This window comes from Streptomyces sp. NPDC058145 (assembly GCF_042884245.1).
Lineage (GTDB): Bacteria > Actinomycetota > Actinomycetes > Streptomycetales > Streptomycetaceae > Streptomyces.
Window position 1 is genome coordinate 55137 of the sequence record NZ_JBHVUH010000020.1, and the last position, 41328, is coordinate 96464.

Here is a 41328-nt window from a genome sequence, read left to right on the forward strand (position 1 = left end):
CAGTGGTACCGAGCCACCCATGGCGTTCTGGATCTGGAGCCCTACATAGACCTGGACATGATTGGTGAGTACGGGATCTCGCCGTACTGGGTGGACCCTTCCGTGGGCAAGGGACAGGAGATCATGCGCAGGATGATCGAGACCATCGGCCTCGACACGGTGCGGGTCCAGGCTGGCGTTCCTGGTAGCACCGTTCCGTGGGAGCGGGTCGAAGCCTGGCGTCTGCACGCGCAGCGCGACTGACCCCTGAGCAAGGGCCGCCGACCGCGTGATACGGGTACGGCGCCAAGCTCCGGGCACCAGCCTGTAACTGGGTAGGGAACAAGAGCATGTATGAGTAACGGCCCGAGCGCGGGTGGGGGGAATTCAGAAAGCCTCATCATCCACCGCTGTCATGCCGGCCGCAGGTTGTGGCCTGCGGCCCCCGCGCGGCTACCGCTGGGCCTCGGTGTGGTCACGCGGCGACCTCCAGCAGGGCGTAGGCGACGGCCGCCAGGCCCTCCCCGATCGCGTCGGTCTGCTCCTCGCCCTGACGGTGGGCCGCCCGGTCCGCGTTGCGCTCCGCCTGACCTTCGTAGGTGCTCATATACGCCACGGTGTGAACTCCCTGTCACGACCAGCAGCAGATGAGGCCTGCATCGGCTACTTGAAAGCTTCTGGCCTGCGGCATTTCGACTAGAGCCGGACTGCTCTCTGGAACGTCTGACCTGCTGCTTCTTTGATTTGAGGTCCACTGTGCTGGTACGCCGCAACTTAGTCCGGACGCACATCAACTGCTCTCGGACGCGGTATGAAGCAGCGGCCGGGGAGGGTTTTCGGGGCCTCTGCTATGCGGGTGGGCGGGCGGGGAGTCTGTGCCCTGCCCGGCGACTGGTAGGTGTGAGGGCTTTCGGATCGTCCCTGTTTGCGGCGATGATCTGCTGAGCACGCTGGCCGTAAGTGCGGCGGCCCGACGCCTGGGAGATCGTTTCGGTGCCTGACCTGCCTGCCCCGAGTTCAACGGGTGTCCGTATTGCTGGTGACCGCTACCAGTGGCTGGCTGCGTGGCAGGGGTGTGTTGCCGCGGTGCGGGATGCGGCGCTGCATGCGTCCAACCCGGTGGTGGCGGTCGGCGTCGAGGTCGACGACGCGGGGAACTTGGACGACGTCGTCTTGTACCGGCAGGTGCCGCCGCACACCTACATGCAGGTCAAGTACGCCGCAGATAGCTCCACTCCGGTCAGCGAGGATTACCTGCTCAAGCTCAGCGATCGTGGGGGCCCGTCGATCCTGCGGAAGATGGCGCAGGCCTGGCAGCAGCTTACCGAGGACGGCACTCCGGTGGATCTTGCGTTGCTGAGCAACCGGTCCCCGGACTCCGAAGACCCGCTGATCTCACTGCGGGACTCCCGCACCCAGCTTCTGCTTCCGAAGGCGGCTCAGCAGGGCCCGGGGTCGAGGAAGGGGCAGGCCCGCAGGCGTTGGGCCGACGGTGCCGGGCTGAGCGAGGAGAGGCTGCTGGACCTGCTGAAGGTGCTGCGCTTCGACCTGGCACGGGACGTGATGCACCTGCATGAGCACTTGCAGATGCTGATGTTCGCTGCAGGACTTCGGTTCAGCGAGGAGGCCATGCACTCCGGTGCGGACTGGGTGGCCCGTCAGGTCGCCGATGGACAGCGCCGGTTGTCCCTGGCGGACATCAGGGAGGCGATCCGGGTTCTGCGCCTGGAAGCTGGCTCGTCACGTCCGGTGCTGTCCATCGCCACCTTGAAGCCGGATCCCATGGCGGAGGATGCCGACTACGCCCTGGACTGGGTGGACCGCTTCGAGGGGGCCTCACCCTATGTGAAGCGGCGTCCGCTGGCCCCGGCCACCTGGGCGCAGTTGCAGGCGGACATCGAGGCCGCGCCGTATCGGATGCCGCCGGGCACCACCACGGTTGCTGTCACCGGCAGCCTGCGTCTGGCACCCGCGTTCGTGGTCGGTGCCGCCTTTCGCATGGTGGCCGGCTCCGACCTTGCTGTCGCTCAGCGTGAGCAGCTGTGGTCATCCGCTGCAGAGTACGAGACCCCGCTGACGCCGGCCGTCGATGAGCACGCCCTGGGCCTTGGACCGGATCTCGCCGTGGCTGTCGCGGTCGCCACCGACCCGACGCAGGACGTGCTGGACTTCCTGCGTGAGCAGCAGGTGCCCGTCTCCCGGCTGCTGGTCCTGCGGCCGCCCGGTGGGGCGAAGGACAACTCCATCCCGGACGCGGCCGCGGCCAGCGCGTTGGCGGTCGGTATCCGGGACCTGCTGCGCCGTGCCTGCCGCGCACATCGCGCGATCCACCTCTTTCAGGCCGGCCCCATGGGCCTGGCCCTGCTGCTGGGCAACCGGTGGAACCGGCTGCGCCCCACCACCGTGTACGAGGACGTCAACGCCCAGCAGGTGTACGAGAAGGCCTTCGTCATCGACGCATGAGGGCCCGGCAAGCCCCTACGGTCCCGCCGCCGGAGGCGTCGTCGTGCCGCGCGCCAGGTGCAGGTCGTGGTGCACCAGGGTGAGGCGGTCGCGGGCCGTCAGCCAGCCCAGCGCGACGGCGACGGGCAGCGGGCCGTGGAAGAACAGCAGCCCCTCCACCGCAGTGGTGTCGCCCAGACGCTGCGCCCATTCCTGTCGGGCTGTTTGCCAGCACTCCCAGACGTAGGTGGTCACCGCAGCGTAGAGGGCGGAATCGTCCGGAAGGTAGGCGTTGCCGGTGTCGATGACGAGGTAGGCGCCACAAGGACCGTTCGCATGGTCCGGGCCCTGGAGCGGGAGCTGGTAGCCGGTGTGGTGCTCTGGCCCGTAGGCGACCTGGCCGGTCGCCGCGACGTGACGGGCGTCGTCGACCATGGAGCCGGCCGACGCCAGACGTACGATCAGCGCGATCCGGTGACGCTGCTGTCCGGCTGCGGCGGGGATTTCCACCAGATGCGGTCGCCTGGGTGCGGGAGCAGCCAGGCGCGAACTCAGATGTCCGCGCTGGTCGGAGTTGAGCGCGGTACGCAGCGAACTGCCCAGGTGGACTCCGAGAAGGACCGAGCGCTCGGTCTGCTGCGACAGATGCATGATCGCCAGCGACAGCTGGGCATCATCGGCCAGGCGCCGACCCAGAAGGAAGCCGTCCTGTAGGTGAGCAAGTACGTACAGCGCGACCTCGGGCTCTGCCCGGCCGGCCGCGTGCAACTCTTCAATCTGTGCATCGATGAGCCTGGCCACGAAGTCGGCGACATCCGAACGGCCTTGCCCGGAGTGCTCGCCGGGCCACAGGACCGCGCGATCGATTACCAGCGTCGCGCTGTGCGCGGCGCGGGAAGCGTTCTTCAGCGCCGCCACCCGCGAGACCTGCGTGCGGTCCACCGGGTACAGGCTGACCACCACGCCGAGTCCACGGGGGCGCTGCAGCACCCACCCCGCCAGCACCAGGACGAGAGCGCCGACGAAGACCGCGACGAATACCCACTGCCGCTTGGTCCACTGTTCCAGGATGCTCGGTACGACACCGAGTGCGATGGCCGTGGAGGCCGCCATCAGGACGGTGCCGCCGCCTTCCCGGGAGAGCAGCAGCCGCCTCAGCTGCCCATGCCACCTCACACGTACCCCCAGCCTCCGGTCGAAATCCCGTGTGCCCGCCGGAAGATGTGCGGAGTGCGTCTTTCCCGGACGTCCACATCATTTTCCCCCGCCGTCGGCCCTGGCCCGCATGGGCCCTGGACCCGGGCCTGACTGGGTCTCAAAGTGCGACAGTGGTCTGAAGAGCGACTCTCACCTGCACAAACCACACGGCCTGGTGCGCATGAAGGTCGCCGTAAATGATCATCTGGTCCTGGTGCGGGAGGGTTTGTCAGTGGTAGGTCGTACTGTGGTCAACGAGCAGCCGTAGATGTTTGCCCGCGGCCGCCGAACTCCCACCCGGGAGCCGGAGGCTGCGGCGCGCAGTCGGGCTGGACGACGCGCCCGAGGAGGCACAACGCATGCGGACTGGCGAGATGTTCGACGCGTCCCCAAGGGCCCTCAACGAGGTTGCGCGTCTCCTTCCCCAGGCCGGCCTGGCCCGGTCAGCGGTGCGAGCCGGGCTCAGCGCTGCCCAATGCAGTCACACCTAGGATCGGAGGGCCCGATGGCTCACCTCAAGCAGCAGTTCAAGGATGCGCTGAGCTCCATCGAGCCCCGCGACGACAAGACCAACGCACCAGAGGCTCACCGCCTCGTCCGCGATGCCCTCGAGGCCGACTCGAAGCTCGCCGAATACGGTGTCAGCCCCGTGCTGATCGGCTCCTACAAGCGCAACGTGTCCATCCGCAGGATCAAGGACGTTGACGTGTTCGTGCGCCTTGACGATGTCCCGGGGAACGTCACCTCGACGGACATCCTCGACAGGTTCTTCAAGGTCCTGCATGCGGAGTTCGGCACCGACTCCGACGGCCACCGGCGTACCAAGCGTCAGGACCGGAGTCTGCAGGTCTCCTTCCCGGAGTACGACCTCTATGTCGATGCCGTGCCCGCCCGTCCGTACGGTGACGGGACCTGGGAGATCCCGCAGAAGGGCGATGCGAACAAGTGGGTGCGCACCAACCCCGACGGACTGACCTCCCTGTCCAGCGCCATGAATGCGGACCACGACGACTACTACGTACCGACCGTCAAACTGCTCCGCCAGACCCGTCGTGCTCTGCTCGGCAAGAAGAAGCCCGGCGGATTCTTCATCGAGATGGCCGCCTACCAGGCGTTCGACTCCGGCGCCGTCTCGGGGAACGATCATGCGGAGTACTACGTCTCCGCGCTCCGGCAGGTCAGCACGATCATCAATGACTTCGTGGACCACGGCATCGCGGTGAAAGATCCCACGCTGCCCGGAGAAACCATCCGCATCCGCGCGACCGACGAAGAACTGGACGCCGCACGTACACGGTTCGCCGACGCCGCAGCGTCGGCGGAAGCTGCGCTCGGCCAGGAGGACGAAGGCAAGGCCGCGCTTGCATTCCGGAAGCTGCTGGGAAAGAACGGCGACGGAGACACGGTGTTCCCGATGCCGCCCGGCTTCAACGAGGACGGCAGCAAGCGCGCGTCCGCGATCTCGGCCGGCGCCCGCGTCGTGCCCGCCGGCAAGCGGACCTTTGGGTGAGTTCCGAAAGTCTCGACGAATATGTCGCCTACTCACGGCAGCACTTCGAGGAAGGCCTCATCCGCGCCGGGTTCCGCGAGGTCGAAGCGGGATGGCAGGGACCGGTCCAGCACGCGGCGGGCACGACCCGTGTGGTGATCGTCTTGCCGCCCCGCTTTCCGTTCCGTCCACCGCGGGTTGCGCCGGTCGATCACGACGCCGTCCCCTGGTCCTGGCACCGCGAGCTGGACGGCACCCTGTGCCTGGTCGCCGACGACGATCACGACGGGCTGTGGTGGACGGACGCACCCGCGTTCCTCGAACACGTCACGGCGTGGTTCGAGCACGCGGACAACGGCTGGACGGACGATCGCCCCGACCTGGATCTCGACCGGTACTTCCAGCCGTCCGCGGACCGGCGCCTCTACCTCTACGACGACCTCGGCCAGTACCTCAACCGCTCTGTCCGCTTCAGCCCGTCCAGGAACGGCACCATGCGGATCAGGCACGGCACCCGTCCCAGGAAAGCCCTCAAGCACAGCAAGGACCGTTTCGGATACGTCGCCGATCTCGGCGACGTCGACGTACCGCCGCGGACGTGGGCAGACATCTCCGCCCGGATCGACTCAAGCGCGGACTTGGACCGCAGAATCCGGCAGCGCTCGGTCGCGGTTGTCGTGCTGGTCTACCGGCGCGGCACCCACAAGGGTGCGATCGTGCTGGACGTAGCGCCCACGAAGGACGGCAGTACTGCTGTCACACGTCTACGCTCGGGCGCAGACACCGAGGCGGCCAGGTCGGCTCGCGCAGGACTCCTCGCTCCCGAACTGCGTGGATGCACAGTCGCGATTGTCGGCGTCGGTGCCTTGGGCTCGTTCATCGCCGACATGCTGGTGCGCTCCGGGGTCCGTCACCTCACTCTTGTCGACGGCGATGTCGTCACACCGGGAAATCTTGTCCGCCACCTTGTGGGACCCGACGCGGTCGGACTGCCGAAAGTCCACGCGGTCAAGCAGCACCTCGTCAGATATGACGAGACGCTGGCCAGCGGAATCGACGTCATCGACTGCGCACTTACGTCGGGCGACGATGCCGTCGACCATCTGGGGAAGCACGACCTCGTCGTGAACGCCACCGCCGACTTCGCCACCACCGCGCTCCTCCACGTCAGCGCCCAGTCATTGGGAACACGAGTCCTCTCAGCGGCACTTCAAAACGACGGCAGGACTTACCGCATCGACGTGCTGCCACCGCTCGACGACACGGCCACGCTGCCACCTTCGACGACCAACGCAGACAGCAAGGCACCGCAACTGTTCGAAGCAGGCTGCGGAAGTCCGATATCCCCGACACCGCCCCACGCGGTGATCGAGGCAGCGGCGGCAACCGCCCGCCACGCCATAGGCCTCCTCGTCGATCGCCCCCTCCATCCCGCAGGGGAAATACGGCATCTCCAGTCCCCATCGGAAATGAGCCTTCAATGACCCGGCCGGCCACACGGATCGAGCTGTGCCGCGAGGCATACGAGGCCATCACGTCCGCGACCGCAGAGCATCTGCCCGTGGAAACGGGCGGCCTCCTTCTCGGCTACTGGGAAGACGCCAACGTCCTTGTCACCCACGCCCTGGTTGTCGACGGAGAGGGAGCGTCCACCCACAGATACGTGCGCGACGACGTCAGGGCAAACGCTCTCCTCGCAGCGTTTCTGAGCAAGCGAGCGGATGACGATCCAACCGGCTACGTCGGCGAATGGCACAGCCATCCCGCTCCGTCCGGACCGAGCCAGACAGACGTTGCTGCCATGCATGCGATCGCCCGGACAAACGACGGCCCGATCGCACTCCTCGTTCACGCCCCCGGCAGGACGGATCCATTCTTCGGACTGCTCGCCCGACGCCAACGCGCCGGACGCGTCACAACCAAGAAGGCAACAGTCCTTCCGCCACCATCGAGATTCGAGGTGCCGGGGCCACTATCCGACGGAGCGCCAGACGGCTGACGCCGGCCCAGGCTGCCGTCTAGCACCGACAAGGCCGACGAGAGCCTGCCCGGCGTCGTGCCGCGTACGTCGTGCACGCTCGGCCAGCACGGTCTGCAGCAGGTACCCGACGTGCTCCGCACGCTGTTTCTCCTGCGGTCGTGCGCTCCGCAGGGTCTGCTGGCGCGGCACGCCAGTCGCGAGGTGTCAGTCGTCGTCGGGGTCGTTGCGGCCGGCGAACAGGAGGTGCGCTGTGACGGCGGCCCGCTCCACCGCGTGGCGGTGGGTGATGCGGCTGGTCATGCGGCTCTTGCAGTCGATCAGAAACACCTGACGGTCCTTGGCGGCCACCAGATCGGGTGTCCAGCGCAGCGAACTCTCGGTGCCCCGCAGGGCGACTCGCACCGCCTCGGTCAGCACACCCTGGCCCCAGGGGCTGACGTTCCATCCGCGCAGGGCGAGATCTTCGGCGACGCGCCTTTCGTGTGCGTCGCCCACGGCCTTCCTCTGCTGAAAGCTCGGCATACCGGCAAGTGTTGCTCTCCTCCTCGAGCCCGAAACAACCCGGTGCCCCGTCTCGGACACTCCTGGCCAGGGGGGGGTGGCGGTCGTTGTCGTTCATTGGCGTTCATGGGTGTCCGCCGGTGTCTCCCTGCGTCTCATGGCGTCTCACTCTGCCTCGAAACAACATGACCGGATCTGACTCCTGCGGCCGTGGACCGGGAGGTGCGGCCCACCTGCCGTACGTCTCTTCGTCCCGCCGTGGCGGGACCGGACGATGGCGGGACGCGGCTCGGCCGTGCCGCCTTCCGCACTGTTTCGGAAGGGACGGGAAGGCTGCCAGGTGCTCACCTTCCTGGTGTGGCGCTGTTCGGTGCGCCGCGTTCGGGGAGGAGACGCCAGGTGATCTCGTCGTGCTCCCTGAGGTGCTGCCAGGCGTCAAAGAGACGGCAGCGGACCAGTTGGTCAAGGAGATCCTCCACCTGCTGCGGGGACTGACCGCCCAGCCGGGCAAGCACGTCGAGTTCCGCACTGCCGAAGCTGTCAGACGTGTGAGCTGCCAGGATCAGAGCGGTGAGCTGCACCGCGGGAGACATCCCGCGCGGCGCGACCAGCGGAACAGGGTGCAGGGCCCAGTGCGCCGCGCGGGCGCCGCGACCGGATGTCTGGGTCTGCATGTCCGCATCGAGCAGACGCGCTTCCACGTGGGGACGCCGCGGGACGGAACAGCGCAGCCACCCGACATGTTCCAGTTCGCTCCACAGTTCCGCACGGCCGTGCAGCCGCATGCTGCGCAGAAGACCGCTGGGGAGCCGGACGCGGCCTCGGCCGTCGGCGCGCAGGGCGCACTGCAGGGCCAGCAGCCGGGCGGCGGAGGAGGAGAAGCGGGGCAGCGCCACCCCGAGGTAGGTGAGCATTTCCCGGACACGCTGCCGCTCGCCCGGTCCGTGCGGGGGACGAGTGCGTCGGGCTGCCGCACCGGCCGGCCGCGGGCGTGTGGAGGCGAGCAGGGTGTCGGGTACGACGGCGGTGTTGGTGGTGGCGGCCGCGCAGGCGGCGCATGCGTCCGCCAGCCGCCACACGCGGCCGCTGCGGTCGCAGGTCAGCGCCAGGAGCACGGGGCCGGCGCAGCCGCGGTGGCGCGGGTGCCAGGAGCAGTTCCGGGCCCGGCACTGACAGGTCCGCAAATGCCCGGGCAGCACGTCGCGTCGGGCGTGACGGGCCAGGTGCGTCAGGGCGACGGAACGGGCTGAGGCGGCCTGCAGCCGGTAGCCGTGCAGCGTGCATTGCGGGCAGCTCAGCAGCGGCCCGCCCGGCTGCGGGTGCAGCTGAACCGTCCAGATGCGCTGCACCGTCTCGTGCGTGGAGAGCCTCATCGGGCTCGCTGTCCTCCGATCTGCGGGCCGTCGAACGGGTGCGTCACAGACGCCGGAGGCCGGGAGCTGAGCGCTCCGCAGCGCCGATCCCCGCACCGCCGATGTCACCCCTTCCCTAGCAAATAGTGCAGAGGTCTGCACTGACAGGGCAGGGTTCTGCACCGTCGGATGGTGGGGTGACGATCTTGCCGCCCGACCCCGACCTCGCCGCGCTGCGGGTGACGCTCGCGCGCCTGAGGGTCGAGCGCAACTGGACCTTCGACGAACTCGCCCGCCGCAGCGGTCTGGCCCGGCGCACCCTCATCGACCTGGAACACGGCCGCACCACCGGCAGCGTCACCACCTGGCACGCCCTCGCCCACGCCCTCGGCGTCCCCATCGACGAACTCCTCGGCTCCCTCTGCGCAGACCACACCCCACCCGGCACGCCGCAACCGTGAACCGCCCGTCAGGCCCCTCCGTCGCCCCGGTGCGACATCACCTGAACAGGCGACCCGTCCTCGATCGCAGGTTCGCTCACTCGTGCGGACGTTCCCCGGGATTGCGCCATCCGCAGGACACCGTGAGCAGCTGTCCCGGCGCAGCGGCGCGCCGCCTGGCACCTTCACCGCCATGTGCCCCAATTCCACCTCCACCGCATGCCGCTGGGACGGCAGCCCCCGCGACACCCGACCCCGACGCCCGCTGCGCGTGGCCGCCACCAGCCCCAGCCGCCTGCTGCGCACCGGCCAGAGCAGCCGCTGCCGCGCATGCGGCAACTCCATCGACTTCTACCAGCGCGCAGACCAGCGCCCCATCGCCCTGCACCCCGCCGAACTGGCCGCTGCCCTCGTCCCCGTTTCCTGCCGCTGGCACCTGAGCTGCGGCATCGCCCACCCGCACGGTGACGGCAGCGCCTGGTGCCGCATCCCGCACGCCGTGCTCTGCCCGGCCCGCGTCCCGACGCTCCGCCTGACCTCCCACGTCGAGGAGATGCGCCGCCAACTCGGCGTCCGATCCCGCCGCCTGATCGACTCAGGGGTTTTCGCCCCGGCCGCGCCGCCCCCGCCCGAGCCGGACGCCAGCAGCGCCCGGCCTGCCCGTCCCGTCGTACAGCTGCTGCTGGGCCGCTATCTCGCCGACCGGCCGATCGAGGACATTCGGTGTGTGGCCCAGACCCGGCACCGCCGCCGCTGTCCGCTGCCCGTACTGGCTCCCGGCACCCCCAAAGGGATCTGGAAGCTCCTGCCCGCCGGCCCCCAGCGCGGCCAACTCACCCTGCCCACCGGACCGATGGCCGTCTACGACCTCAGCCGCCTGCCGTACGGCGAGCAGCTGCGCTGGCGCACCCAGCACTGCCCCGCCCATGCCGCAGCGCCGAACGCCGCCGACCTCGCCCTGGCCGGATGGCAGGTCTTCGACCCCCTCCTGCACGCAGCCCACATCCGCACCCGCATCCCGCACGCCCCCGGCGACCAGGCGTGACGATGGCGCACCACGCCCTGGAAATCACTTTGACCCGGCCCCTCACCACGGCCGAACTCCAACACGCCGACCGCACGATGCGGCTCGCCCTCGACCGCGACGCCACCCGGCTCATGACCGTCGTACGCGCCAAGACCCCTCGAAAGGCCATCACCCGACTGCGCCGCCAGATCGGCACACGGCTGCCCGTCGACGTCATCACCACGCACTACCCCGACCGAAGCGGCAAGATCCTCCTCAACGTGGCCTTCGCGTCCGCCGCACACACCGCCCTCAGGGCAGCGGCCGACCGAGCAGCACAAACACCCCAGTGCTTCCTGGAGCTGGCCGTTCACCAGGACCTTGCCCAGCACGCCGCCGCCGAGGCAGACCGCCTCGAACGAGCCCTGCAGCACCTGCTTGCCCACACCACCCCAGCCCATCTCATCGCGGCCGTCGGGCGCTGCCTGACCCGCACCTCCGGAGCCGCGCCGTGCTGAACCCGACCGACGAACAGGCCGCCGCGGCTGACGCCTTCCATGCCGGCGAACACCTGTCCCTGCAAGCCGGCGCGGGCACCGGCAAGACCACCACCCTGACCCAGCTCGCCCACGCCACCCAGCGCCGCGGCCGCTACCTCGCCTACAACCGGGCCATCGCCCAGGACGCCACCAGGCGCTTCCCCAAAAGCGTCCTGTGCAAGACCGCCCACGCCCTGGCCTACGCCGCCGTCGGCCACCGCTACACCAGCCGCCTGGGCGCCCCCCCGCCGCCCCGCCTGGCAGACCGGCCAAGCCCTCGGCATCACCAAAGCCATCCGTGTCGGCGACCGCGACCTGTCCCAGAAGACCCTCTCCTATGTCACCCTGCGCACCGTGGCCCGCTTCTGCCACACGGCCGACGCGACGATCACCCGCCACCACGTCCCTCAGCTGCGCGGCCTGGAAGAGCCCAGCCTGCACGCGCAACTCGCCGCCCACGTCGTCCCGTTCGCCCGCAAGGCGTGGCTGGACCTGCAGCACCCCGACGAGGGCGCCGTCCGCTTCGACCACGACCACTACCTCAAGATCTGGGCCCTCACTCAGCCGAAGATCGACGCCGACTTCCTGCTCCTGGACGAGGCCCAGGACACCAACCCCGTCGTCGAGAAGATCTTCCTCGCCCAACGCGACCACGCCCAGCTGGTCATGGTCGGCGACTCCGCCCAGGCCATCTACCACTGGCGCGGCGCCAAAGACGTCATGGCCGGCTTCGACGGCACCCAGCTCGCCCTGTCCCGGTCCTTCCGCTTCGGCCCCCGCCTCGCTGAGGAAGCCAACCGCTGGCTGCACCTGGCCGACGCCCCCATCCGTCTCACCGGCGCCGACGCCGTGCCCACCGAACTCGGCCCCGTCACCCGGCCCGACGCGGTCCTGTGCCGTACCAACGTCGGCGCCATGGCCCAGGTCATGGAGCTGCTGTCCGACGGACACCGGGTCGCGCTGGCCGGGGGAGGAGACAGCCTGCGCGCTCTGGCCCTGGCAGCCCGCGACCTCAAAGAAGGACGCCGCACCACCCACCCCGAACTGGTGCTGTTCACCACCTGGGGCGATCTGCAGGACTACGCCGCCTGCGACCCCGCCGGCCGCGATCTGCAACCCCTGGTCGACCTGGTCGACACCCACGGCGCGGACGCCATCCTGGCCGCCGTGGCGCATCTCGCGCCCGAAGACCAGGCCGAGGTAACCGTCTCCACCGCGCACAAGGCCAAAGGCCGGGAATGGGCACAGGTGAAGATCGCCGACGACTTCACCCCACCCTCCGACGGGCCGCCGGACGGTACGGGGCAGGGAACCGTCCGCCGGATCGACGACAAGGAGGCCTGCTTGGCCTACGTAGCCGTCACCCGTACCCGGCGCCGCCTCGACATCGGCGGCCTGTCCTGGATCAACGAGCATCCGGAAGGAGCATCGGCCGGTCCTCAGCCACCGCGGTGATGCCCAGGGCGGTTCCGGGCGTTCGGAGCCTCCGCGTGGAAGATGCACGGGGAGCAGCGGCACGGAATCGCAAGGGACGGGCGGCTGCCTCTGTCGGTGACGGCGCATGCGAGAAGCCTTCAATGGCAGCCCGCTGTCCACAGGAGGCCCCCGGCAGGCTTCTTGAGCTATGGACATCAGCTCGCCGGGCATCGCCCGGCACAACAAGAAGACGCCGCGCTGCGAACGCCACGACGCCCTCCTCCAGCCAGAGGAGCGCACCGAGTTCGCGGCCCTGTTCCCGGCCGGCCACCAGGCGCAGATGGCGTTCCTCCTGGCCCGCTACGCCGGCAACGCCTCCCTGGTCGCCGAGCTCTTGGGCACTGGAGTGCGTACGGTGCGCCGCCACTGCCGTGGGTGGCCGCCACCGCCCGGGCTCCGGCTGCGCCGGGCCCTGCGCCGCCGTGTCGTGGACCTCGTGTGCCCCCGGTGCCTGTCCGATCGTGCGGTGGAAGACGCGCGCCAGGCGGACCGGGAAGCCCGGCGCGCGACCCGACGGATTCCGCGTGATCGGGGCGGCCTGGATCGCTGACACCCGCGTGCCCGAGAACCTTCAGCTCCTTCAGAACGCTGAAAGCTTTCCTGCATCATTGATGGTTAAAAGCTTACTTAAATGCGAAAGTTGCATGGAATCAGGTAAGATGGTGGCATGGGATTGCGCTTGGAGGAGTCGCTGCGACTGACGGTGGCCGCATTGATGCAGGTAACGGGTGAATCGCAGCGGTCGGTCGCGGGGGTGCTGGGACTGACGCAGACACAGGTGTCACGCCGTCAGTCGGGCGCCATCTCCTGGAGTCTGCGCGACGTCGACGTCCTGGCCGAGCACTACGGCATCGGCGCGCTGGACCTCCTGGCGGGTCCGACCAGAGCATGCGAGGCGCTGCCCGCCGACCGGCGCCGTACCGTGCGGACCGAAGCAAGGGGGACGGGCCGGTGAGCGACTTCGACGCGATCGACTCGCTGCTCGACGCCGTCGGCCCCCAGGCCGAACTCCCGCCCTGCCACGTGCGCCGCGAGCTGCGAGAGCGGGCTCGGCTGTCCAAGGCACAGGTGGCACGCGCGCTCGGCGTGAGCCCCTCAACCCTCAGCGGATGGGAAAGCGGCCGGGACCCGGCCGGCGAGATCCGCACCAAATACGCCTACCTGCTGGACGGACTGAACGCCAAGCTCGCCACCGGGTCCGAGATCGAGGCGGCGCCGGCTGCGGAGCAGCCCGTCACGTCAGGCACGGCCGCGACCGTCACCCCCCTGCCTTCGCCCGACCTCGGCCAGGACGAGGACGGGGACGACGTGGAGCTGCTCGTCGCCCCCGAGCCCTGTGTGCTGTGCGGCCGTCCGGCCGGACAACGCGTGGCGGGGTTCGCTCAGCACCTGACCCCGGCCGACTGCCGGCCCACCACCGGAGCCTCAGCTGCCCCGCCAGCCGGACAGCCCACCGCGCAAACCCCGAAAGCGCCGCCGCGCACGGCACGTCCGGCGCGTGCGACGGCGCGTTCCAAGGGCCCGGCCCGCCACGCGTTCCAGGAGCCGTCCGGCCCGGTCGACCTGATCCGCGAGGCCGTGCAGGGCGCGCTTGCCGAGCACCGGGGCGACGTCGACGCAGCCACGGCGGCGCTGGTGAAGCGGGCGATCCCGGACGCGATGCGACTGCTGGACGAGACCCGTAAGGGCGCCCGCTACGACGTGATCGCGCACCCCTGGATCCCCGACATCCTCAAGAAGCAGACCGCGCGCGGCGCGGACCAGATCTGGGAAGCCCGCCCCAAGTGGACCCGTCACGAACTCCCGCCCGGCCGGCATCAGGTGACCGCGCTCGACATCAACGGCGCCTACCTCTCCGCCCTCAAGACGCACCTACCCCTGGGCCAGCTCGAGCACTCAACCGGCCTCGCCCACGACCGCCGCCGCTCCGGAGTCCACCTGATCACCCCGCCCGAGTGGGAGCACGAGGCGGTGCTGCCTAACCCGATCGGCCAGCGGGACGAGCCCGGCCCGCTGTGGGTCACCGAGCCGACGCTCCGCCTCCTGCTGCGCCTGTCCGGCCCCAAGCACCAGCTGTGCGAGCCTCCTCAGATCCACGAGTCGTACACCTCCGGGGCCACGGAGAACCTGCTGGAGAAGTTCCGCATCGCCCTGAAGGACGCCCGCGACACGGCGATCGAGCAGGGCGACACGGTGACGCTGGAGTACGTGAAGGCGATGTACTCGAAGTTCGTCTCCACGATGGGGGAGTCGAACTACAACCGGGAGCTCTACCGGCCGGACTGGATGCACCTCATCCGCAGCCAGGCCTTCGCCAATCTGTGGCTCAAGGCGCTCAAGGCCCATGACGAGGGCCTGGCCGTCGTCCGGGCGATGGGCACCGACGAACTCCACGTCATCGGTGACTGGCGCCGTGTCTTCGCCGAAGGCCGAGCTGTTACCGAGGTCAAGGTCAAGGACACGTACACCGCCGGAACCGACGCCGCTGAGCACGCAGGCGAGGGGGAGTAGTGCCGCAGAAGAACATCGACTTCGGACGGTTCGGCGCCCGGGGCATCAAGGGCAGCGACGCCGTCGCTCGCAAGCTCGACGAACTCGCGGGCGGCATCGCCACTCCCGTGACCGCCAAGCGCGGCTGGATGGCGCGCCTGCACTACCTGACGAAGTCGACCCAGACCCTGAAGGCCGCGCAGGACGCCGGACTCACCGTGACCCACCGGACGCTGAAGGCCTGGCTGGAGGGCAAACGCCGCCCCTCCAAGGCCAACCTGGAACGCATCGACCAGGTGTACCGGGCGGTGCGCCGTCACAACGTCGCCCGCCATCTCCTCAGGCGCCTCAATCGCGACGGACGCGGTACGCGAGTGGAGATCCACCCGCTCAACCAGTCCCAGGTGCCGCAGCCGCTGCAGCGGGTGGTGGAGTACCGGACGATGAACGTGCGCCGCTGGGACCGCATCGTCGGCTCCTGGGCGGCCGGCGACTACCAGGGCCTCGACGCCGCGTGGCAGGACACGATCGTCGACCTCGGCTCGCAGTGGGGCCAGTACGAGTACGTCACCAACGTCGGCTTCGCCGCATAGAGCCCCTGCTGTAGGTTCGGCCGCTTCGTTAGCAGGAGGTCCTGCTGAGACTGCGGATTCCGCGTCGTGTTAGCAATGTGTCGATCGGCTGATCTTTAGCAATCGCGTGGCCCGCGGGGAAGCATCGTCGGAGTGGGGCCCGGTCCGGCTGGGGCTGTTCAGTCGGCAGTCTCGATCCGCTCCGGGGCGATGCCCAGGATGAGCTTCTCCAGCGCGTCCTGGGCATCGCCGAACGTAGCCAGCCAGGTCTCGACCAGGTAGATCTCGCTGTTCTCGTCGATGCCGAGGAAGAATCTGCCCTCATCGAGTTCACCGAGGGGGAAGATGTCGCGCCCGATGGTGTGACTCCAGTCGGCGAAGCGGTCTTCCTCGCCGATCAGTTTGTCCGGGTCGAAGTTGAAGGGGGTCTTGGCGCAGGTGATCCCGGGGCCGCTGATCTGGACGTCCAGGCCACCGAACTCCGCCAAGAAGGCTTCAGCGGCATCGTGCATGCGGACCAGGCCGGTCTTCTCGAGCGTCTTGCGCCAGTGGTCCGTCGAGACGTGCCGTCCCGGCCGCCAGCCTGCTGAGCGCAATGTCTCCTCGATCACGCCAGTTTCCCGTAGATACGTCGCCGCCGCATCGACCCATGCCTTGTCCACCGGCACGTCTTCTGGCCAGCCGGGCCGCCAGTCCGCCTGCCAGTGGGCGAAGTCGTCACGCAGGAACTGCGGGTCAACTGGCTTGAGTCGCACTTGCTGTCGCTGATCGGCCCACCAGACCTCGAATTCGGCCTCGGTTCCTTGGTCTGGCCAGCGTTCCGCGACCGCCGGCAGAAGCAGAACATCGACGAACCCTCCGACCGGAAGACCGATGTCGACGAATATCCCGGTCGCGCCCGGCCTCGGAACTGCCGTCACCGTCCCTCGGAACCGTTGTCCGAACCGCAGGCCGCGACGGATTCGAATCCACTCTTCAGCGCTGACCACCCGGACATCCTGGCATCCCGCTCTCCGAAGCACCGCAGGTGCTGCTAACGCGCCCCGGAAGGTTGCTAGCCGACTGCTAGAGATCGACCGGCACTGCTAACGCAGACCCGGAACCTACACCTGCGCCGAAAAGTGGTCTTCGGCGCCTGCTGTGATGGCGTACGGTGGGGGATACCGACGCGGGGTGGAGCAGCTCGGTAGCTCGCTGGGCTCATAACCCAGAGGTCGCAGGTTCAAATCCTGTCCCCGCTACTGCCGAAGAAGCCCGGATCTACACGATCCGGGCTATTTCGCGTTCCCTGGACGATCCTCACCGCGCCATCTGTTTTCTCCCGCCTGGCGCCGCCGCTGTGTCGGCACAGGTCACCATGGATACGCGGGCGTGTCGGGGCCGTGACATCCCCTCAGCGGCCGCTCAGCCCTGCACACAGTGAAGAAGGTGGTGGGGTGTGGTCGGCGTGGCTGCTTCGGGGACCGGGGGTGGCAGGTGCGCGGACTGAGCGTCGGCGCGACCTCCGCGCCGTCCGCAACTCGATGGGCTGCACGAGAGGCCCGGCACTGATTGTCGTACAGTTCGGACCTCTGCGAACGAGGCTGGTAGGCGATCCGCTCCGGTCGCCGCCAGGCGAGCTGGTCGGCCTCCTTGGCCGTGCCCGGCCGACTGCCGTCCGGCAGACGGACTACAAGTCCACTGGAAAGTAGTCGCCTTTGTGGAGATTGCAGATCCAGTGGGCGAGCTGGACGTTGAGCAGCGTGTGCTCGCCCCCTGCGGTGAGCGGGATGCGGTGATCGAGGGTTGCGCACCACATGTCGGGCCAGGCCCGTTCACGCTCGACGGCCGTCTTGCATATCTGGCAGACCCAGCCGTCGCGTTCGTACACCGCGAGAGGATCCAGACGCTCGACGGTGGCTTCCAGGCCCAGCTCGCGCATCCGGGCGGCGTAGCTGCCGGCCGCACGCGACACGCGCTGCAGGCGCTCGGACCGGGCTGCGTAGGCGGGTGTCCACAGCCGAGGCACGGACTCCTTGCCGCATACGAAGGCTGTCCAGGTGTACTCCTGGTCCATCTCGTCCACATCACGGATGATTTCCGTGTACCACCGCCACGTCCCGCCCTCTGCCTCGAAGGGCCCGAAGGTGTCATCCAGTGGCTTCAGGCCCAGGAAGGCTCCCAGGATCAAAGACGTCGGAGTCCACGTATGGTCAGTCAGGTAGTAGAACGCCGCGCCGGTCTGCGTGTGGACGGACAGCGCCACCTGCTCCAGCTGCCAGCTGCCGCCGCTGTGCGGCTTCACCTGCCAGGGGATGGCGTCATCCGGCAGGTCGACGGCCCGGTGGACGGCGGTCATGGAACCATGCCGTTCCACCACGTCGCCCGGCTTGGGTGAGTAACCCTGGATCTCATAGGGAAAGAGCGAGCCGGCCGGCAGGGTACGGAACGCCCTCGCAGACCGGGCACCTTGAGGATCGGGCGAGAACACGGGCGGCCGGGTGATCTCCCCACGCTCGATGCGACGGTTGAAGCGCCGATTGAGTGTCAGATTGCAGCGGGGCGAGCACACGTGCCGGTCGCGGTGCCTTCCAGTGCGCCCTGGAAGGCACCGGCTCCCCGCAGACTCGACACGGTTCTCCGCCCTTCGCCCGCTGACCGGTTTTGAGCTGCTCATCGCGCCAATCCCAGTAGGCTTCGTCGTTCCCCACCCGGCCCCCTCTTCCCTGGCCACAATAAGTCACGCTCGTCCAACAGCCGTACGGCAGCGCATCTGCCGGTTCCCCCGTGAGATGACCACCGAGTGGCCGGTGCCCGACCGACCTGTACGCACAAGTGATCGTTCGACCGCGCGAGCCTCACTTCGGGAAGACGCTAACTGACGCAAAACGGGGAGCTGTTGCTTTGCGTCCCTCTAAGATGACTGCCTGCGATGAGTGCTCAGGTGCCTCATCCGCACGCGTAACGCCCGCACGCCACACCCCTGCCCCTCGCCCGGCGGAGCGGGGAGATACGGAGCAGCTCGACCGTGCACCTCATCCGCTTCTCCGCGTGCGGGTTCCGCTCGCTGACCCATGTGCAGGACATCCCGGTCAGCAGCCCGACGATCCTGGCCGGCCGCAACGACGGCGGCAAGAGCGCGGTCCTGGCCGCGCTGGCCTTCCTGCTGGGCGAGCACCGTCTGACGGACGAGGACCGCACCTACCAGCAGGACGAGGGCGTCAAGGGACAGCGCTGCGCGGAGACATGGGTGGAGGGCGTCTTCCGCCTGGACGCCGCCGAGCAGGCCGCAAGCGCCCCCTTACCGGCCGAGCTGCGCATCCGGCGCCGGTCACGGGCCGGCGAGGCGGCGTGCTGGGAGTTCTTCGGATCGCAGCCCGCCGACAGCCGTCTGCAGGGCCTGGGTCGGCTGATGAAGAAGGATTTGACCGAACTGGTCGCCGAGTTCGGCCTCGTCCCGTCGGGCACACTGAAGGAAGACCTGCTGGCCGCGCTCACCACGCACGCCACGACCGTCCCGCAGACCGACCAGTGGCAGCCGCTGCCGAAAGACCTCGAGGGACGTCTGCCGCGGCTGCTGGCGTTCGGCGGCAAGGACGAGAGCCCGGACGACGCGGTGCGCACCGCTTTGAGCAGCTGCTACGAGACCCATCTGGAGGACGAGACCCTCCAAGGACAGGTCCGTGAGATCGAGAAGGAGATCACGCAGCGGCTGGAGAAGGAAGCGGATTCTCTGTGCCGGCACATCCGCCAGCACTGCCGTGAGTTCGTCGGCGTGGAGGTCAAGCCCGAGGTCTCCTTCAAGGGCGGCTTCAAAAGAGCGCCGCTGGAGGTCTCCAAGGCCGACGGCGAGCCCGTGGATCTGACCCGCTCGGGCCAGGGCAGCACCCGGCGCATCGCCCTCGCTGTGTGGGAGTGGACCAGCAGCCTCCTCGAAAGCAGTGAACTCGCCGCGACGGGGGAGCAGGACGAGCCGCAGCCCACCCAGACCATCGTCGTCTACGACGAGCCCGACACCCACCTCGACTACCGCCACCAGCGCACCGTCATGGACATCATCCGCAAACAGTGCGCCCTGCCCCACGTCAGCGTCATCGTCGCCACCCACTCCATGAACCTCATCGACGGCGTCGACATCGCCGACGTCGTCCACCTCAAGCTCAGCGACAGCGGCCGCACCCTCGTCGAGCGCCTCGACGACGACACCCACGACGGCATCGACTTCCACCTCGGACAGATCGCCGCCGCGGTGGGACTGCGCAACTCCGTCCTGCTGCACGAACGCTGCTTCCTGGCAGTCGAGGGCCCCACCGAGCAGCAGTGCGTGCCCCTGCTCTTCCGCCTCTCGCAGGGCCTGCCCCTGCAGGCGGCCGGCATCGCCCTGTGGGCCTGCGACAACAACGAAGGAGCACTCCACCTCGCGGGCTACCTCGTCAAGCACCACCGCACCGTCATGCTGATGGTCGACGCCGACAGCCGCACAAATAAGCACTTCAAGCCCGAGAAACTCGTCAGAGCCGGCCTCGACCTCACCAAGCAGGTCTCCTACGTCGGCGAGGGCGAGGGCTACAACGAGTTGGAGGAGCTCTTCAGCGACCTTCAGTGGGCGGCCGCCGCCAACGCCCACTGGCCCCGCCCCGAGGGCCGGCCCTGGAGCGCCGACGACTTCACGGAGCACCGGGGCGGCAAGTTCAGCGAGCGCATCCTCTACATGATCAAACAGCAGGCCGCAGAGAGCAGCCCCAACGGCAAGGCCGACATGCTCTACGCACTGGTGTCCATGCTCACCACCCCTGAAGAGGTCCCCCAGCAGCTACGGGACATCTTCACCGAGGTGCAGGCCCTCGCCTGCTGATCTGCTGCTGCGTTCGCCGCTGCAGCATGCGCTCCTTGCGCTGCTCAGTGGTCGGCGCCGTCCAGGCGTGCCATCCGGCCTCCGCCGTCCATTGCCGCGCGTGCGCGCGGGCTTCGATTCCGCACCACTGGCAGCCCCCGGGCGCCACAGTGTGCTCGGTCCTGGCAGAACGCGATAACGACATCACATCCTCCTTCCCCCACTGCTTATCTTGCCTCCTGCCACTGACAATCACCCTGCGAGCCGCGTCCGGCTCCGCCACCCGGCGGCGCAGGCGAAGAAACCTTTCCCTCGCGTGTCCCCAAGCCTCTGAAACAAGACCGTTTATCGGGAAAACCGCCCGTAGCTCCCACCACCCTGGTTACGGTCTGTGCCCATGAGGTTTCTGCACACCTCGGACTGGCATCTCGGCTGCCGGTTCCACGGGGAAGATCTGATCGACCGCCAGCGCAAGGTCCTGGACCACATCTGCGCCACCGCCCGCACCCACAAGGTGGACGCCCTGCTCATCGCGGGCGACATCTACGACCGCGCCATCCCGAGCCTGGACGCGGTACGCCTGTTCGACCGGGCCCTGCACCAGCTCGCCGACCTCGGCATCCCCACCATCATGATCAGCGGGAACCACGATTCCGCCCACCGCCTCGGCACCGGCTCCGGCCTGTACGCCAAAGCCGGCGTCCACCTGCGCACCAACCCCGCCGACGCCGCCCGCCCCGTCCTCCTCGACGACGAGCACGGCCCCGTCGCCGTCTACGGAGTGCCCTACCTCGAGCCCGCCCTGGTACGCACCGAGCTGGACGCCGAGACCGCCTCCCACCAGGCCGTTCTCACCTCCGCACTGGACCGCATCCGCGCCGACCTCGCCACCCGCCCGGGCACCCGCTCCGTCGTCCTCGCCCACGCCTTCATCACCGGCGCCACCACCAGCAGCAGCGAACGCGACATCAGCGTCGGCGGCATCGCCCACGCCGGAGCCGACCTCTTCGACGGCATCGACTACACCGCCCTGGGACACCTCCACCGCCCGCAGAGCGTCAACGCCCGCATCCACTACAGCGGCTCCCCGCTGGCCTACTCCTTCTCCGAGACCAACCACACCAAATCCCTCACCCTGGCCGACCTGCCGGCCGACGGCGTCCCCACGATCACCCGCCACGACATCCCGGCCGATCTCCACCTGCCGCTGGCCCGGCTGACCGGCCGCATCGAAGACCTGCTGACCGACCCCGCACACGAACATCTCAGCGAAGCCTGGCTGCAGGCCACCCTCACCGACACCGCCCTGCCGTACGAGGCGATGGCACGCCTCAAACAGCGCTTCCGCCACACGCTGGACATGCGGCACCTGCCCACCGGCATCCCGGCACAGGCCACTGACACCCCCACCTACCGCGAACGGCTACGTGGCCGAGGCGACCTCGACATCACCCACGACTTCATCACCGCCGTGCGCGGCACCCCACCCACCACGGCAGAGGCAGGCCTCCTCCAAGAAGCCGTCGACGACATGCGCGTGCGCGCCCAGGAGAAGGAAACCGTCTGACATGCGTCTGCACTCCCTGCGCCTGCAGGCCTTCGGCCCCTTCGCCCGTCGGCACACCGTCGACTTCGACGCCCTGTCCGCCGACGGCCTGTTCCTCCTGCACGGCGACACTGGCGCCGGCAAGAGCACCTTGTTCGCCGCCATCTGCTTCGCCCTCTACGGCCTGCCGCCTCACGAACGCAACATGCGCCTGCGCAGCGACCACGCTCCCGCGGACCTGCTGACCGAAGTGACCCTGGAAGTAACCCTGGCCGGCAAGCGCCTTCAGATCCGCAGGATCCCCGCCCAGAAGCGACCCCACCTGCGCAACAGCGCAGAACTCGTCGACCAGAAGGCCGAAACCCACCTCCACCAGTGGGTCCTCGACGAACACGGACACGGCCAGTGGGAAGGCATCATCAAGTCCCACAAGGAAGCCGGAGAAGAGATCAAGTCCCTCCTGCGCCTGACCCGGCAGCAGTTCTGCCAGGTCGTCCTGCTCCCGCAGAACGAGTTCACCAAGTTCCTGCGCGCCGACGCATCCGAACGCCGCATCCTGCTCGGCACCCTCTTCGGCACCCGCCGCTTCGGCATCATCGAAGAATTCCTCGCCACCCGCAAAACCCTCACCGCCAAGACGCGCGACGAGGCCCGCGCCGACGTCCTGCGTCTGGCCGAACGCATCCAGCAGGCGGCCGGCGACGAACTCGAACCTGCCCAGGACGCCCCCAGGGCCGACGACCCCGCCACCCTCACCGCACCCGCCCGCGCCTGGGCCAGCGCCCTGCACGACCGGGCCCTCACCCTCCAGGACGCCGCAGCCACCGCCACCGAGACCGCCGGGCAGCAGCTGGCGCAAGCCCGCCTGGCAGAACAGGCCGTACGCGACCTCCACCGTCTCCAGCAGGCCCACCACACCACCGCACACGACCTCGAACTGCTCCACGAGCAGGCCGCCCACCACGACGACCTCGCCGACCGCCGCGAGCGCGCCGTGAAAGCCCAACAACTGCAATCCGTCCTGGAGACCGCACACACCGCCGACCTCGAGCACACCCGTGCCCTGGACGACGACAGCCGCGCCCGCGCCCTCCTGCCGCCCGAACACGCATCCCTCGACACCGGCGGCCTCACCCACGCCGCGCAGCAGCTGCACGCCGCCACCGGCGCCGTCGAGGCACTCCTGCCCGACGAGGCCACCCTCCAACGCCACACGGCAGAACTAACCGCACTCGACCGCGAGCGCCAGCAGCTCACCGAAACCCTCACCGACGCCCAGGAATGGCTCAACGCCCTCCCGCAACGCCGCGCCGACCTTGCCGCACGCTTGGAAGCCGCCCGCAGCGCGCAGGAGACCAGCCGCGAACTCACCCCCACCCTCAACCTCGTCGAGAAGCAGCTGGAAGCCGCCAGGCGCCGTGACGCACTTGACCAGCAGGTCAGCGGCGCCCGTACAACCCTCAGCCGGGCCGAGAGGGACTCCGTGCAAGCCGCGCAAACGTACGTCGACATCCGGCGCCGGCGCACGGACGGCATCGTCGCCGAACTCGCCAGCCGGCTCGTGGACGGCGAAGACTGCCCCGTATGCGGTTCCCCCACCCATCCCGCACCCGCCACCGCCCAGCCAGGCCAGCCCACCGCCGCCGACGAACAGGCCGCCGAAGCCGCCCACACCCGAGCCCAGCAGACCGAGAACGAGGCCAAAGAAGCCCTGGCCCAGCTGAACGAACAGGCCGCCACCGCACGCGGTGAAGCCGGCGGCAACACCCCTCTCACCGACCTCACCGCCCACCGCGCCGACCTCGCACAACGCCTCGCCGACGCCCTCTCTCAGGCGGCCGACGCCGGACCGGCCGGCGAACAACTCGCCCTTCTGGAAAAAGAACAGGCCGACACCGAGCACACCCGCAACACCGCAACCGCACGCCTGGGCGCCGCCGACGCCAGCTACGACAGCCTGCACACCCAGCGCGAAGAGCTCACCCACCGCCTCGCGACCGCCCTCAACGGACACGCCACACTCGCCGACCGCATCACTTACCTCACTCAGAACGCCGGCCGGCTCGAGGCCGCCGCCGCGTGCGCTGTCGCCGTGGCAACAACCGCTGCAGAACGCGACAACGCCACCGCTCTCGCAGAGCAGGCAGCGCTCGCGGCAGGCTTCGCCTCCCCGGCCGACGCCTTCGCCGCCCGCCTGCCCGACGACGAACTCACCGCGATCGACAGCCAGATCACCCAGTGGCGTGAACAGTGCCTCGTCCTGACCGCCCGGCTCGCCGAACCCGAACTGCAGGCAGCCCTCGCCCAGCCGCCGGCCGACCTCGAGCACGCCGTCACCGAGCTGAACACCGCCACCACGACCCACTCCCGCACGGCAGCCCTCGCCACCCAGGCCGCCGACCGCGCAACCGCTCTGGCCACCCTCACCGCGCAGCTGGAAACCCAGATCCAGCGACTCGAACCCCTCGAGGACGCCTACCGCACCGTCGATCACCTCCACGGCCTCATCAGCGGCGGCTCAACCAGCAACCAGCTCCGCATGCAACTGGAGTCCTACGTACTGGCAGCCCGTCTCGAAGACGTCGTCGACGCCGCCAACACCCGCCTGTCACGCATGTCCCATCACCGCTTCACCCTCGTCCACTCCGACGACAGAGCCGCCCGAGGCGCCAAATCAGGCCTGGACCTCAAGGTTCTCGACGCCTGGAGCGGACGCAAACGCCACACCGACACCCTCTCCGGCGGCGAATCCTTCTACGTCTCCCTGGCCCTCGCCCTGGGCCTGGCCGACATCGTCACCGCCGAAGCCGGCGGCCAGGCACTGGACACCCTCTTCATCGACGAAGGCTTCGGCACCCTCGACGAAGACACCCTCCACCAGGTCCTCGACGTCCTGGACTCCCTGCGCGCCCACGACCGCACTGTCGGACTCATCAGCCACGTTCCTGAACTGCGCCGCCGCATCACCCAGCGCCTGCACATCTCCAAGCACATCGACGGCTCCACCCTCACACACCTGACCGAATCCGCCGAATGACCGCACGACAGGACGCCAGACTCTCCACGGCCCTTCCCCGACCAGAGCACAGCCCCCCCCAGGCCACGGGCCCCTGCCGATCTTCACCCCGCCATCGACCCCAGCCGTGACCACAAGCTGTGGAGGCTGCCCTCGGACCCCTCGGCCCCAGCCGAGAAGGCAGCCTCCAAGCGGATCCCGGCGCCGAGAGTCGCACTTCCCTCGAGTACCCGACTCGCGCCTCCCAGGCGCAGCACATCGAACACGAACCGCTTCCTGCCATTTCTGCATGTGATCGAAGCGACGGAAACAGAGCGCTGGGCGGCATGAGCACCTGCATCCGGCCACCTAAGCCGTACCAACACGCGTCAGCCCGGCCGCATGACAGGGGTTTTTGCAGGCCCGAGGACTGCTGCCCCCCACATTCGAACACCGCCGGACGCATACCCGCCTCACGGCGCGTTTTCGAGGCAGCGCCATGGCCTGCACTGATCAAACCGGCGGATTTGTCAGTGCCCACTGCTACACCAATTCCCATAGATCAGACCGCAGTTGACGGCCTGGCACTACGGAGGAGGAAGCAGTGGCGAAGCCGCCCGAGGGCTACCACAGGGTGCGAAGTCATTACCGGCGCAACCCCGGCCCCAGCGCAAAGAAGCTGAGCGGCTGGTCGATCGCAGGGCTGATTGCGGTGGTGTGGCTATGGAGCCAGCTCATCGGCTTCGGAGAGGCATCCCCGACAACGCCGCAAACCCCTACACCATCAGTGTCAGCAAGCGTGGGCCGCTGATGTCCCGCCACTCGCCCCGGCTGCGCCCACCCCGAGGTGGCAGGGAACAGGCCGCCGCCGCAGCCGTCGCCTGCGCCGCACTCTGGCTGCTGGCCAAGATCGCCACAGCCACGTGGCAGGCAGCCGTCCGCATCTGGCCATGGCTCGCCCTCCTCGCGGTTCTCGCCCTCGGCTACGCAGCCTGGCGGTTCATCCGTGAAGTACGGGCCCAGAAGGTGCGGGCCGAGACCCTGGCCCGGCTCCGGATCACGCTCGCACAACTCGACGCCATGGACGACCGGTCCTTCGAGTTCGCACTGCGTGACCTGCTCCTCCGCGACGGCTGGAACGCACGGCAGGTCGGCCGACAAGGAGACCAGGCCGCGGACGTCATCGGCGAAGACCGCCAACGCGGCAGGATCGTCCTGCAAGCCAAGCACACCACCGTCGCAGGCAAGGTCGGCTCATCAGTGATGTATCAGGTCAAAGGCACCGCAGGCCCCGTCCACGGGGCCGATACCGCAGTCGTCGTCACCAATGGCTCCTTCACCCGGGACGCCAAAACATGGGGCGAACGCCACCAGGTGCACTGGGTCGACCGCGACCGCCTGCGCCGGTGGGCCGAACACGGTACACCCCTGCAAGACCTTCTGCGCCTGCCCACGGCACGCAAGACAGCCTTCCGCCGGGCTGCCTGAAAAACCAAGCGGAGAAGGCCCGGCCCCGAGTAATCGCCCACTATCCGCAACCGACAACACCGATCACGGGGCGTGCACGGCTCTCAGCGCGCCCCCGCCAGAGCAGAGACACTGCGCCGCACCCCTGCTGTACGCGAGAATGAAGCGAGCCAGCCCCTCACGTATACCGAGGAATCGCGCGATGACCGCCAGCCCCACCGCCACAGAACACACCGGGCGTCTGGTCCTGCGCACGGACCAGCAGGAGGGCCTCGCCAGCACGGTCCGCCACCTGCGCCGCCCGCGCACCCGCGGGCACGCCGTCTCGGCCTGCGGCACCGGCAAGACCCTCTTCGCACTGCGCGTAGCCGAGGAACTCGGCGTGCGGCACCTGGCGGTGGCAGTGCCCAGCCTGGACCTGGTCGCACAGTGGGCGGCGGCCGCCCGCGCGGACGGCCGCCGCGAGCCGATGATCACCGTCTCCTCGCTGCGCGCCGCCTCCCACCCGCTCCTCGCCGAGGCCGAGGTCGACTCGGCCAACGTGGGGGAGTACCTGGCCTACTGGCTCGCCCGCCACCCCAAAGCGACGGTCTTCTTCACCTACGACTCACTGTCCAAGATCGAAGAGGCCCAGCACTCCGCGATCTTCCCCGCCCCCCTCTTCGGCCTGCTGGTCGTAGACGAAGCCCACGCCACGGCCGGCACCTGGGAGAAGAACTGGACCGCGCTCCACGACAACGAGCGCATCCCTGCCGAGCGCCGCCTCTACCTCACCGCCACCCCCTATGTGTGGGAAGCCCCCCGCCTGGCCGAGCCGCCCACCACCAGAGCGCAACCCAAACGCACCACCGCCACCGCACCGGCCTGGGACGACCCATCCCTACTGGCCACCATGGACCAACCGAAGATCTTCGGCCCCCGCTTGCACACCTACTCCCACGCCGACGCCATCGACGACGGCGTCCTGGCCGACTACCAACTCGTCGTCCCCACAGTCACCGACACCGAACTGCGCACCGCGCTCACCGATCCGCAAGCCGGGCCCACCGCGCGCCGTACCACAGCCCTGCACCTGGCCATCCTCAAAGCCATGCGCGAGCAGGACCTGCGGCACGTGTTCGTCTACTTCCAGCAGATCGCCGACGCCGCCGACTTCGCCCGCCAGTTCGCCCACACCCTGCGCACCCTCCCCGACGAACTGCGCCCCGACTGGGCGGGCGAGACCGTCGTGCAGTCCATCGACGGCACCCACAGCCCCCACCGGCGCGCCGACATCATCGCCCGCTTCACCGACGCCGAGCGGGGCGTACTGGCCAACGCCAAGATCCTCGGCGAAGGCGTCGACCTGCCCGCCGTCGACGGCGTCGTCTTCGCCGACCGCACCGCGAGCGTGCGCCGCATCGTCCAAGCCCTCGGCCGCGCCCTGCGCAAACCCCCCACCCTCAAGACGAAGACGGCCAGCCTCGTCATCCCCGCCTACATCCCGCCCGGCACCGACCCCACCGACCTCCTCGGCACCCCCTACGAAGCCCTCTGGCTGGTCACCGCCGCCCTGCGCCACCACGACCAGACCATCGCCGCCCGCGCCCCACGGGCCAAGAACCAGCACCCCGCCCGCGACTCCCACACCTACATCACCCGCCGCTTCCGCTTCGACCACACCCTCGACCCCACCGCGATCGCCCGCGCCTTGGACCTGCTGGTTTGGCCCTCCAGCGGCGCCGTCCTGTCCGCCCCGCGCCGCGCGGGTCTTGCCGCCGCCGTCCGCTACCGGGCCGAGCACGGCCATCTGCGGGTGCCGGCCGACTACGAGGACGCCTACGGTTACCGGCTGGGCTCCTTCATCACCGGCCAGCGCACCGCCTGCCGCGCGGGCGCCCTCGATGCGGCGTGGATCGCCGAGCTGGAGGCGCTCGGCATGGTCTGGGACGAGCACGAGGCCCTCTGGCAGGGTCACATGGCCACCGTCGAGGCCTTCTACGCCGAGCACGGCCACCTCGCCGTCCCCGCCCACCAGGCCGGCGGCCAGTTTCTCGCCGACCAGCGCACCGCCGCCCGCAACGGCCGTCTCGCCCCCGCCCGCGACGCCGAACTCACCGCCCTTGACCCGGACTGGAGGCTCCCGCACGGCCCCGACTGGCACCGCAAGTACCACGTCATCCGCCGCCACATTGAAGCTGGCACCCACCCCGCCACCCTGACCCGCGACACGGTCATCGGAACGGTGAAGGCCGGCAGCTGGCTGCACCGCCAATTCACCACCTGGACCCAACTCGCCCCCGGGCAGCGCGACCTACTCACCCGGATCGGCCTCACCCCCGACCAGGCTCCCCCCAGCACCGGCGCCCCGAGGCGGCGCACCTTCGCCCAGACCGCGCGGATCCTCGGCCTGTTCGTCGAGCGCTGGGGACGCACCCCCGGCGCCCGCGAGTGGATGGAGGTCGACGGTGAACGCGTCATGATCGGCCCCTGGCTCGCCAAGGCCCGCACCAGGCTGAACGCCGGGCAACTCCCGCCCGGCCAGACGCAGATGCTGACCGCGACCCTCGCCGAGTACGGCATCGAGGCAATCTCCGCTCCTGGCACCACCGAGCCCGAGAACGGGTGAGGACCGGCCGCCGAGCGTAACTCGGTCGCCAGTCCTCGTACTTCGTGCTGCCCCGCGTGATCGGCTGGGGAGCGGTGTCATGGCATGGGTCTTGTTGCAGAGCGTGGCGGAAACCAAGGGAACGCTGCGCAGGCGGGGTCCATGACGGGCGTTCTGGCCGTCTATCAGCGGTCGATGTCGTCGAAAAGACTGCGCTGTTCTGGAATCGGTTGGGTGCTCTGCGGGGTCTCCCGTCGGTAGGGGGCGGGGCCGGGAGCCCCGCCGCGGGGGGCTTCGTCCGGCTCCTCGCGGACCTGTTGGTAGATGTCGCGCGCGCGGTCGAACTCACCGGCTGTGCGATTGTCTAGTCGTCGCTCAAAGGCTTGGCTGTACCAGAACAGTGCGTCATCGACGGGGTCGTTGTCTGTATCGCCATTGAACTCGTAGGCCCAGTCGTCTACCCGCCGTTCTAGGCAGGGAACGAGTTCACGGCGCACGTGATCGAACAGGCTCTCGCGTTCTTCATCGGTGAGGAGGACGTGCCAAGCCTCCTTCTGCCATTCGTTGTCTTCGATCCACGAGGCGTCCGGCGCCGTGACGGCCAGGTCCGTCATATGGGAGATCGCCTCCTGCCGGACGTCTTCGGGGAGCAGGCCGGCGCGGTGGAGGCGGGCCAGTACCCGTGGGCGGAGATCGTCTTTGGCCGGTGCCTCGAAGTCCAGGAGCACCGTGTGTAGTTCCGGATCTTCTACGAGGTAGGCACGTAGGAAGCCGTTGCTACTGTCCCGCGACAAGTAGGACAGGATGCTTTGCTCACGCTCGTACTCATCCCGAAACACCATGTGAGGGTCGCGGCGAAGTCGGAGTAGCGGGGAGATCCGCTGGGCCGTCGCCTGGTACAGAGGTGACGGAATGCGCAGGAGAGTGCCCTGACGTTGGTCGCTACCGTCGGGCAGACAGTCCGTGCGCGAGAGCAGGGCCTGGTCGGTCATGCCGGTGAGGACGATGGGAAGCAAGTGACTCTGGGTGGTCAGCCAGGCAGCGAAGCCCTCCCAGAGAGTGGGGTGGTGGAATGACCAATACGCCTGCCCGTCAGAGGCGGTCGCCTCGGTGAGGAAGGTACCGGTGAGCGTGGCCATGGCCCGGCTGGTGGCACCGGGTGAGGCACCAGCCCGTTCGATGATGTCGCGCTGGACCGGATCAAGGGCGAGCGGGCTGGAGAGCCCCTTGTCCTGGGCTGTGGCGTACACGAGGGCGAGAGCTGCGTGGGCGTCCACGTCCAGCTGGTCATAGATATCGATCAGGAGCTGCCGCGGCTGGGCCATGAAGGACGTCATGCTCTCGCGGGTCTGGGACAGCCCGGTGGTGAAGGCCTGGAGTCCAAGACGGCGTGCTGCTTCGGGACGGAATGGCTCGGCGTCGGCTGCGGCCTCGAGGTGCGGCTTCATCTGGCTGAGCACGTTTGCCGGCTGATCGCCCGCAGCGAGATGGTTGTAGAGGATCTGCTGCCGCTCCGAGCGGGCGAGGTCGGCGACGTCGACGGTGACCTGCTGCTCGTGCAGCAGGGGGTAGGCATACGGCTTCAGCAGGGGCCGGGCCTCGTTGTAGATGTAGTTGCGGGAGGTCAGCACGACCCGGGCCCCGTTCTTCACGGCGCTCATCACGTGCGGCAGGTCCCGCGCCCAGGCGTGGGTGAGGATCTCCTCATGACGGACCGCGCCGAAGGCGTCATCGAGCCAGAAGAGCTGATCCTTCTCGTGCGGGTTCCAGCGCTGCACCAGCTCGTCGGAGGTCCGCGGCTTGCTGGCCACGCAGCCCCAGTTGTCGGCGGCACTGATCGCGAGCATCAGGGCGATGACGGACTTGCCCACGGCCGGGTCGCCGAGCAGCAGCACGAAGCCGTGATCGCGCAGGGCGCTGGCGGCCTTGCGGTAGGCGCTGGTGACGACGAACGTGGAAACCTGCTCCGGCGCAGACCTCATCAGCACTGAGGCCTGGGCGTAGGCGCGTTCGTCGAGGATCTGCGACAGATCACCGAGCCCGTAGACACGAGGGACGAACATCCGCAGCCCTCGATGCGAGGCGATCATGTCGCTCAGCCACTGCCCATCCAGGACCAGGGGATGCGCCACCCCGCAGGCACGCAGTCGCCGCCGGATCTCCTCCTCGGACTGGCCGCTGACCCGAGCGTTCGTCAGCAGCACATATGTCGCGCACACCCCGCGCTCGACCAAGGCACGGACCTTGGTGAACTCGTCCTCGAGTTCCGACGGGGCGAGTGTGGCATCCGCCTTCTTGGTGTGCTTGCACTGCAACACAAAGGGGCCCGGCACCACATCTCGCACGCCTCCCAGCTCGTCCGACGGTTGCCAGGTGCCGTAGAAGGCGCCGTCCCTGCCCCCGTCGTTGGAGTCCGCGAACGCCTGCACCGACTGCCCCCACACCTCCCGCAGCACAGCCGCGCACAAGTCCTGAAAGGCACGCCAGCCCAGGGTGTGCAGGGCGAAACGAGGCGACCCGGGGGCGACGGTGTCGCTCATGCTCGTCACTCGCCGTCCCTGTAGCCCTCGTCGGATGCGTCGTCGGCGAGCGCGGTGTACGCCTCCCACATCTGCTCGTCGTCGTAGTCCGGTTCGACCAGGTCCGGAGTCAGGGTGTTGCTGTCAGGATCCAGCTCCTCGGACTGGGCCATCACCTCGACCAGGAACTTCTGTGCAGCCTTCATGAGGCCGGGATCCTGCGTCCACAGCCCGAACTCCAGGCTGCGGCGAGAGCTTTCGGTGCCATTGGCGCTCCCCAGCCACAACCGGCTGGGCCTGAACCCGATGACGTCGGCTACCGTGCCCGATCCGTCCTCGTCGTGCCACCAGAGCTCACCCAGCAGCAACATCTTGGTGTGCAGGATCGGAACAAGACGATCTCCGGCCTTGCGGTAGCCGAGGCTGCGCAGCGCGGACAGCTGGATGTCCGGTGACGCTGAGCCGGGACCCACTACCGGTGCCACGCCGTCCTCATGCAGGCACAATCCCTCCAGAGGAGGCAGCGCCCGAGCAGGAAAGCCGGCCGAGTCCTTCACCGCATCGGCAACCCTGCGCAGCTTCTCCAGGGAACGCGGGCCCCGTGGCTGCTTGCTGACCACCACGCATGCGGACGGGAACTCGGCAATCCGGCGCAGCAGTTCAGCCTCGTCCACCCACAAGAACGCCCCGAGCATCCCGGGCCCCAGGCTGCGTGATCGCCGCTTCCGCTCCAACTCGTGCCGGAACGTGTCGATCCCATCGACGAGACCAGCGAGCACGTTCGTCCCGAACCGGGCGGACCCACCTTCCGCTGCGACCGCCTGCACGTTGAACTGGTGAGAGAACGACACACTCATACAACCCCTCCCGTTGCACGAGCATTATGGCGCGCTTCCCGCCCCCCCCGTCGAGGCTCCTGATCAGGTAGGAACATGCCGCCGTCGCACCAAATTCCTGGCAGTGGCGACGCGACTCCCGGCGGCCCTTGCCCGACCGGCCCGGGCCCGCATACGGACAAATGGCCAACCTCCCGTGCGGGCTGAAGCCGGTTCTGCGGGCAACCAGGCGAGGGCCGATCTTCAGCCGGGCGCGGCGCAACGCGCAGCCCTGCCAAGCAGCGCCGAGACGGGCCGCCGTCCAGCGAGAGCCACGCCTCTTCCTCGCGGTGAGTGCCCGCAGGTCGGGCCGCTCGGGGCACGACCACCACGGGTGGCACCGAGCACGCGCGGGCCCCGTAGCGGTCATCTGGCGGCGGCGTCGTCGGCCTCCCAGTCGATGGTGCGCCGGTACTCGGGATGGTTTTTATCCATCTGGATGGCGGCGTGGATGGGCAGCGGGTGGCGGGTGCGGTGTTCCCACGCCAGGGCGTGGTTGCACAGCCGCGCGGTGGTCAGGGCGTAGGGGAGGGCTTTCGCGTTGTCGGGGCGGTGGATGACGGCGATCTCGGTGGCGGTGAGGTTGAACCAGGTCTCGGCCTGCTGTTCCTTGTCATCGCACGCCCAGCGCCCCTGCGTGCGGCCTGACTTGGCCGAGGGGGTCTTGCCGTCCATCTGGTGGGGGCGGCGGCTCATGAGGAATGTGGTGGCGGTCCCGTCGAGTTGGAACAGCGCGTTGCTGGTCTTGTCGCCGTCGCTGACGTTGCCGTCCCCGCCGATCTCGTGGAAGAGCGCGGGCAGCGGGATGCTCGGGTCGGCGCTGGAGGTGGTGCGGATGACCGCTTGCGGCCGGTGCTCGGGTGCGAGGGTGGCGCCGGGCAGTGCCGGCCTGCCGTTGGCCAGGCCGTCGTTGTCGGGGAGCAGGTCGGCGTTCTTGTTCGCCAGCAACGGCCAGACGGGCCGGGTGGAGTCTCCTGAGACGTAGAGGACGTAGCCGCACTCGAGGTGCCGGCTCAGCTCGTACAGGGCGTGGTCGATGCGGCGGGGCAGGGTGTCGGCGCCGCGGCTGCCCTCGGGGATGGGGTGGCTGCGCGACAGCGCCTGGGCGTGGGCGTAGTTGAACCAGCTGCCGCTGCCGCCTCGATGGGCGGGCAGGTAGGCCAGGGCCTTCCAGTGCCCGCCGACCGGCACGAACGCGGTGAGGATCCACATGAGTTTGGGTTCCTCGGTGCGGTTGACGTGCTTGTCACCGAGCTGGGCGCGCATGTGCAGGCCGAGGTGGGCTACGCGGTCCTTGAGGCCGCTTCCGGTGGAGATCGCGCGGGTCAGGCGGGGGTGGACCAGGCCGGCGGCGCGCAGCATGTCGCCGATGGCGTGGTGGCCGGGGAAGTCCGCGGCGAGTTCCATGCCGAGGGCCTCCAGCGGGGATGCGGCCTCGCGCTCCTTCTTCTTCGAGCGCCGCTTTCTGGTTTCAGGGGTGAGGAACTGGGCGAGTACGCCGTGACGGGCCAGATGCCGGGATACCTCCGGCTTGGCATCCAGTGCGTAGGGGTCGACGGCGCCTTCCTCCTCGCGGCGGGCGGCGCGGCGCCGGCGGCCCCACTCCTTGGCGTCGTACTCGGTCTCGACCAGGGCCAGGACCCCGGTGCCCTCGGCTTCGAGACCGGGCAGGGCGTCGGTGAGCTCACCGCGACGGTCATGGTGCTCGCCGTGGGACAGCAGCTGAGGGGCCCGGTGCAGCAGCGCCTCGGTGTGGCAGCCGAGTTGAACGATCTCGTCGTCGGGCATGCCGTCTGCGAGGTCGGGCCGGCTGAAGTGGTAGGCCAGCAGACGCTGCATGCGGGTGCGCATCTCCTGGTGCTGGTACAGGGCCAGGACGCGCAGCTTCGAGCAGCCTGCGGCGGCCATGATGTCCGCGAGGTCGGTGTCGTCGAGCAGAGTGGCGTCACGGCCGTACTCGGTCTTGCGGGCGGCCACCGAGAGGACCTTGGCGACCTGGGTGCCGCTGACGAGGTCCTGGCCGGTGACGGCGGACAAGTGCTCGGCGAGGGCGGTGACGGTGTGCAGGCCGACGCCCTTGCCGAGGGGGAACGACTTCGAGAAGGGGATGAGCGCACGGAAGTCGCCGGGTTCGCCGGACAGATCCATGGCGCTGACGGGCAGGAACTCGGTGTCCTTGGGGCCGCGGGGGAACACAGGCTCGTCCATCAGCCGCACCCACGCGTCAAGTGCCAGACGACTGGTGTGCTCGAGGTGGGTGTACTTGCCCCTGCCGCCCAGGTTCACGCAGAGCAGCGGGCGGCTGGGGGAACGAGGCGCCCACCACGCGGTGCGAGCGCTGTTGATCTGATTGCTCAGCCGGGAAACCCGAGGCGTCAGGACCACCAGCGGTACAGGAAGCGAGTGCAGCGACTTCATCGCTACCTCCACCCGCAGCGCGGCGTAGTGCCGGCGGATCTTCCACTCCTCCGGCTCCTGTGCCTGCTCAGCAGAGCTCTCGAGGCTGCCGTCCTTCTTGTCCTTGGCGGGGCGGGCGTCGAGCCAGTTGTTCGACCACAGGTGCTCGGCGTCCCAGACCATGACGTTGTTCTCGGTGTCCGGGCGCAGCTGGATGGTGCGGCCGTCGACCGCCAGGCCGGTCCCGGCCACCAGCGAGGCAAGGTTCCAGCCGGCCGCGTCCCACACCCAGCCGGCCGCGTCCACGGCGTGCGGGCCGAGGCGGACGTGGTCCCACACCGCCACCTCTTCGGGCTCCACCGAGGCGAACAGGTCGGCGAGGTCACTGTTGTACGCCAGGGAGATCTCCTCTGCCGGCGTCTGCAGCAGGGCTTGCTCCCACAAGGCCACCGCGGCCCGCAGATGCGCCGGTGACAGTTTCTGGGACAGGGCGAGGAACTGGGGCGGCTTGCTCTTGCTGGTCGGGTTGAGTGTTGCGCTGGTGGCGCCGCTGGCGCGCAGCACCATCAGCAGCCCGGCATAGGGCAGGTTGGCCTGCGACCCGGTCTTGCCGCGGTAGACGGCACGCAGTCTCTTCCACTCGTGCTCGATCTTGTCCGGGAAGCGGTAAAGCCACACGGTGCCCATCAGGGCGCTGGTCAACGGCGCGGCCAGCATGGACAGGCGGGTGTCGTTCGACGGCATTACTGGGGTCCTCGGGTATCCAGGGTCGGGGCGGGAACCAACGTGACGGGATTCGACAGCAGGTCCTCGCTGTCGGCGAGGTCGAGCCAGGCGGTGAGGGTGGATCCGTAGACGCGGCGCAGGATCTCCTGCTCGTCCTCATCGAGCTGGCCGTAGTAGGAGCGCAGCAGCCGCGGGAAGTCGCAGCCCAACTGCTGGTTGAAGAAGGCGTGGTCGACCAGGTAGAGCTCGACGGGGGTGCCGCCGCGCCGCGCGCGCCCGGCCAGCTGGATGAGCTCGACGAGGATGCCCGCCAGGACCTCGGTCTTGAGGAACTTCGGCATGCGGGAGAACCGCGGGTCGGTGCGCAGCAGCAGCTCCCGCTGACGGACGGCGGCGGTGCGCTGGGAGGCGAGCATGCCGGCGGGGTCGGCGCTGACGGCGCCGGCAGCGATGCCGCAGGCGTTGATGCTCGCGTACATGACGGAGGGCTCGTGCAGGTGCGTGAGGGGGCGCACGCCCACCCACACGGAGGCGAGCGCTGAGCGGTCGGTGTGGGGGATGAGGATGTTCAGGCCGCGGGAGACCACCGACAGCGGTGCGCAGATCACCTTCACCCGGGGGTGGGTGGCAGGCAGGCTCTCGAGTTCGTCGATGGTCACCCGCACTACGCCCTCGGGCAGGGCCGCACCTGCCCGGGCGGAGGCCCGGGTGTTGCTGACGAGGACTGCGACCCATTCGGGGCGGCCGCACGCGGCCACGATCCCGGCGGCCATCACCTCCGCGTGGAAGTAGGAATTCCCGGCCAGCAGTGCCAGCTCCCGCAGCGGGTCGTTGCGGGCGACCTTCTCAAGGTGTGAGGACATCTGGGTGTGCCAGAGCCGCTCGGCGAGCTTGCGCAGCTCGGCGGGTTTGCGTTTCTCCTCCACGCCGCCGATCGAGATGGGCTGCCAGCCGATATCGGTGGAGGACACGTGCCCGGCGTGGGCGGTGACCGCGCCGGGAGCGGCGTCGGTCATCACGTAGGCGGGCAGGGCGTGCACGTGCTGCAGGGCCGCCTTGGGGAAGAACGCGGTGGCGGACAGACCCAGGACGCTGCGCCGTACCCCGGCGGTCGCGAGCGCCACGGTGTCGCCCAGGCGGACGGTGGAGGTGTGCGGGTCGCCGCCCAGGGACTGCAGCGACAGGCGTCCGCTGCCACCGGCGTTCTTGTCGAGCTTGAATCCGTACAGGTTTTGCCCGAGCGGCCCGTAGGGGATTGGCTCGTCGCGGGGGATCAGGCCCATCGTGGAGACCAGGTCGGTGGCCGCGTTCAGCTGCCCGAGCAGGGGGAGGATCGACCACTTCAGGGTGTGCAGCTCATTGTGGAGCGCGCCGAGCCAGGCCCGCACCAGCAGATCGTTGACCAGGGCTGCGCGCCGGGAGGCGGGCACGTTGAAGGGCGCGTCGGCCAGGATGCGCGCGATGGAGTCCTTGAAGACCGCGAGCTTTCTGCTGCGACGGGTCCCTCGGACCTTACCGGCCAGGGCCTGGCGGATCTGATCGGCGAGCGGCTGCCAGCCCGTGAGCAGCTCAGCGCCGGCCCGCTCGCCGGGGAAGAGGGCCAGGTAGGCCTGGTGGACTCCTTCGGTGATCTCGGCATCAGGCGACGCACCGGTCAGTAGACGGCACAGTTCGGCGTCCTTCTTGCCCACCATGTACCAGCCGGAGCCGGGCCGGTTCTGGCGCTCTTGTTCGGACTCCAGGTACAGGTGTCCGGTAAGGACGTTGTCCAGGAAGGTTTCGCTGAGCCGGCGCGCCTCCATCAGCGGGCCGGTCACGAGCAGGTTCTCCAGCGCGGTGAGGCCGTTGCGGTGCCGGTCGACTTCCTCCAGCCGCCCTGCGTGGCCGCGGCCGCGGCTGATCAGGGTGAACTCCTGCGCGCCCTGCGTGCACCATGTGGACTGGAACGCGTCGACCTCGTCGATGATCACGACGCGGCAGCGGCGCAGCACGAACTCGAGCACGCTCATGTCGCTGACGATCCGCTCGCCGTCCACCTCGACGGGCACCTTGCAGCGCCCGCGGATCAGGTTGTGATGGTTGGTGACGATGACGTCGGCCTCGGCTGCCTGCCGGATGTGCTCGAAGCGCCGGCAGATCCCCATGCGCGGGCACAGGTGCTTGCCGCCGTGCTTGGGCTCGGCGGGACCGTCGACCCATTCCAGCTGGGCGCAGGGGAGCCGGGCACGGTCCAGCCGCGGGCCGTCCACCTGCCAGCCGGTCATCTCGCAGCCGCCGGCGAACTGCTCGAACCGGTCCTCGCGGCCTTGGACGAAGGCGAGCTCCGCCAGGTCGTCGTGGCGCGAGGGCGCCACCCACGGCACCACCCGCAGCGGCCTGCCTGCCCGCCCGGCAGCGTCCTGCACGGCGTCAGACGTCTCCTCCACCAGCGCGTTGTCCGCAGCCAACTGCTCGGCAGTGCCCAGCCCCTCACGGATCCGGCCCACCACCACGAGGACCGGACCCTGGCCGCCCGCTGCCAGCAGATGCGCCGCGTCCCGCATCAGCACGCTCTTGCCCACCCCGGTGGGCGCATTCAGCAGCATCATCGCGCCCGCGGGCAGCCGCAACTCCGCCGCCGTGCGGCCGTAGGCGTCGGTGAGCCGCTCGAAGAACCCCTCAAGAAGACCGGGCTTCCACCCGAACTTCCCCGGCCGGGCTGTCGCCTGGCCCACCACGCGGTCCATCACCGCTTGGCGCGGCAGCACCGCTTCCTTGAGGAACGGCTCGGTGCGCAGCCGCACCGGGGCAACGAAAGCGCCCTTCTCGCCTGCGGGGATCTCCACCGTGTACAGCCGGTCGCGGCCGAAAGTCCACAAGCCTTCGCCGGCCGTCGGCAGTGACCTCTCCAGCATGGCCCGGTATTCCTCGGCCTCCTGAATGAGATGCTCGGCCAGAGCGGAGGGCTCCTGGGCATGGCAGGCCACCAGCCAGCGGGCCTCGTCCGCGTTCGATTCCTCCGGGATCCGGAACAGCGCCGTGGGCGCCACCGCGTACCCCAGGACCGCCTCACGGAACGTCTCCGGCTGCGCCAGATCTCCCTCCTGCCTGAGCGCCTGCCACAGCCGGCCCACCCGCTCATGCTCGGCGCGCGGCAGTGACAGCCAGGCCCCCCACACGTCGGTGCGCCGGGCGGCGAACATCCCCGCGAAGTCCAGCGGCACCCCGCACCGTTCGTCGACGCTCTCGAACGCGAAGTACTGCTGAGACAGGGCGAGATACGCCGCGATGGCACAGCACTGCAACGCCTCATGGACCTCACCGGTCTTCACGACTCACCCCGGCGGCACCAGCGAAGAACCTCGGCGACGAGGTTCTTGTCGGTCATCACCTCAAAGTCCCGCCGCCCGGCAAGACGGGACTGCAGCAGCGGAAGGTCCGACCGCTGCCGGTGGGGGACCACGATGGTCAGCCGCACTCTTCCGCCCAACGCGGGGCGCTCGAGCAGCGCATCGGCCAGGGCCCCGAAGGACCGCCACGCCTTCGCATCCACCCGCCACTCCTTGGCCACCAGCGGCTCGGCGGCAGTGATGCGCAGGTCGTAGCGGTCACCCTCCGGGTACATGAGGACGCTGAGACCCGCGATGCCCGTCAGCGCGTCCCGGATCGCGAACTCCATGCGCCCCGGCAGGGTCAGATACCGCCACACCGTCCGGGAGACCGCCAGGTAGTCGCCGGCAGCCGGGAAACCTTCCACCTGCTCGGCCGACCGGCCACCGCCCTCCAGGACCGGAGGGCCGCTGCCCCGTACCGGACGGCAGGTGTACTGCACCCCCTCCAGAAGATGGGCGTCGCACGACACGATGAAGACGCCGCCGGCGGCGGACTGCGCGCGCATCGGCCAGGCACAGACAGGGCACGGGAAGCACCAGCCGGCCGCGTTGCACCACGGCCAGGAGGAGACCGGCTCGAAGAACCCGAACCGCCCCCACAGCCCGCCCCACTTCTCCCACAGCACACCTTGCTCCGCTGCCGGATCACTCGCCAGCAGCTCGCGCACCTTCGCGTAATCGTCCGGCGGAAGACGCCGGATCTCCGCGTACAGCTGCTGCTCCTCCTGCTCGGCGCGCAAGCGTGCCCAGGGCCAGTACTCCATCAACGCCTGCTGTGGCACCAGGTGTTCGCGGCCCAGATCCTCCACGGCATCGCACAGCAGGCCGTCCTTGCTCAGCAGCCTCATGCCGCCGAGCAGATCGTCGTCCTCGCTGCCGGAGGGCAGGAGAGGGGCGAGCCCCTGTCGCAGACCGCGCCGCAGTACGCCCATGTCCAGGGCGGCGGCCGCGCCGGCACCGTGCGTCGAGCGTAGAACCCCGAGGCAGTCGACAAGCCGGGCGGCACGCCGGCCCGGATCGCCTGTGCGGTCCGCTTCCGCTACCGCGGCGGCGCAGCACGCGGTCAGCGCCAGGTCGCGGCGCCATCGGGGAGTGTTCCGTTCCACGAGACCCATAAAGGGTAAATAGCCTAAAACCTAATGAAAATCGCATACGGTGCCGATCGTGAACACCAGGAGCGCCCCATCGGCCCAGCCCGAAGCGCCGACCGGCACCACCCCATCGCGCGAGACCACTGAATACTGGCTGTGGGCCCACGCCTCGGATGCCTCCCTGGCGGAGGACGGTCGCCCCTGGAGCGGCAAGTGGATCTGGTTCACACCGCTCAGCCTCCTCGACCGTTCCTGGGCCACGATCCGCGCCGCGACCGAAGACGGCCTCCTCGGATATCGCAGCAAGGCGGCCACGCTCATTAACGCCCGCCCCAAGAGCGATGACACCCGCCGCCCGATCTGCGTCTACACCCGAGACTGGCGCGATATCGGCGACGTCCAACGAGTTCTGAGCAGCCTCCGCGCCCTCGGCATCGTCGACGTCCTGCTCTACAAGACCAACAGCGACACCCGCGGAGGCCACTACGGCACCGGCGCCAGCACTTTCATCGCACCTGCCACCAAGACGAATCTGGTCACCCCCAAACGCACCCGAGAAGCCCTCGAACACCACCACGCTGCACGAGCCCAGGCCCGAAGGGCTGCTGCGGCACGCAGGAAGGCACCAGTGCCGAAGCGCACCTGAACACCCACGACCCGGGCGGCTGTGGCCAGCTGCGGACGACTACGATCCTCTGTACGCGGCTGCCGCCCGGGTCAAAGCCCAGGCTGTGGAGCGTATGCAGCAGGAAAGTCACACAAGAGGGTGAAGCGGTTCGTGCTGCGTCACGCGGCGTGACCCCGCTCCTGCTGCTCCTCAAGACCACGCCGAGCGGCGAGCTCTGCAGCACGGCGCTCCCCGTCGGGATCGGCCGCGCCGGCCGACTCGGCGAAGGCGTTGCCTGCTACGGGCCATCGACTTGCCGAAAGCGTTGAGGAAGTGCGTCTCCACCGCGGCAGCACGGGCGTAGGCAGCGGACAGGATGTACTCCTGCAGGTTGACGCCTCCTGCCGTGCTGCGGCCTCGATCGCGGCACGCTGGGCCGGATCGGGAAAACATAGGTTCATCGCTTTGGGTTGAGGCTGGCATCGCCGGTACCACCGATGCGGCCACACCGCGAACGGGGGAGACCCCCGAACTCAAATCTTCCATAGTTTCGAAACCAAGGAAGCACCCCAAACAACCACTTGCCTTGATCGCCTATCTGACGAGGCATCAACAAGAGGCCGACGGGGCAGCCTTCGTTCCCCCAGCCAGACAGGGCCGGCCACGGAGTGGACGGTCCCTCAACTCACCTTGACTACAGTCAGGCTGCAGAGGAAAAACCAAGTTAGGCACGATCGCGGAGCGATCGGGAACACACCCCTCCGATCCGCGGAGCGGATCAACCGGTCCCGGAGGGACCGGGCGTCTCCGCGGAGCGGAGACGGGGTTACCGACGCGTAGCGTCGGCGCGTCGTTCCTGCGGAGCAGGAC

Annotated in this window: 29 protein-coding genes, 1 tRNA gene and 1 pseudogene (1 of these 31 cut by a window edge); 20 read left to right on the plus strand and 11 right to left on the minus strand. The window is 69.0% G+C overall.

The annotated features are described in order from the left end of the window. Positions 1-243 carry the 3' end of a hypothetical protein gene (locus tag ACFVVO_RS34680; RefSeq protein WP_390060395.1) on the plus strand. The gene continues 570 nt to the left of window position 1, outside the view, so 243 of the gene's 813 nt are visible here — the last part of the coding sequence; its start codon lies beyond the left edge, outside the window; the stop codon is at positions 241-243. Positions 244-454: 211 nt separating this feature from the next. Here the strand turns inward: ACFVVO_RS34680 and ACFVVO_RS34685 are convergent, their stop codons facing one another. After that, complete coding sequence (locus ACFVVO_RS34685) at positions 455-586, minus strand: hypothetical protein (protein WP_390060396.1); 132 nt, start codon at positions 584-586, stop codon at positions 455-457. 353 nt (positions 587-939) lie between these two features. Between ACFVVO_RS34685 and ACFVVO_RS34690 the strand changes: the two genes are divergently transcribed. Beyond that, the gene (locus tag ACFVVO_RS34690; RefSeq protein WP_390060397.1) at positions 940-2442 is read left to right on the plus strand and encodes an SAVED domain-containing protein; all 1503 of its coding nucleotides are present in this window, start codon (positions 940-942) and stop codon (positions 2440-2442) included. Positions 2443-2457: 15 nt separating this feature from the next. Here ACFVVO_RS34690 and ACFVVO_RS34695 read toward each other — a convergent pair whose 3' ends face one another. After that, complete coding sequence (locus ACFVVO_RS34695) at positions 2458-3534, minus strand: hypothetical protein (protein WP_390060398.1); 1077 nt, start codon at positions 3532-3534, stop codon at positions 2458-2460. Between the two features lie 589 nt (positions 3535-4123). Between ACFVVO_RS34695 and ACFVVO_RS34700 the strand changes: the two genes are divergently transcribed. The 3 genes from ACFVVO_RS34700 to ACFVVO_RS34710 are packed head-to-tail and all read left to right on the plus strand — an operon-like array spanning position 4124 to position 7106. Beyond that, positions 4124-5128 (plus strand): nucleotidyltransferase, encoded by a 1005-nt coding sequence (locus ACFVVO_RS34700; protein WP_390060399.1) that lies wholly within the window; start codon positions 4124-4126, stop codon positions 5126-5128. Then, positions 5125-6591: a ThiF family adenylyltransferase gene (locus tag ACFVVO_RS34705; protein WP_390060400.1), complete on the plus strand. Its 1467-nt coding sequence runs from the start codon at positions 5125-5127 to the stop codon at positions 6589-6591. The genes ACFVVO_RS34700 and ACFVVO_RS34705 overlap by 4 nt, the downstream gene beginning before the upstream one ends. After that, positions 6588-7106: a Mov34/MPN/PAD-1 family protein gene (locus tag ACFVVO_RS34710; RefSeq protein WP_390060401.1), complete on the plus strand. Its 519-nt coding sequence runs from the start codon at positions 6588-6590 to the stop codon at positions 7104-7106. The genes ACFVVO_RS34705 and ACFVVO_RS34710 overlap by 4 nt, the downstream gene beginning before the upstream one ends. 186 nt (positions 7107-7292) lie before the next feature. Here the strand turns inward: ACFVVO_RS34710 and ACFVVO_RS34715 are convergent, their stop codons facing one another. Then, positions 7293-7583, minus strand: a complete 291-nt coding sequence (locus ACFVVO_RS34715) for a hypothetical protein (protein WP_390060402.1) — start codon at positions 7581-7583, stop codon at positions 7293-7295. A 350-nt stretch (positions 7584-7933) separates the two neighbouring features. Continuing rightward, positions 7934-8962 carry a hypothetical protein gene (locus ACFVVO_RS34720; RefSeq protein ID WP_390060403.1) on the minus strand — a complete coding sequence of 343 codons (1029 nt, stop codon included), beginning with the start codon at positions 8960-8962 and terminating at the stop codon, positions 7934-7936. A gap of 176 nt (positions 8963-9138) precedes the next feature. Here ACFVVO_RS34720 and ACFVVO_RS34725 point away from each other — a divergent pair, with 176 nt between their 5' ends. The 8 genes and pseudogenes from ACFVVO_RS34725 (at position 9139) to ACFVVO_RS34760 (ending at position 15485) form a co-directional block, all read left to right on the plus strand. Beyond that, positions 9139-9402 carry a helix-turn-helix transcriptional regulator gene (locus tag ACFVVO_RS34725; protein ID WP_390060404.1) on the plus strand — a complete coding sequence of 88 codons (264 nt, stop codon included), beginning with the start codon at positions 9139-9141 and terminating at the stop codon, positions 9400-9402. 172 nt (positions 9403-9574) lie between these two features. After that, positions 9575-10426 (plus strand): DUF6083 domain-containing protein, encoded by an 852-nt coding sequence (locus ACFVVO_RS34730; protein WP_390060406.1) that lies wholly within the window; start codon positions 9575-9577, stop codon positions 10424-10426. Between the two features lie 2 nt (positions 10427-10428). Further along, positions 10429-10905 (plus strand): hypothetical protein, encoded by a 477-nt coding sequence (locus tag ACFVVO_RS34735; RefSeq protein ID WP_390060408.1) that lies wholly within the window; start codon positions 10429-10431, stop codon positions 10903-10905. Beyond that, positions 10902-12381 (plus strand): annotated as a pseudogene (locus tag ACFVVO_RS34740) (UvrD-helicase domain-containing protein). Before ACFVVO_RS34735 ends, ACFVVO_RS34740 begins: the two are co-directional and overlap by 4 nt. A gap of 169 nt (positions 12382-12550) precedes the next feature. Then, on the plus strand, positions 12551-12952 hold the full coding sequence (locus tag ACFVVO_RS34745; protein ID WP_390060410.1) for a hypothetical protein: 402 nt from the start codon (positions 12551-12553) through the stop codon (positions 12950-12952). Positions 12953-13069: 117 nt separating this feature from the next. Next, a complete protein-coding gene (locus tag ACFVVO_RS34750; RefSeq protein WP_070201824.1) occupies positions 13070-13357 on the plus strand; it encodes a helix-turn-helix domain-containing protein in 288 nt (95 codons plus the stop codon). Then, positions 13354-14913: a helix-turn-helix domain-containing protein gene (locus tag ACFVVO_RS34755; protein ID WP_390060412.1), complete on the plus strand. Its 1560-nt coding sequence runs from the start codon at positions 13354-13356 to the stop codon at positions 14911-14913. The genes ACFVVO_RS34750 and ACFVVO_RS34755 overlap by 4 nt, the downstream gene beginning before the upstream one ends. Continuing rightward, positions 14913-15485 (plus strand): transcriptional regulator, encoded by a 573-nt coding sequence (locus tag ACFVVO_RS34760; RefSeq protein WP_390060414.1) that lies wholly within the window; start codon positions 14913-14915, stop codon positions 15483-15485. Before ACFVVO_RS34755 ends, ACFVVO_RS34760 begins: the two co-directional genes overlap by 1 nt. Before the next feature lie 158 nt (positions 15486-15643). Here ACFVVO_RS34760 and ACFVVO_RS34765 read toward each other — a convergent pair whose 3' ends face one another. Then, a complete protein-coding gene (locus ACFVVO_RS34765) occupies positions 15644-16453 on the minus strand; it encodes an SUKH-3 domain-containing protein (protein WP_390060416.1) in 810 nt (269 codons plus the stop codon). Positions 16454-16631: 178 nt separating this feature from the next. On the opposite strand from ACFVVO_RS34765, the gene ACFVVO_RS34770 reads away from it, so the two are divergent. Beyond that, a tRNA-Met gene (locus ACFVVO_RS34770) sits at positions 16632-16705 on the plus strand. Positions 16706-17133: 428 nt separating this feature from the next. Here the strand turns inward: ACFVVO_RS34770 and ACFVVO_RS34775 are convergent. After that, positions 17134-17934 carry an HNH endonuclease gene (locus ACFVVO_RS34775; RefSeq protein WP_390060417.1) on the minus strand — a complete coding sequence of 267 codons (801 nt, stop codon included), beginning with the start codon at positions 17932-17934 and terminating at the stop codon, positions 17134-17136. Between the two features lie 537 nt (positions 17935-18471). Here ACFVVO_RS34775 and ACFVVO_RS34780 point away from each other — a divergent pair. The 5 genes from ACFVVO_RS34780 (at position 18472) to ACFVVO_RS34800 (ending at position 28893) form a co-directional block, all read left to right on the plus strand. Further along, the gene (locus ACFVVO_RS34780) at positions 18472-20298 is read left to right on the plus strand and encodes an ATP-dependent endonuclease (protein ID WP_390060419.1); all 1827 of its coding nucleotides are present in this window, start codon (positions 18472-18474) and stop codon (positions 20296-20298) included. Between the two features lie 376 nt (positions 20299-20674). Then, entirely contained in the window at positions 20675-21844 is a 1170-nt protein-coding gene (locus ACFVVO_RS34785; RefSeq protein ID WP_390060421.1) for an exonuclease SbcCD subunit D, read from the plus strand. A gap of 1 nt (position 21845) precedes the next feature. Continuing rightward, positions 21846-24860 carry an AAA family ATPase gene (locus ACFVVO_RS34790; RefSeq protein ID WP_390060423.1) on the plus strand — a complete coding sequence of 1005 codons (3015 nt, stop codon included), beginning with the start codon at positions 21846-21848 and terminating at the stop codon, positions 24858-24860. 768 nt (positions 24861-25628) lie between these two features. Next, the gene (locus ACFVVO_RS34795) at positions 25629-26306 is read left to right on the plus strand and encodes a restriction endonuclease (protein ID WP_390060438.1); all 678 of its coding nucleotides are present in this window, start codon (positions 25629-25631) and stop codon (positions 26304-26306) included. 181 nt (positions 26307-26487) lie between these two features. Continuing rightward, on the plus strand, positions 26488-28893 hold the full coding sequence (locus ACFVVO_RS34800; protein ID WP_390060425.1) for a Helicase associated domain protein: 2406 nt from the start codon (positions 26488-26490) through the stop codon (positions 28891-28893). A gap of 164 nt (positions 28894-29057) precedes the next feature. Here the strand turns inward: ACFVVO_RS34800 and ACFVVO_RS34805 are convergent, their stop codons facing one another. The 5 genes from ACFVVO_RS34805 to ACFVVO_RS34825 form a co-directional block, all read right to left on the minus strand. Beyond that, positions 29058-31412, minus strand: a complete 2355-nt coding sequence (locus tag ACFVVO_RS34805) for a hypothetical protein (protein ID WP_390060427.1) — start codon at positions 31410-31412, stop codon at positions 29058-29060. A gap of 5 nt (positions 31413-31417) precedes the next feature. Beyond that, complete coding sequence (locus tag ACFVVO_RS34810; protein ID WP_390060428.1) at positions 31418-32248, minus strand: hypothetical protein; 831 nt, start codon at positions 32246-32248, stop codon at positions 31418-31420. Between the two features lie 384 nt (positions 32249-32632). Next, entirely contained in the window at positions 32633-35407 is a 2775-nt protein-coding gene (locus ACFVVO_RS34815; protein WP_390060430.1) for an RNaseH domain-containing protein, read from the minus strand. Further along, positions 35407-38700: a hypothetical protein gene (locus tag ACFVVO_RS34820; protein ID WP_390060432.1), complete on the minus strand. Its 3294-nt coding sequence runs from the start codon at positions 38698-38700 to the stop codon at positions 35407-35409. Before ACFVVO_RS34820 ends, ACFVVO_RS34815 begins: the two co-directional genes overlap by 1 nt. Continuing rightward, the gene (locus ACFVVO_RS34825; protein WP_390060433.1) at positions 38697-39866 is read right to left on the minus strand and encodes a hypothetical protein; all 1170 of its coding nucleotides are present in this window, start codon (positions 39864-39866) and stop codon (positions 38697-38699) included. Before ACFVVO_RS34825 ends, ACFVVO_RS34820 begins: the two co-directional genes overlap by 4 nt. A 58-nt stretch (positions 39867-39924) precedes the next feature. On the opposite strand from ACFVVO_RS34825, the gene ACFVVO_RS34830 reads away from it, so the two are divergent. Then, positions 39925-40497 carry a putative phosphothreonine lyase domain-containg protein gene (locus ACFVVO_RS34830; protein WP_390060435.1) on the plus strand — a complete coding sequence of 191 codons (573 nt, stop codon included), beginning with the start codon at positions 39925-39927 and terminating at the stop codon, positions 40495-40497. Positions 40498-41328 lie beyond the last annotated feature (831 nt).

Coding starts and splice junctions, on each gene's coding strand:
- ACFVVO_RS34800 (WP_390060425.1), top strand. CDS start 26,488: ATGACCGCCAGCCCCACCGCCACAGAACACACCGGGCGTCTGGTCCTG.
- ACFVVO_RS34815 (WP_390060430.1), bottom strand. CDS start 35,407: ATGCCGTCGAACGACACCCGCCTGTCCATGCTGGCCGCGCCGTTGACC.
- ACFVVO_RS34695 (WP_390060398.1), bottom strand. CDS start 3,534: ATGGCGGCCTCCACGGCCATCGCACTCGGTGTCGTACCGAGCATCCTG.
- ACFVVO_RS34735 (WP_390060408.1), top strand. CDS start 10,429: ATGGCGCACCACGCCCTGGAAATCACTTTGACCCGGCCCCTCACCACG.
- ACFVVO_RS34750 (WP_070201824.1), top strand. CDS start 13,070: ATGGGATTGCGCTTGGAGGAGTCGCTGCGACTGACGGTGGCCGCATTG.
- ACFVVO_RS34710 (WP_390060401.1), top strand. CDS start 6,588: ATGACCCGGCCGGCCACACGGATCGAGCTGTGCCGCGAGGCATACGAG.
- ACFVVO_RS34745 (WP_390060410.1), top strand. CDS start 12,551: ATGGACATCAGCTCGCCGGGCATCGCCCGGCACAACAAGAAGACGCCG.
- ACFVVO_RS34730 (WP_390060406.1), top strand. CDS start 9,575: ATGTGCCCCAATTCCACCTCCACCGCATGCCGCTGGGACGGCAGCCCC.
- ACFVVO_RS34720 (WP_390060403.1), bottom strand. CDS start 8,962: ATGAGGCTCTCCACGCACGAGACGGTGCAGCGCATCTGGACGGTTCAG.
- ACFVVO_RS34790 (WP_390060423.1), top strand. CDS start 21,846: ATGCGTCTGCACTCCCTGCGCCTGCAGGCCTTCGGCCCCTTCGCCCGT.
- ACFVVO_RS34795 (WP_390060438.1), top strand. CDS start 25,629: ATGTCCCGCCACTCGCCCCGGCTGCGCCCACCCCGAGGTGGCAGGGAA.
- ACFVVO_RS34805 (WP_390060427.1), bottom strand. CDS start 31,412: ATGAGCGACACCGTCGCCCCCGGGTCGCCTCGTTTCGCCCTGCACACC.
- ACFVVO_RS34810 (WP_390060428.1), bottom strand. CDS start 32,248: ATGAGTGTGTCGTTCTCTCACCAGTTCAACGTGCAGGCGGTCGCAGCG.
- ACFVVO_RS34785 (WP_390060421.1), top strand. CDS start 20,675: ATGAGGTTTCTGCACACCTCGGACTGGCATCTCGGCTGCCGGTTCCAC.
- ACFVVO_RS34685 (WP_390060396.1), bottom strand. CDS start 586: ATGAGCACCTACGAAGGTCAGGCGGAGCGCAACGCGGACCGGGCGGCC.
- ACFVVO_RS34700 (WP_390060399.1), top strand. CDS start 4,124: ATGGCTCACCTCAAGCAGCAGTTCAAGGATGCGCTGAGCTCCATCGAG.